Annotated in this window: 45 protein-coding genes (2 of these 45 running past the window's edge); 28 read left to right on the forward strand and 17 right to left on the reverse strand. The window is 67.6% G+C overall.

Features of this window, described 5'->3' with window-relative positions:
- The 10 genes from K6142_RS11505 to K6142_RS11550 all read left to right on the forward strand — a co-directional run.
- On the forward strand, nucleotides 1-259 hold the final stretch of the coding sequence (locus K6142_RS11505; protein ID WP_190245182.1) for a DedA family protein. The gene continues 392 nt to the left of window position 1, outside the view; only the last 259 of its 651 coding nucleotides appear in the window; the start codon falls outside the window, past its left edge; it ends in the stop codon at nucleotides 257-259.
- A gap of 255 nt (nucleotides 260-514) precedes the next feature.
- Entirely contained in the window at nucleotides 515-3,715 is a 3,201-nt protein-coding gene (locus K6142_RS11510; RefSeq protein ID WP_190245183.1) for a PAS domain-containing protein, read from the forward strand.
- A gap of 260 nt (nucleotides 3,716-3,975) precedes the next feature.
- Nucleotides 3,976-4,857 carry a YicC/YloC family endoribonuclease gene (locus tag K6142_RS11515; RefSeq protein ID WP_190245184.1) on the forward strand — a complete coding sequence of 294 codons (882 nt, stop codon included), beginning with the start codon at nucleotides 3,976-3,978 and terminating at the stop codon, nucleotides 4,855-4,857.
- Nucleotides 4,858-5,021: 164 nt separating this feature from the next.
- The gene (locus K6142_RS11520) at nucleotides 5,022-5,288 is read left to right on the forward strand and encodes a DUF370 domain-containing protein (protein ID WP_012612282.1); all 267 of its coding nucleotides are present in this window, start codon (nucleotides 5,022-5,024) and stop codon (nucleotides 5,286-5,288) included.
- Nucleotides 5,288-5,917, forward strand: coding sequence for a guanylate kinase (gene gmk / locus K6142_RS11525; RefSeq protein ID WP_190245185.1), 630 nt, complete (start codon nucleotides 5,288-5,290; stop codon nucleotides 5,915-5,917). Before K6142_RS11520 ends, gmk begins: the two co-directional genes overlap by 1 nt.
- A 5-nt stretch (nucleotides 5,918-5,922) precedes the next feature.
- Nucleotides 5,923-6,675: an orotidine-5'-phosphate decarboxylase gene (gene pyrF / locus K6142_RS11530; protein ID WP_223380854.1), complete on the forward strand. Its 753-nt coding sequence runs from the start codon at nucleotides 5,923-5,925 to the stop codon at nucleotides 6,673-6,675.
- A gap of 225 nt (nucleotides 6,676-6,900) precedes the next feature.
- Nucleotides 6,901-7,833 carry a tetratricopeptide repeat protein gene (locus K6142_RS11535; protein ID WP_190245297.1) on the forward strand — a complete coding sequence of 311 codons (933 nt, stop codon included), beginning with the start codon at nucleotides 6,901-6,903 and terminating at the stop codon, nucleotides 7,831-7,833.
- On the forward strand, nucleotides 7,830-8,861 hold the full coding sequence (locus tag K6142_RS11540) for an HDOD domain-containing protein (RefSeq protein ID WP_190245298.1): 1,032 nt from the start codon (nucleotides 7,830-7,832) through the stop codon (nucleotides 8,859-8,861). Before K6142_RS11535 ends, K6142_RS11540 begins: the two co-directional genes overlap by 4 nt.
- 189 nt (nucleotides 8,862-9,050) lie before the next feature.
- The gene (gene recJ / locus K6142_RS11545; RefSeq protein ID WP_190245299.1) at nucleotides 9,051-10,766 is read left to right on the forward strand and encodes a single-stranded-DNA-specific exonuclease RecJ; all 1,716 of its coding nucleotides are present in this window, start codon (nucleotides 9,051-9,053) and stop codon (nucleotides 10,764-10,766) included.
- A gap of 277 nt (nucleotides 10,767-11,043) precedes the next feature.
- Complete coding sequence (locus K6142_RS11550; protein WP_190245300.1) at nucleotides 11,044-11,754, forward strand: DUF2062 domain-containing protein; 711 nt, start codon at nucleotides 11,044-11,046, stop codon at nucleotides 11,752-11,754.
- 211 nt (nucleotides 11,755-11,965) lie between these two features.
- On the opposite strand, the gene K6142_RS16670 is transcribed toward K6142_RS11550, so the two are convergent.
- The 3 genes from K6142_RS16670 to K6142_RS11565 form a co-directional block, all read right to left on the reverse strand.
- A complete protein-coding gene (locus K6142_RS16670) occupies nucleotides 11,966-13,408 on the reverse strand; it encodes a pseudouridine synthase family protein (protein WP_190245301.1) in 1,443 nt (480 codons plus the stop codon).
- Nucleotides 13,398-14,900, reverse strand: coding sequence for a response regulator (locus K6142_RS11560; RefSeq protein WP_190245302.1), 1,503 nt, complete (start codon nucleotides 14,898-14,900; stop codon nucleotides 13,398-13,400). The genes K6142_RS16670 and K6142_RS11560 overlap by 11 nt, the downstream gene beginning before the upstream one ends.
- A 405-nt stretch (nucleotides 14,901-15,305) precedes the next feature.
- The gene (locus tag K6142_RS11565; protein WP_012612273.1) at nucleotides 15,306-15,572 is read right to left on the reverse strand and encodes a phage regulatory CII family protein; all 267 of its coding nucleotides are present in this window, start codon (nucleotides 15,570-15,572) and stop codon (nucleotides 15,306-15,308) included.
- A 511-nt stretch (nucleotides 15,573-16,083) separates the two neighbouring features.
- On the opposite strand from K6142_RS11565, the gene K6142_RS11570 reads away from it, so the two are divergent.
- The gene (locus K6142_RS11570; RefSeq protein ID WP_190245303.1) at nucleotides 16,084-16,779 is read left to right on the forward strand and encodes a LuxR C-terminal-related transcriptional regulator; all 696 of its coding nucleotides are present in this window, start codon (nucleotides 16,084-16,086) and stop codon (nucleotides 16,777-16,779) included.
- A 55-nt stretch (nucleotides 16,780-16,834) separates the two neighbouring features.
- On the opposite strand, the gene K6142_RS11575 is transcribed toward K6142_RS11570, so the two are convergent.
- From K6142_RS11575 to K6142_RS11585, 3 genes are all read right to left on the reverse strand, one after another.
- Nucleotides 16,835-17,350: a YbaK/EbsC family protein gene (locus K6142_RS11575; RefSeq protein ID WP_190245304.1), complete on the reverse strand. Its 516-nt coding sequence runs from the start codon at nucleotides 17,348-17,350 to the stop codon at nucleotides 16,835-16,837.
- Nucleotides 17,351-17,526: 176 nt separating this feature from the next.
- Nucleotides 17,527-18,420 (reverse strand): succinate dehydrogenase/fumarate reductase iron-sulfur subunit, encoded by an 894-nt coding sequence (locus K6142_RS11580; protein ID WP_190245305.1) that lies wholly within the window; start codon nucleotides 18,418-18,420, stop codon nucleotides 17,527-17,529.
- Between the two features lie 4 nt (nucleotides 18,421-18,424).
- Nucleotides 18,425-19,603 carry an FAD-dependent oxidoreductase gene (locus K6142_RS11585; protein ID WP_190245306.1) on the reverse strand — a complete coding sequence of 393 codons (1,179 nt, stop codon included), beginning with the start codon at nucleotides 19,601-19,603 and terminating at the stop codon, nucleotides 18,425-18,427.
- 559 nt (nucleotides 19,604-20,162) lie between these two features.
- Between K6142_RS11585 and queC the strand changes: the two genes are divergently transcribed.
- From queC to queD, 3 genes are all read left to right on the forward strand, one after another.
- On the forward strand, nucleotides 20,163-20,882 hold the full coding sequence (gene queC / locus K6142_RS11590) for a 7-cyano-7-deazaguanine synthase QueC (protein ID WP_190245307.1): 720 nt from the start codon (nucleotides 20,163-20,165) through the stop codon (nucleotides 20,880-20,882).
- Nucleotides 20,882-21,556 (forward strand): 7-carboxy-7-deazaguanine synthase, encoded by a 675-nt coding sequence (queE, locus tag K6142_RS11595; RefSeq protein ID WP_190245308.1) that lies wholly within the window; start codon nucleotides 20,882-20,884, stop codon nucleotides 21,554-21,556. Before queC ends, queE begins: the two co-directional genes overlap by 1 nt.
- A gap of 182 nt (nucleotides 21,557-21,738) precedes the next feature.
- Nucleotides 21,739-22,107: a 6-carboxytetrahydropterin synthase QueD gene (gene queD / locus K6142_RS11600; protein ID WP_190245309.1), complete on the forward strand. Its 369-nt coding sequence runs from the start codon at nucleotides 21,739-21,741 to the stop codon at nucleotides 22,105-22,107.
- A gap of 108 nt (nucleotides 22,108-22,215) precedes the next feature.
- Here queD and K6142_RS11605 read toward each other — a convergent pair whose 3' ends face one another.
- On the reverse strand, nucleotides 22,216-23,679 hold the full coding sequence (locus K6142_RS11605) for a D-alanyl-D-alanine carboxypeptidase family protein (RefSeq protein ID WP_190245310.1): 1,464 nt from the start codon (nucleotides 23,677-23,679) through the stop codon (nucleotides 22,216-22,218).
- Nucleotides 23,680-24,724: 1,045 nt separating this feature from the next.
- Here K6142_RS11605 and K6142_RS11610 point away from each other — a divergent pair.
- From K6142_RS11610 to K6142_RS11620, 3 genes are all read left to right on the forward strand, one after another.
- The gene (locus K6142_RS11610; protein ID WP_012612264.1) at nucleotides 24,725-25,306 is read left to right on the forward strand and encodes a hypothetical protein; all 582 of its coding nucleotides are present in this window, start codon (nucleotides 24,725-24,727) and stop codon (nucleotides 25,304-25,306) included.
- Between the two features lie 872 nt (nucleotides 25,307-26,178).
- Nucleotides 26,179-26,730, forward strand: coding sequence for a hypothetical protein (locus K6142_RS11615; protein ID WP_012612263.1), 552 nt, complete (start codon nucleotides 26,179-26,181; stop codon nucleotides 26,728-26,730).
- A gap of 492 nt (nucleotides 26,731-27,222) precedes the next feature.
- A complete protein-coding gene (locus K6142_RS11620) occupies nucleotides 27,223-29,370 on the forward strand; it encodes a monovalent cation:proton antiporter family protein (protein ID WP_190245311.1) in 2,148 nt (715 codons plus the stop codon).
- A gap of 126 nt (nucleotides 29,371-29,496) precedes the next feature.
- Here the strand turns inward: K6142_RS11620 and K6142_RS11625 are convergent, their stop codons facing one another.
- From K6142_RS11625 to K6142_RS11635, 3 genes are all read right to left on the reverse strand, one after another.
- Nucleotides 29,497-32,238 (reverse strand): methyl-accepting chemotaxis protein, encoded by a 2,742-nt coding sequence (locus K6142_RS11625; protein ID WP_223380855.1) that lies wholly within the window; start codon nucleotides 32,236-32,238, stop codon nucleotides 29,497-29,499.
- 626 nt (nucleotides 32,239-32,864) lie between these two features.
- Nucleotides 32,865-34,871 carry a molecular chaperone HtpG gene (htpG, locus tag K6142_RS11630; protein WP_190244539.1) on the reverse strand — a complete coding sequence of 669 codons (2,007 nt, stop codon included), beginning with the start codon at nucleotides 34,869-34,871 and terminating at the stop codon, nucleotides 32,865-32,867.
- Nucleotides 34,872-35,241: 370 nt separating this feature from the next.
- Nucleotides 35,242-35,688 (reverse strand): hypothetical protein, encoded by a 447-nt coding sequence (locus tag K6142_RS11635; RefSeq protein ID WP_190244540.1) that lies wholly within the window; start codon nucleotides 35,686-35,688, stop codon nucleotides 35,242-35,244.
- A 168-nt stretch (nucleotides 35,689-35,856) separates the two neighbouring features.
- Between K6142_RS11635 and K6142_RS11640 the strand changes: the two genes are divergently transcribed.
- Together K6142_RS11640 and K6142_RS11645 are read left to right on the forward strand one after the other, a co-directional pair.
- Complete coding sequence (locus K6142_RS11640; RefSeq protein WP_012612258.1) at nucleotides 35,857-36,273, forward strand: PaaI family thioesterase; 417 nt, start codon at nucleotides 35,857-35,859, stop codon at nucleotides 36,271-36,273.
- Nucleotides 36,274-36,765: 492 nt separating this feature from the next.
- On the forward strand, nucleotides 36,766-38,850 hold the full coding sequence (locus K6142_RS11645; protein WP_190244541.1) for a methyl-accepting chemotaxis protein: 2,085 nt from the start codon (nucleotides 36,766-36,768) through the stop codon (nucleotides 38,848-38,850).
- Between the two features lie 145 nt (nucleotides 38,851-38,995).
- Here the strand turns inward: K6142_RS11645 and K6142_RS11650 are convergent, their stop codons facing one another.
- The 4 genes from K6142_RS11650 to K6142_RS11665 form a co-directional block, all read right to left on the reverse strand.
- Nucleotides 38,996-39,817 (reverse strand): hypothetical protein, encoded by an 822-nt coding sequence (locus K6142_RS11650; protein ID WP_190244542.1) that lies wholly within the window; start codon nucleotides 39,815-39,817, stop codon nucleotides 38,996-38,998.
- A gap of 77 nt (nucleotides 39,818-39,894) precedes the next feature.
- A complete protein-coding gene (locus K6142_RS11655) occupies nucleotides 39,895-40,818 on the reverse strand; it encodes a hypothetical protein (RefSeq protein ID WP_190244543.1) in 924 nt (307 codons plus the stop codon).
- Between the two features lie 237 nt (nucleotides 40,819-41,055).
- Nucleotides 41,056-41,376 carry a DsrE family protein gene (locus K6142_RS11660; RefSeq protein ID WP_263284338.1) on the reverse strand — a complete coding sequence of 107 codons (321 nt, stop codon included), beginning with the start codon at nucleotides 41,374-41,376 and terminating at the stop codon, nucleotides 41,056-41,058.
- A gap of 203 nt (nucleotides 41,377-41,579) precedes the next feature.
- Nucleotides 41,580-41,888 (reverse strand): TIGR03905 family TSCPD domain-containing protein, encoded by a 309-nt coding sequence (locus K6142_RS11665; RefSeq protein ID WP_190244545.1) that lies wholly within the window; start codon nucleotides 41,886-41,888, stop codon nucleotides 41,580-41,582.
- 360 nt (nucleotides 41,889-42,248) lie between these two features.
- On the opposite strand from K6142_RS11665, the gene K6142_RS11670 reads away from it, so the two are divergent.
- Both K6142_RS11670 and K6142_RS11675 read left to right on the forward strand, forming a co-directional pair.
- Entirely contained in the window at nucleotides 42,249-43,475 is a 1,227-nt protein-coding gene (locus K6142_RS11670) for a sodium:calcium antiporter (RefSeq protein WP_190244546.1), read from the forward strand.
- 228 nt (nucleotides 43,476-43,703) lie between these two features.
- Nucleotides 43,704-44,441, forward strand: coding sequence for an RsiV family protein (locus K6142_RS11675; RefSeq protein ID WP_190244547.1), 738 nt, complete (start codon nucleotides 43,704-43,706; stop codon nucleotides 44,439-44,441).
- Nucleotides 44,442-44,651: 210 nt separating this feature from the next.
- Here the strand turns inward: K6142_RS11675 and K6142_RS11680 are convergent, their stop codons facing one another.
- Nucleotides 44,652-45,212 carry a hypothetical protein gene (locus K6142_RS11680; protein WP_223290307.1) on the reverse strand — a complete coding sequence of 187 codons (561 nt, stop codon included), beginning with the start codon at nucleotides 45,210-45,212 and terminating at the stop codon, nucleotides 44,652-44,654.
- A 184-nt stretch (nucleotides 45,213-45,396) separates the two neighbouring features.
- On the reverse strand, nucleotides 45,397-47,175 hold the full coding sequence (locus K6142_RS11685) for a hypothetical protein (RefSeq protein WP_223290315.1): 1,779 nt from the start codon (nucleotides 47,173-47,175) through the stop codon (nucleotides 45,397-45,399).
- A 654-nt stretch (nucleotides 47,176-47,829) separates the two neighbouring features.
- On the opposite strand from K6142_RS11685, the gene K6142_RS11690 reads away from it, so the two are divergent.
- The 7 genes from K6142_RS11690 to K6142_RS11720 all read left to right on the forward strand — a co-directional run bounded on the left by K6142_RS11690 (nucleotide 47,830) and on the right by K6142_RS11720 (nucleotide 56,773).
- Nucleotides 47,830-48,228: a PA2779 family protein gene (locus tag K6142_RS11690; protein WP_190244550.1), complete on the forward strand. Its 399-nt coding sequence runs from the start codon at nucleotides 47,830-47,832 to the stop codon at nucleotides 48,226-48,228.
- Between the two features lie 191 nt (nucleotides 48,229-48,419).
- Entirely contained in the window at nucleotides 48,420-48,974 is a 555-nt protein-coding gene (locus K6142_RS11695; RefSeq protein ID WP_223380856.1) for a C39 family peptidase, read from the forward strand.
- A gap of 23 nt (nucleotides 48,975-48,997) precedes the next feature.
- On the forward strand, nucleotides 48,998-49,567 hold the full coding sequence (locus tag K6142_RS11700; RefSeq protein WP_190244552.1) for a tetratricopeptide repeat protein: 570 nt from the start codon (nucleotides 48,998-49,000) through the stop codon (nucleotides 49,565-49,567).
- Nucleotides 49,568-49,949: 382 nt separating this feature from the next.
- Nucleotides 49,950-52,013: a cache domain-containing protein gene (locus K6142_RS11705; RefSeq protein ID WP_190244553.1), complete on the forward strand. Its 2,064-nt coding sequence runs from the start codon at nucleotides 49,950-49,952 to the stop codon at nucleotides 52,011-52,013.
- Nucleotides 52,014-52,407: 394 nt separating this feature from the next.
- Nucleotides 52,408-53,295 carry a substrate-binding periplasmic protein gene (locus K6142_RS11710; RefSeq protein WP_190244554.1) on the forward strand — a complete coding sequence of 296 codons (888 nt, stop codon included), beginning with the start codon at nucleotides 52,408-52,410 and terminating at the stop codon, nucleotides 53,293-53,295.
- Between the two features lie 589 nt (nucleotides 53,296-53,884).
- The gene (locus K6142_RS11715; RefSeq protein ID WP_190244555.1) at nucleotides 53,885-55,195 is read left to right on the forward strand and encodes an HlyD family secretion protein; all 1,311 of its coding nucleotides are present in this window, start codon (nucleotides 53,885-53,887) and stop codon (nucleotides 55,193-55,195) included.
- Nucleotides 55,196-55,213: 18 nt separating this feature from the next.
- Nucleotides 55,214-56,773 (forward strand): DHA2 family efflux MFS transporter permease subunit, encoded by a 1,560-nt coding sequence (locus K6142_RS11720; RefSeq protein ID WP_190244556.1) that lies wholly within the window; start codon nucleotides 55,214-55,216, stop codon nucleotides 56,771-56,773.
- 123 nt (nucleotides 56,774-56,896) lie between these two features.
- Here K6142_RS11720 and K6142_RS11725 read toward each other — a convergent pair whose 3' ends face one another.
- Nucleotides 56,897-57,671: the 3' portion of a glycosyltransferase family 4 protein gene (locus K6142_RS11725; protein WP_223290309.1), read on the reverse strand. Its footprint extends 632 nt past the window's final position; only the last 775 of its 1,407 coding nucleotides appear in the window; its start codon lies off the right edge, out of view; the stop codon is at nucleotides 56,897-56,899.

Below are 57,671 nucleotides of genomic sequence, written 5' to 3' on the forward strand. Positions count from 1 at the left end.
GGCCCGCTTCGTGCCGGTGGTGCGCACCTTCGCGCCCTTCGTGGCGGGGGTGGCGGCCATGGACGCCCGGCGTTTTCTGCTGTTCAACGCCAGCGGAGCCGTGGTGTGGGTGGGGCTGCTGGTGACGGCGGGCTACTTTCTGGGCAACATGCCATTGGTGCAGCGCAATTTCAGCCTGGTCATCTACGGCATCATCGTAGTGTCCGTGCTGCCCATCGTGTTGGAATACATGCGCGCCGTGCTGCGCCGGGAGCGTTGACGGCGTGAATATATTGCGCAAGCAAACATTTCTTTGCATTCCTGCGCCGCACCCCGCCTGCACTGGCGGGGTGCGGCGTTCTTCATGATGCCGACCGGTTGCCCCGCGTGATTTGGACGATGATGCAGTGCCTTGCCGTACCGGTACGCTTTTTCCGTTGACGCGGTACGGCTATTGAGTAGTGTGGCAACGTCGGATGTGCTCGCGCCGGTTCCTGGGGGGATTCGCGCGCGAGAGAACGCAAGGGGCAGCGTGATGCAGGATGCAAACGACGCGGGCAGCCGTGAATGTCCGGAAGACGCGGAGTCTTCGGAACTGCTCTGCCGCAAGAATCGGCAGGCCGATCCGGTCGATCCGGACGTGCCAGCCAGCCCGGACGTGCCAGCCATCCCGGACGTGCCAGCCATCCCGGACGGGCAATCAGCCGGTCCGGCGGAACAGTTGCGGCGCGAGGCCGAACTGTTTCGCGGCGTATTCCGCAACATGAACGCGGGCGTGATGGTGTTGCGCCCCGTGCGCGCCCATGGGGACGACTGCGCCGACTTCACCCTGCTGGACATCAACCCGGCGGGCGAACGGCTGAGCCGTCTGACCCGCGCGGAATCTACCGGCAGCCTGTTGTCCGGCCTGCTGCCCGTCCCGGTGGCCGCCACCCTGCGCCAGGCACTGGCCCGTGCGTGGCGCAGCGGCATTGCCGAGCATCTTCCCTCCTTTCTCTACAGCGACAAGATACGCGGCTGCTGGCGCCACTACTTCATCAGCCGCGCCGATTCGGGCGACCTGCTGCTGATCTACGAGGACGTCACCGAACGCTACATGGCCCTGGCCAACCTGGCGGCCGGAGAGGAAAAGTACCGCGCCCTGGTGGAAAACACCCCGGACATCGTCATGCGCTTTGGCGGCGATCTGCGCCTTAGCTACGTCAACGCCGCCGTCGTTCCCTATCTGGGACCGCCGGAAGCGCTGATGGGGCGCGGGCTGGGGGAACTGGGCCTTGCACCGCAGGTGGCGGATTTCTGGGCGCGCCAGTTGCGCGGGGTGCTGGAATCGGGCCGTCCGGTGCAGACCGACTACGTGTTTCACGGTACTGCCGGGCGGGTGCTGTTCGACTGGCGGCTGGTGCCCGAGCTCGGTGTGGACGGGGGCGTATCCTCCGTGCTCAGCCTGCTGCGCGACGTGACCCGCCAGCGCTCCACGGAGCATGACTTCCGCACCCTGTTCCGCAAGCTGATCACCAGTTTCGCCGTGCACGAGGTGCTGCTGGACGCCGGGGGGCGGCCCGTGGATTTCCGGTTTCTGACGGTGAATCCGGCCTTCGAGGCCATGGCTGGCCGCCGGGCGGAAGACGTGCTGGGACGCACGGCCAGCGAGGTGTTCGGCCCGCAGGACTCGGCATGGATCGCCGTGCTGGGCCGGGTGGCCCTGACCGGTGAGCCGCTGCACACGGAACGCTATTCCCGCAACATGGGAAAATGGCTGGAGATGACCGTGTACCGGGTGCGCGAACGCCAGTTCGCCATCATTGCCGCGGACATCACCGAACGCCGCAACGCCCGGCGCGAGCGCAGGCTGAGCGCGGCGCGGCTGTCGGCCCTGCATCGCTTGTCGCGCATGGACGCGGCGCCAGAACGGTCGATCATGCGCTTTGCGCTGGAACAGGCAGTGCGCCTGACCGGCAGCGAATTGGGGTATCTTGCCCTGGTGGACGGCGGGCGCGTGCCTTCGGACGGCGTGCTGTGGTCGCATCTGGTGATGGAGCCGGGGAGGCTGGCAACGCCTTCGGGCGCCCTGCCTGAGGTCGGGAGAGACGGCGGGACAGCCGGCGGGGCAGCCGGTGAGGCAGGCGGCAGGGCAACCGTGGCGGGGCCGTGGTCTGAAGTTGTGCGCTCCGGCCAGCCGGAAATCCGCAACGGAGCCTCTGCCGGGGGGGCTGGCGCGTCTGGCCTGTCTGGCCTGCCGGGCGAGTCGGGCGCGGAACCGGCCCACCGCGTGGGCGGCATGTCGCTGTGGCGTCACCTGGCCGTGCCCGTGCTGGAAGAGGGGCGGCTGGTGGCCGTGGCGGGCGTGGCCAACAAGGACCTGCCCTACGAGCGGGCCGACCGCCGCCAGCTTGAGCTGTTCATGCACGGCATGTGGGAACACATCGCGCGGCGGCGGGCCATGGTCTCGTTGCGGCGCGCCAAGGACGCCGCCGAGGCGGCCAACCGCTCCAAGGACGAATTTCTGGCCAACATGAGCCACGAACTGCGCACCCCGCTCAACGGAGTGCTGGGCATGCTGCAACTGCTGGACGGTCCGGACCTGAGCGACGAGCGGCGCGGCTACCTGCGCACGGCGGTGGAATCCGGCCATGCCCTGCTGCGCATCATCGACGACCTGCTGGATATTTCCGCGCTGGGGGCGGGCGGATCGGGCCTGCGCGACGAGCCGTTCGACCCGGCGGCGGTACTGCGCCAGGTGGCCGAAATGGTGGATCCGGCAGCGCGGCGGCGCGGGCTGGCGCTGGGGCTCATCGCCGATGCGCTGCCCCGGCGGGTGCGCGGCGATGCGGCGCGGCTGCGCCAGGTGCTGTACAATCTGGTAGCCAACGGGGTGAAGTTCACGCATCAGGGCGGCGTGGACATCCTGGCCTGCCCCGTGGGCGGCGACAGGCTGCTGTTCACCGTGCGCGACACGGGCATCGGCATTCCGGAAGAAAAGTTGCCCGTGGTCTGCGAACCCTTCGCGCAGGTGGATGGTTCATCCACCCGGCGCTACCAGGGGGCCGGGCTGGGCCTTGGCATCGTGCGCCGCCAGGTGGCGCGCATGGGCGGCACCATGACCATGGAGAGCGAGGAAGGCGTGGGCACCTCCGTCCATGTCTGCCTGCCGTTGCCAAAGGTGGACGCCGCCAACGGAACGAGCGGGGTGAACGGGGTGAACGGGGTGAAGGGGGCGGGCAGGGCAAACGGCGTGAACGGCAGGGCGCATGACGGAGCCCATCGCGCCGGTTTGGCATCCCCCGCATCTCCCGCATCTCCCGCATCTGGGGAATCCTGCGCGGAGTGCCGCGCGGCCACGGAGGCGGTGGCCCGGGAATTGCGGGCGTTGCGGGTGCTGGTGGCGGAAGACGACCTTATCAACCGGCTTACGGTGCAACGCATGCTGGAACGCGAAGGCCACCGGGCGGTGTGCGTGGAAAACGGGGCCGATGCTGTGCGCGCGGCGGGCGAGGCGGACTATGACATCATCCTCATGGACATCCAGATGCCCGGCATGGACGGCACCGAGGCCGCCCGGCGCATCAACGACCTTGCGCGCAGCACGGGCCGGACCCGCCCGCCCATCGTGGCCCTGACCGCCCATGCCCTGCGCGGCGACCGCGAACGGTTCCTGGAGTCGGGCATGGACGACTACATCGCCAAGCCCCTGGAGCGCGACGTGCTGCGCCGGGTATTGCAACGCTTGTCGAACTGACGGGGGCACTGCCGACGACAATCCCCTTTGGGCCGCGCGGGTTTGGCACCCCTCGCCGTCCGCCGCTGGTCCCTTCCGTTTTTTCGCGTTGTTCCCGCCCGCCGTACGCGGTTGCGCCAAGCCGCGCTTTCGCGTACTCCGGGGCCACGCCGGGCGCACACCGCGCCCCGGTCTTCCCGTCCGCCCCGCCGCCCTCCGCCGTCTGGCCGCCTTTCCGGCGCCACGGCCCGTCGCGCGGGGCGCAACCGCAGGAGATTTCTATGCTCAGAAGCATGACCGGTTTCGGACGCAGCTTCCTTGAAGACGCCGACTGGACGCAGACCTGGGAAGTGCGCAGCGTGAATGGCCGTCACCTCGACATGAAGTGGCGGCTTCCCGTTTTCGTGCGCAATCTTGAGCCGCGCTTTGAAAAGGTGGTGCGCAAGTTCGCCACGCGGGGCCGGGTGGACATCACCCTGGGGCTGCAACTGCGCCGGGGCGACCTGGGCGTGGTGGGCTTCAACCAGACCCAGGCCTCGGCCATGCTGGATACCCTGGCCACCTTCGCCGCCGCGCGCGGCGATGCCTACAGCCCGGACTACAACCGCATGCTCGGCCTGTCCTTCCTGTGGGAGGACGCAGGCGCGGAGCCGGACGAGGAACTGCTGGCCGGGCTGGAAGCGGGCCTTGCCGCCGCGCTTGAAGACTGGAACGAATCGCGCGCCCGCGAGGCCAAGGCGCTGGCCATGGACATGACCTCGCGCATCATCCGCATGGACGAGTGGGTGGCCCGCATCGAGGAGCGCGCCCCGGACATCAAGGAAGAACGCTTCCAGAGTGTGCGCGACCGTTTGTCCGAACTGCTGGAGCGCGCCGGGAGCGAACTGGACGAAGGGCGCTTCCTGCAGGAAATCACCCTGCTGGCCGACAAGCTGGACGTGAGCGAGGAACTGACCCGCCTGCGCGCCCACCTGGACCGGCTGCGCGAACTCATGGACCAGGGCGGCGACGCGGGCAAGCGCCTGGACTTCACGCTTCAGGAATGCTTCCGCGAGATCAATACCTGCGGCAACAAGATTCAGGACGCGCAGATTTCTCGCCTGGTGGTGGACTTCAAGAGCGAACTGGAAAAGTACCGCGAGCAGGTGCAGAACATCGAATAGCCAGCTCGTGCCCGCCCGCTCCCGCCTGTGCCTGTCCGCATGGGGCCGCATGGGGTCGCGTCTGGCCAGCTCTGGCCGGTTCCGGCTCATCGGACCGCATCGGGCAGTTCGCACCGCCGGGACGCCGCGCCGGGCATGATGGCCACGGGGCACGCCGGAACGCCATGCAGCAGAAATCGTCATCGCAAAAACTCATCAACGTGGGCTTCGGCAACTTTGTCGTGGCCTCGCGCGTGGTGGCCATCGTCAACCCGTCGTCGTCGCCCATGCGCCGTCTGCGCGAGGACGCGCGGCAGGAGGGGCGGCTGGTGGACGCCACCCAGGGCCGCAAGACCCGCTCCATCATCATCACCGATTCGAACCACGTCATCCTTTCGGCCATTCAGGCCGAAACCGTGGGCCAACGCTACACGCAGGAGGACGCCGACTGATGGCCCGCCAACGATCCGGCATCGTGCTCGTGCTGTGCGCCCCCTCGGGCACCGGCAAGACCACCCTGACCAAACGCCTGCTCGCGGAATTTTCCCGCTTTGCCTATTCCATTTCCTACACCACCCGCCAGCCGCGCACGGGCGAGGTGAACGGCCGCGACTACCACTTCGTCACGGTGGCCGAATTCACCCGCCTGCGTGACGAAGGCTTTTTCGCCGAATGGGCGGAGGTGCACGGCAACTTCTACGGCACCCCGCTGCAAGCCACCCTGGACATGCTGCGCGACGGGCGCGACGTGATCTTCGACATCGACGTGCAGGGCGCAAGCCAGTTGCGCGGCAGCCTGCGCCAGGGGTGTTACGTGTTCATCCTGCCACCCTCGCGGGCGGAACTGGAGCGCCGCCTGCGCGCGCGCGGCACCGATGACGAACCCACCATCCAGCGCCGCCTGGCCAATGCCGCCAAGGAACTGGACCAGGCCCACTGGTTCAACGCCTGGATCGTCAACGAAGACCTGGAAACCGCCTATGACGAACTGCGGGCCGCGTACATCGCGGCCACGCTGTCGCCCTCGTGCAGCCCTGACCTCGTGGGGGGGCTGATGGACGGGTGGCGGGAAGGACGGTGAGTCGCATGGCCGAACTTGTCATCGCGCTGGACTACCCGACCATGGACGCGGCCCTGGCCACGGCCCGCGCGCTGCGCGGCGCGGCCAATGAGGCGGACGGCGCAGGGGGCCGCCTGTGGATGAAGGTGGGGCTGGAGCTGTTCACCGCCAGCGGGCCCGAGGTGGTGGCCCGACTGAAGGACATGGGCTTTCCCGTGTTCCTGGACCTGAAGTTTCACGACATTCCCAACACGGTGCGCGGGGCGGTGCGTTCCGCCGTGGCCACCGGGGCGGACATGTGCAACATCCACCTGCCCGGCGGCGAGCGCATGTGCCGCGCGGCGGTGGAGGGCCTGGCCGAGGGCGCGGCGGCGCGCGGACACGGGGCGGCCCCGATCCTGCTGGGGGTCACCGTGCTGACCAGCGTGGCCCCGGGCGAGTTGCCCGGCGGGGCCGATCCTTCCGCAGAGGCGGCCCGCCTGGCCGTATGCGGCCGGGAGTGGGGCCTGGGCGGCGTGGTCTGTTCGGGGTACGAAGCTGCGGGCATCAAGCAGCGTTGCGGGCGCGATTTCATCTGCCTGACGCCGGGCATCCGGCCTGCCGCCCCACAGGGGAACGGTTCCGGCGGTGACGACCAGCGCCGGGTGATGACCCCGGCGGAGGCCGTGCGGGCCGGTTCCGACTATCTGGTTGTGGGCCGCCCGGTGACCGGCGTGGCAGGACCAGACGGCCCGGCGGAAGCGGCGCGGCGCATCCTGGCGGAGATGCGCGGGGCCTGATCCCGTTGGTGCAGAACGGCAAACGCTGCATGACGCGGGCGGGGGCGGCGTTGCAGGGCGACACGCGGTCTCAAGACATGGCGGTTGTTGCCGATATGTGAGAAAAGGGGGATAATGACGGTTGGTACGGTCGCGCGCGGCGCGACCGGCCTGACGCGCGCGGCGGGCACCTGTTTCGGATGATAGGGCCGATGCCATACATGCGCCCCCTGCTGGAGGCTTGAGATGACCGACGTGACCCGCGACGACCCGATCCCCACCGCTCCGGCGGCGCATGCCCAGCAAGGCAACCAATTGGGCAGCCAAATCGGCAGCCAATTGGGCAGCCAGCGCGGCAGGGAACGCATCAAGGGCGTGTTCTCGACGCAGGACGTGAAGAAGGTGGGCACCGGCACCACCACCCGTAAGACCATCCAGAAAGGCTTCTGGTACGCCGAAGAGACCGAGAAGGGGGATGTGGAAGTCCAGCCCCTGAACAACAACTATGTTCCCTCGGGTCCCAAGCGGCGCATCACCATGGACGAGCTGCTGGAAAAGTTCGCGCCGGAGCCGGAATTCTACGTCCAGACCGTCTTTCCGCGCATGCGCGAACTGAACAAGACCGTGGCCCGCGCCGACCGCCACCGCCAGAAGGGCGAGACCTTCAGCGCCGAATACGAGTACGGCAACGCCCTGCAGGTGGACGACGAGAACGTGCGCGCCAACTTCGGGCTGGGGTTGACCTATCTTTCGCGCGGCGAGACGGGCAAGGCCGACGACATCTTCGAACGGCTGGTGAAGCTGGAGGCCGCCTTTGACGAGGAGCACAAGCACCTCTTCAACGAATTCGGCATCAACCTGCGCAAGAACCAGATGTTCGACCAGGCCGTATCCTACTACACGCGCGCCCTGGAACTGACCCGCAAGGACGAGAACCTGCACCTGAACATGGCCCGCGCCATGCTGGAGAAGAAGAACTTCACCGGCACGGTGGAGCATGTGCTGAAGGCGCTGGAAATCAATCCTGCCATCGATGCGGGCATCAAGTTCCTGCAATGGATGCAGGCCAAGAAGTTGGTGCCCGCCGAACAGCAGGACACCGTGCGCGAGGTGCTGGCCCGTATCGCCGGGGGCGGCAAGGCCACGGCACAGGCCGACAGGGACGGAGGCGGGGCGTGAGCCCCGCCGGTGGCGCAGGGGGCGGCGTACCCCCCGACCCTGGCCGAACCTTAGGGGCCGCAGGGACTGGCGGAACCGCAGGAACTGGCGGGACTGGCGGAACTGGTGGAACTGGCAGGCTGGACGCGGCCCAGGCGCTGCTGGACGAACTGTTGCGCCGTCCGCCGGAATTGCCCTACGACCTCGGCCTGCTGCGCGAACTGTTCGATTCCACCCGCGACGATTCCAAGGCCCCCCTGTCCGCAGTGGCCGGGGTGGTCAACAAGGCGCAGGGGCTTGCCGCGCGCGTGCTGTCCCTTGCCAATTCCGCCTATTACGGCCTGCAATCGGAGGTAACCTCCGTCCAGCGGGCCGTTGCCGTTCTGGGCATGGCCGAAATCCGCGCGCTGGTGCTGGCGCTGGGCGTTTCGCGCATGATCGACCGTTCGCGCCTGCCCGCCGCGTTCGACCTGCGCGAATACTGGGGGCATCAGCTTTCCGTGGCCGCGGGGTGTCGCCTGCTGGCCCGCCGCCTGCCCGGCTGCGACGCGGAAACCTGCTACACCGCCGGGCTGCTGCACGATCTTGGCAAGCTGCTCATCGCCGCCTATCGTCCGGACGACTGGGCGGCCATCCGTCAGCATGCCGGGGACCGTGCGCTTACGGATTCCGAGGCCGAGGAACTGCTGCTGGGGCTGGACCACGGGGTGGTGGGCGCGCGTCTGCTGTCGTTCTGGGACCTGCCCATGGCCCTGACGGAACCCATCAACTGGCACCACGCACCGCATCTGGCGGGCGAGCATCAACGCGCCGCGCTGGTGGTGTACGTGGCCGATGCCGCGTTGCGCCTGCGCGAGCGGCTGGCGAAGAGGGATGCGAATGCCCTGCCTGGCAGCCTGACGGATGGCTTGCCCGGCGATGTGCTGATTCCACAGGGGCTGCACGACGCGGCCAGTTCGCTGGGGGTTGACGTGACGGCCTTCATGGCGGAAATCGAAACCCTGCTCGAAGGCGAGCGGATAGGACAGTTCGTGTCGCAGCTGGCGTAACACGACTGCGCACATTGTTTTCCAGTGGATGCCGGTATGTACCGCAGGGTGGATTTCGAATTTTCCGATGCCCCCACCCCATTTTGAAAAGTTTGGGAGGGATGGGGGGCGGGGGGAAGGGAACCCTTTCCAAAGGGTTCCCTTCCCCCGGTTCCTTCTTTCATATTTGATTTTTCACCCGGAGCATGCGTGACCCGCAACTGGATATTCCGCCCGGAGCCGGAGGCGGCAACACCGCCATTCACGGCATGGGCAGAGCGGCTGGAAGTATCGGAACTCATCGTGCGATTGCTGTGGCGGCGCGGGGTGGGGGCCGTGGACGACATGGCCCTGTACCTTTCGCCCAACCTGCGGCATCTGGCCCCGCTGGCCGAATGGCCGGGGCTGGAGCAGGCGGCCAGCACCCTGACGGATGGCCTGCTGGCCGGGCTGCCCTTTGCCGTGTGGGGCGACTATGACGTGGACGGGGTGACCTCCACGGCGCTGGTCAAGGGCGTGCTGGCGCAGCATGGCATGGCGGCGGCGCATCACATCCCGGACCGGCGCGAGGAAGGCTACGGCCTGAACGTGGCGTGGGTGGAGCGGCTGGCGGAGCAGGGCGTGCGTCTGTTGCTGACCGTGGACTGCGGCATCTCGGACGTGGAACCGGTGCGCCGGGCGCGCGAACTGGGCATGACGGTGGTGGTGTCCGACCATCACATGCCGCCCGAGGGGCTGCCCGATGCCAACGCCATCTGCAACCCGCGTCTGGCGGAATGCCCGTGCCCGGCCCTGGCCGGGGTGGGGGTTAGCTTTCTGGTCATGGCGGCGGTGAACGCGGCCCTGGCCGAGCGCACCGGCAAGAAGGCCGACATGCGCGACTTTCTCGACCTGGTGGCGCTGGGCACGCTGGCCGACGTGGTGAACCTGCACGGGCAGAACCGCATCCTGGTCAAGAACGGCCTGCTGAAGATAGCGGAGGCCCGGCGCCCCGGCATGGCCGCGCTGAAGACCGTGAGCGGGTACAATCCCACGGCGGCCATCGGCGCGGGGCAGGTGGTGTTCGGCCTTGCGCCTCGCATCAACGCGGCGGGGCGCATGGGCAAGGCGGAATTGGCCCTGCAACTGCTGCTGACCGACGACCACGCCGAGGCGGCCCGGCTGGCCCAGGAACTGGACGCGGAAAACGCCCGCCGCCGGGCCGAGGAAGACCGCATCCTCGACGCCGCGAAAAAGCAGGCCGAAGGGCAGCTGAATCGCATGGGCCTTGTGCTGCACGGCGATGACTGGCACCCCGGGGTCATCGGCATCGTGGCATCGCGCATCGTGGACGAATTCTACCGGCCCACGCTGATCCTGAGCAGCGACGGCCAATCCATGAAGGGGTCGGGCCGTTCGGTGGCGGAATTCGACCTGCACGCCGGGCTGACCCGCTGCGCCGACCTGTTCACCGCGTTCGGGGGGCACCATCAGGCGGCGGGCATGAGCATGCCTGCCAGCCATGTGGATACCCTGCGCGAACGCTTCGACGCCGTGGTGCGGGCGGAACTGGGCGACACCCCCCTGACCCCGCGCCTGAAGCTGGATGGCGAGTTGGGCTTTGCACTGGCAGGCGATTTCACCCTGCTGAAGGAACTGGAAATGCTCCAGCCGTTCGGCACGGGCAACGCCGAGCCGGTGTTCGCCTCTCCGCCGGTGCTGGTGCGCGACCTGCGCCGCTTCGGCCCCACGCGCGACCACGTGGAACTGCAACTGACCGACGAGAGTTGCGGCATCACCCTGCGGGCCAAGGCATGGCGCCAGTCCGGCCAGTTTCCGGACAGTCTGCGCGGCACGCGGGTGCGCCTGGCCTATACCCCGCGCATCGACCGCTACAACGGTGCGGCATCGGTGGATTTGCGCATCAAGGACTGGAAGCGCGAGTAGGCCGCCGAATCCTGTCCTGTCGGGGCATGTGGCTGATTCGGGCATGGGCCGGTCCGGGTACGGGACCGGCCTGGTATGAGGCTGGTCTGGTCAGGGGACTTGTCTGGCATGGGCCGGGGCTGGGCCCTGTCCCGTGCCCGCAGTCTTGCAGCCGTCGTCCCTCGGACGTTGCCCCTCGGACGTTGCCCCTCGGACGTTGCCCTTGACTCCGCGCACGGCTATCCTAGCACCCGAGGTGCGGCGGATTGTGCGCCGCCGCAGTTTGCCGGAGCCACGCATGAAAGAAACGCAGCACCCGCAGGATGGCGGCACGGCCCCATCCGACGCAGACAGTGCCGGAAATGGCGCCCTCGGCCCGCGCCGTAACGGTCGTTCCGCGCCGGAACGCCTGTGGCGGGCCGTGCGGCTGCACCGGCTGCGGCTGGTGCGCCTGCCGTCCACACCGCATCGCATCGCGCTGGGCGTGGGCCTTGGCATGCTCATCGGGTCCATTCCGCTGATTCCCTCGCAGATGCTGCTGGCGGGCGTGGTGGCCTGGCTGCTGCGGGCCAGCCCCACGGCGGCGGTCATCGCCACGCTGTATTCCAACCCCGTGACCTTCGGCCCACTGTACGCCATTTTTTTCGCCATCGGCTCGTTTCTGCTGCCGAACATGCATGTGGCGCTGCCCGACGATCTCGCCAACCTCACCTCGCTGCTGGCCATGGGCTGGGACGTGTATCTGGTGCTGTGCGCTGGCGGGGTGGTGTTTGGCGCGGTGGCCGGGGTGGCGGCCTACGTGGCAACGCATCGCATGGTGGCGGCGTACCAGCAGCGTCGGGTGCGCTGGCGCACCGGGGCCAGAAACGCACCGCCGGTGCAGCCGGGCTGCGCACCGTCCGAAGAGGGTGACGGGTGCGAACAGAATGGCGCCGCCAATGGCGGCGCGGTGGCGGACGATCGTGACGACGGGCACGGGGGGGATGGGGGGCACGGCGTGCAGCGATAGCCCCGCGGCGTGCGGTCAGGGGGCGTGCGGCCAGGCGGAACGCTGGCGCTGGTGATGGCTGGCGTGAGACAGGCGAGCCCCTGCCGGTACAGGCGAGCCCCTATCGGTACTGGCGGGCCCCAGACGAGTCCCTGACGGGTCACAGACTGGCCCGTGTCTGGCCCCAGTCTGGTCCGCGTCTGTTTTGGTCGAGTGAAAACGGGCTGACGGCTCAGGAATCGAGGCGGTACGCGGCGCGTGCCGCCTCTTGCAGTTCCGGCGGCAGCAGATGCAGCCACGGCGGCGGGCATGCCGCGCGAAAGCCCGGCAGTTCGATGCGGGCGTGGTGCAGGAACAGCGTGGCGGGGGCGGGGGGGCGTGCACTGTGCGGCGCGCCCTGCGGCATGGTGGTGCCGGTGCCGTCCGGGGTGCCGTAGCGCGCATCGCCCACGATGGGGTGCCCCAGCGAGGCCAGGTGGGCGCGGATCTGGTGGCGCGCACCCTTGCGGATGACGCAGCGTACCAGTGTAAAGGGCGTGCCGGGGGGGCTGGCGGGGGCGGGTGCATGCGTGGTGCGGGCAGTCGCAGGTGCGGAACCTTGCCCGGCATCGCCCGCGAGGGTGGGCGTGCAGGGCGCGGCATCCGGAATGTCCGTTGTCTGCATGACGCCCAGCGGCGTGACCATGGTATGGCGCAACGCATCGGGGGTGTCCTGCGGCAGGACGCGGGTGGTGGCGCGGTTGGCCGTGTCCAGCCCCCGGCGCACTGTCATGGGCTGGGCCAGCACGCCGTGCACCAGTGCGAGGTAGGTTTTGGTCACCTGGCCGGAATTCTCGGCTGCGTGGAAGCGGTGGGCGGCCTGCGGGGCACGCGCGGCCAGCAGGATGCCGGAGGTGGGGCCGTCCAGCCGATTGAGCAGGCGCGGAAAGCCCGTGGTGTCGTCCGCAACCGGCAATGGCCGGGAAGCATCGGGGGCGGCAGGGTCAGTCGGGGCAGCGGGATCGGCCAAGTCCGTGAGGTCGGACAAGTCAGCGGGATCGGCCAAGTCAGCGGGAGCGTCCAGGTCCGTGAGATCGGCGCGATCGGCCAACGCAACCATGTCTGGCTGCCCGAGCAGGATGGGCAGCAGCGCTTCCACGTTGGGGGCGGCGCTGCCCGCTATGGCGGCGGAATGCAGCCCGCCGGGCTTGTACAGGGCCACCAGCCCGTCGGCCTCCGCCAGCACGTGGGGCGCATTGGCGACATTTCCGGCGGCATCGCCGGTGGATGCGGCCCCGCTCCGCAGGGTGTCCTGTGTGGCCTTTGGCCCGGCCTGCGGTCCGGCAGGCAGCGCAGCCGCCTGCATGGTGGCGCGCATCGCGTCCAGCGGGCGCAAGGCGACCCGTTGTCCCGTCCGCACCCGCGTGCCCGGCTGGGCAGGGCGTCCGTCCAGCAGCACGGCATGGGTCAGCCACAGGCGGCGGCGGGCGCGCAGGCCCGCGCCGGGCGGGAGAAGGGGGGGATGTGCGTCGTCAGGCGACCGGTCCGACTGGTCCGACCGGTTCGACCGGTCCGATTGGTTCGACCGGTCCGATTGGTCCAGCAGGGGCAGCAGCCGGGCCAGGGCGGCATCAAGCCGGGCGCCGTCGTCTTCCGGCGCGATGCATGCCGTCCCGGTGTGCGCCTCAGCGTTCACCGGACGGGGCCGCCAGCGCCCGTTCCGCCGTGGACATGGCCCCCACGCGCAGCGGCACGGCCACCCGGAAAATGGCGCCGTTGCCGGGTTCGCTTTCCACCCATACCCGACCGCCATGCGCGGTGACGATGCGCTTGACGATGGTCAGCCCAAGGCCGGTGCTGGCCTCGCCCGCCGTGGGCCGGGCGCTGAGCTTTTCGAACGAGTGGAACATGCGTTCGCGTTCTTCGGGCAGGATGCCGGGGCCTTCGTCCGCCACCTCGAACACCGCTTCCGTGCCCTCCACGCGCACCGCCACGCTGATGCGCGTCTGGGGCGGGGTGAACTTCACCGCGTTGCTCAGCAGGTTGTCGAACACCTGTGCCATGCGGCGCGGGTCGAACATGCACTGGGCGTGCGTGAACTGTTTGTCGATGCGGATATTCTTGGCGCCCGCCGCCAAAGAGGCAAAGGACAGCCGCTCCGCCGCCAGCACGGCCAGGTCGCCGGGTGCCAGCACCAGGTCCAGCCGACCGCTTTCGATGACGGTGACGTCCAGCAGATCGTTGACCAGTTGAAGCATCTCGTTGCTGGCCTGGTGCATGGTGCCCAGCACGCTGCGCTGGTCGTCGGTCAGCGGCCCCAGCACCCCGTCCAGCAGCAGGCGGCTGAAGCCCCGGATGCCGTTGATGGGGTTGCGCAGGTCGTGCGCGGCCATGCCCAGGAAGCGGTTCTTGACGTCGTTCAGTTCCACCAGGGTGCGGGCGCGCTCCACCGTTTCCACGTTCTGGAGCACGCGGCAGTACAGTTCCTCGCGCAGGAAGGGCTTGGTGATGAAGTCGTCGGCGCCGTTCTTGATGAACTCCACGGTAAGCGGGCGTTCGGCGTGGACGGAAACACCCATGATCGACAGCGCTTCGCGCGGGTAGCGTTCGCGGATGCGGCGGGTCAGCTCCAGCCCGTCCATGTCGGGCATCATGAAATCGGTGATCACCAGCATCACGTCCGGGTTGCGCTCCAGCACGCGCAGGGCCGTGGGGCCGCCCGAGGCCTCGTACACCTGGAACATGTAGCGGCGCAGTTCTTCCTTCATGAAGGTGCGCATGGAGGGCGAATCGTCCACCACCAGGATCTTGGCCGTGCGGTTGCGGTGCAGCCGGTCCACGGCGCGCACCACGTTGTCGACGGCGTACTCGTCCTTGATGATGTAGTCGATGACATCCTTGGAAAGGATGTAGCGGCGCGTGGTGTCGTCCAGACGAGAGGTGAACACCAGCGACGGCACCTTGCGGGTGCGTGCATGGTCCACCACTTCGCCGTCGGGGGCGTCGGGCAGGGTAAGGTCGAGGATGGCGAGAAACAGGTTGGGACCCTGCTCGTCCATGATGCGAACGGCCTCGGCGCACGTGCCCGCCGTGACCACGGAAAAACCGAGGCGTTCGGCGATGCGGGTGCGCAGTTCGTCCGCGCTGGCGCGGCTGTCCTCGACGATGAGGATGAGCGGATGCGTCATGATGCTCCGTGCAGGCGTGCAGGCTCGCCGTTCCCGTTGAAGGGAACGGCAGTGGCAGGGTGCGCCATTTCACACGGATTTGCAAGCACCCGCGGAGTGCCCGTACGGCAGTGCCCGTACGGCAGGGCGGGACGGCGTGTCCGGCAGGTCAATACAGGTCGGGGGCAGACCGGGGCCAGATCGACCGCAGCTCGGGGACAGGCCGATGGAAGGCCGTACGGCAGGGAACGCAGCGTGCCGGGTTGCCGCGCGCGCTGGAGCACGGGCCTGTCCGCATGCGGAACCGCACCCTTTCGCGGGGGGCTGTGAGGCGCGGGGCAACTGCGCCGCCGGGCCCGGACCGGACAGGAAGCCAGCGTGAACGGCACGGGCGGCCACGCATGAGCGCGTGATCCGCCCGCACGCTCAGGACTGTTTGCCGCCAACCGTCTCCATCTGGCGCGGGGTGAGCTGATAGCCCATTTCCTGGGCCATGTACTCCAGCGCGGCCACGTCGCGGGTCACCCGCATGATTTCCAGCAGGGTATCCGCACCCAGCTTGGCGCTGTGATCGTGGGGGTTCAGTTCACGCATCATGGTGGGATAGGGCTTGCCGATCTGCTGGGCAACCCACTTGGACCGCCGCGCGCCAAGCACGGCGTTTTGAATGATACTGGTCACGCTTCTGCGCATGGGGGCTTCCTCCTGCCTGCGGTGGTGGAAACCGGCGCACCATTGGCGGTGCGCGGAGGGCACTGGACCATGTTAACGCAGAAATCATGAAGCCATGGGGTTGTAAACCTGATGATACGGTATTTTGGGCGTTGAGCGTGACCGTATTTTCATGGTAGTGTCCCTCCGAATCGATGTAGGGTTGCGCTCCTTCCGGTAGGGGTTGCGCGATTGTTTGGCGGCAAGGCCACTGCACGGCGCGGTTGTGGGCCGCGTTGGCCGGAGCTGCCGGAGTCGGGGGAATCCCCTGAGCACGGGCGCGGGCGGAGTACCCGGCGCCGGTTGCAACCGGTTGCGGTCAGTTGCGGCCAGTTGCAGGCAGGCCCCGCCGCAGGGGCGACGAGGTAGCTTGGCTGTGATGGGCAGGCGGTAGGGCGGCAGGGCGGCAGAATGGGCAGGCTCTGGGCAGGCACGGGTGGCGCGATGCGGGGGATGCCCGCCGGGCCACCGGGGCAGGGAGTGAGAAGACAGCATGGAAAGCGGGCGCAACGTGTTCATTGCCGCGCATCAGCCGTTGATGCGCGAAGGGCTGAAGGTGCTGCTGCGCGGGCTGGAAGGGGTGCGCGTGTGCGGCGAGGCGTCGGACGGGCGTGCCGCGCTGGAGGGGTGCGAACGGTTGGGCGCGGACCTGGCCGTCATTGAATGCGGGCTGCCCCTGTTGGACGGGGTGTGCGTGATGCGGCTGCTCAAGCGTCGCCATCCGTCCCGGCGGGTGCTGGCCATTGGCGGGGACGACCCGGCCATGCTGCGCCCCGCGCTGGAGGCGGGGGCCGACGGCTATCTGCTGCCGGAAGCCAGCGCCGAAGAGGTCCGGATGGCGGTGCGGGCGTTGCTGGCGGGCGGGGGCTGGCTGTCGCCGTGGGCCGCGCGCGAGGTGCTGCGCGACAGGCGTAGCGCCGCCGAGGCGGAACCGGCGGAGCGAGAGCGCGATGCCCTTGCCCTGCTGACCCCGCGCGAGCGCGAGGTGCTGCACTTGGTGGCCGAAGGGTATCGCAACCGCGAAATCGCCGGGCTGCTGGTGGTCAGCGACAGGACCGTGGAAAAACACCGCGCCAACCTGTTCCGCAAGCTTTCGCTGCATTCCCAGGCCGATGCCAGGGCATGGGCCGAGGAACGCGGCTTTGCCCTGCGGCCAAGGCCGCGTGGCGAGCGGTCGGGGTTTGGCTGAGCCGGGCGTGGCGCCCGCTTTTTCGTGTCCGGCACGCAAGGGCCGGGGCGCGTGGTTATTCCTTGCGCACGGGGCCCACGATGCCACCGGTCAGCCGTACAAGGTCGCCAGGCGTCAGGGGGAACACCGCGTGCGGAGTGCCTGCCGCCGCCCAGATGTCGGGCAGGTCCAGCAGGTCCGCATCGATCAGGCAGCCCACCGGAGTGGCGTGGGCCACCGGGGGCACGCCGCCGATGGCGTAGCCGGTGGCCTGGCGGACGAAGTCGACGTCGGCGCGGCCCAGCGGTTCGCCCGCCAGCACGGCAGCCCGTTTTTCGTCCACCCGGTTGGCTCCGCTGGCGACGATGAGCCAGCCGCGCCCACTCTGCTTGCCCCTGAAAATCAGCGACTTGACGATCTGGGCCACGGTGCAGCCCACGGCATCCGCCGCTTCCTGGGCGGTGCGGGTGGAGTCGGGCAGTTCACGCACCACGAAGCGCGGGGTGCTGTAGTCGCCGCCAGCCTCGCGCACGGCCTGGTCCAGCCAGTCCTGCACGCGGCGTGCGCTGGGGGAAAGGGATGCATCGACCATGGGGCCCTCCTCGAAAGATGTTTCCCGGTGGGGGGATAGCCCATGGAGGCAGGCAGGGCAAGTCCGGGAATTCCGGGCTTGCCCTGTTCATTTCCGGTCGTGGGGCAGGCAAATATGCGCGACGAGGGGCAGGACCGGTAGCGCGGAGCGCGCCTGCGGCCAGCCCCGGCTGCGGTTCAGTCCTTGCCGCCCCCGTGCATCATGCGGATGTCCATGATGTCCTTGGCCGGGTAGACTCCGCTGGGGCAGGCCCGGCTGCACGCCATGTGGCGGCGGCAGTGGCGCTCGCCGTGCGGCCCCTTGCCGATGTGCAGCAGTTCCTCGCGCCGTTCGGGGTGGCGGGCCAGTTCGCGGTTCAGCGCGGCCAGCGGTGCGGGCCCGATGAACATGGCGTCGGCAGGCGCGGATTCGTCCGAGTCCTGCGCAGATTGGCGGGCGGCCTGCCGGGTGGGTTGGTGGGCGGAGTGTTGCGAGCCCTGGGCCGTGGCGGGGGGCATGTCGTCGGTGCCGTTGCTGACCGGGCAGGCCGACATGCAGGCCCCGCATTCGATACAGTTCTCCAGCCGGGTGTAGCGCGCCACCCCGTGCGGCACACCGGTGGAGGCCTTTTCCACCGGGCGCACGTAGCCCCAGTCCGGTTCGATGTGGGCGAACATGGGGCGCATGTCCACCATCAGGTCGCCCAGCACGGGCAGCGAACGCAAGGGTTCCAGGGTCACCACGTCGGTGCCCAGGGCCAGCATGCGGGTGATGCAGGCCAGCCGCTCGCGCCCGTTGATGCGCATGGCGCAGGTGCCGCAGCTGGAATGGTGGCACGAATGGCGGTAGACCAGCGTGGGGTCCGTCTCCACGCGGATGCGGTCCAGCACGTCGAGCACGGAATCTTCTGGCCGTACCGACAGCCGGTAGTCATCGAAGCGGGCGTTGGCCCCGCCGGGGCCGCTGCGCAGTACCCGCACCGTGAGCGTGCGCGCCTGTTGCGGCGAAGAAGCGGCCACGGGGGCGGGTGGGGAGCCTGATTCGGGCGTGGCGGCGGATGCGCCGGGCGCGGTCTTTTCGGCATCGCTCATGGGGTCAGCTCCTGTAGAAGGCCCGCGCGGGCAGCAGGGGCGTTTCGCGCGTGCGGCACGGCGCATCGCGCCCGGTGAGCCGGCTGATGATGTCGGCGGTCTTTTCGGCCATGGCGCGCAGGGTCATGCCCTTGCCGCCGATGATGGACAGCAGGCCGGACACGTTGTCGCGCGTGCCGTGGTCGTAGCAGTCGAAGGTGCGGCTGATTTCCTGCGGACGGGCGGCGTCGGCATTGCCGATGAGCGGACGCGCGGCGGACCAGGCCGAACGGATGGGCGCATCGGCGCAGGCGGGCACCATTTCCGAGCACAGGCGCACCATGCGCTGCACGTGCTCCGGCGGAATGTCCAGATGGTCGGGGTCGTCGGTGAGCCACATGGAGGTGCCCAGCACCGAAAGGCGGCGCTGCGGCACGATGATGTCGCCTTCGCTGGCCTTGCGCATGCGGTTGATGACCATGTTGGTCACCCGGCCCTCTATGGCCACCAGCACCCCCGGCCCCGGCTGGATGGGCACGTGCACCCCCGCCAGCGCCGCCACCTTGCCCGCCCAGGCACCGGCGGCGTTGACCACCATGTCGGCGGGGGCGGACCATTCGCGGCCCCGCGCGCCGTGGGCGTCTTCCGTCAGGGTGCGCAGGCGCAGCCCGCGCACCGCGCCGCCCTGCACGTCGATGCCGACGACCTCGGTGAAATTGTGGACTGTGGCTCCGCCCGCCCGCGCCGTGGCCAGAAAGGGCAGGGCCAGCCGCCACGCGTCGAATGTTGCGTCCGGCACCTGCATGGCCGCCAGCACCGTGTCGGTCAGGCCGGGTTCAAGCCTGCGGGCCTGCTCGGGCGTGTAGTCGCGCGTGGGGATGCCCGTGGCGGCGCAGGCGTCCTTCAGCCGCTGGCGGTAGGCCATGTCCTCGTCGTCCAGGGCCACGAACAGCCCTTCGTTCTGCTCCATGGCCTGCGGCACCAGACGGCGCAGGATCATGTTTTCCTCGATGCATTCGCGCGCGGCCTCGGGGTCGTGCACCGCGTAGCGGGCCCCGCTGTGCAGCAGTCCGTGATGACGGCCCGTGGACCCGCTGAAGAATTCGCCCCGCTCGTAGATGGCCACGGAAAAGCCGCGCAGAATCAGGTCGTGTGCGAGGGCCGCGGCCGTGCCGCCCCCGCCGATGATGGCGATGTGTTCCATGCGTGCTCCACTGTGGGTATGCTGCCGTGCCGGTTGCGCCGGTGCCTTCCGATTGCGCCGAAAAGGGGCGGAAGCCGGAAGGGCGTCTGGCTGTGCGGCATGCGCGCGGTGCAGGCTGCCCCGCCCGTGCGCCGATGCCGCCCTTGAACGCCGGACCATGCTCATCCCTAGCACGGATACGGGGCAATGGTACAGTGCGCGGTCATGATTGGCGAAACAATCTGGCGATCGAGCGGGAAAAGAGCGAAAATCCGGCCCGGAGGCGATGCGCGCTGGCAGGGGCGCACTGGCGCTTTACAAGCGGGGACGGGCGGGGTAGCCAGAGTGCTTCCCACGCGACGGTTCGGCGGCGGCGCGGTGGTGCCGGGGGGCACCGCCGACCAAGGTGCCGATACGGGGCCTGGCTTGCATTGCCTGCCCGGAAAACCCGGCCTGTCCGGAAACTCCGGTAAATCCGGCAACTCCGGTAAATCCGGCAAGTCCGGCAGGTATGCGGCCCGCGTCCCGTCCGTCGTCCGCATTTGCGCAACCGGTTGCCCGTCTTTCGCAAGGAGCCGCCATGCATAGCAAAGAAACCGCCCTCGTGGTCCTGTCCGGTGGGCAGGATTCCGCAACATGCCTGGGCTGGGCGCTGGAACGCTTTGGCCGGGTGTCCACCATCGGCTTTCATTATGGTCAGCGCCACACCGTGGAAATGGACTGCCGCCTGCGCCTGATGGACGAGGTGCGCCGCCTGTCCGCGGGCTGGAACGAGCGCCTGGCCGACGACACCACCGTGGAACTGGCCCTGTTCCGCGAACTGGGCAGCACCGCGCTGACCCACGACGTGGCCATAGAGATGGGCCGCAACGGGCTGCCCACCACCTTCGTGCCGGGGCGCAACCTGGTGTTCCTGACGGCGGCGGCGGCCCATGCCTACCGGCAGGGCATCCGGCACATCATCATCGGCGTGTGCGAGACCGACTATTCCGGCTACCCCGATTGCCGCGACGACACCATCAAGGCCATGCAGGTGGCCCTTAACCTGGGCATGGAGACGCGCTTCGTGCTGCACACCCCGCTGATGTGGCTGACCAAGGGCGCCACGTGGGAACTGGCCCGACAGGTGGGCGGCGACGCCTTTGTCGAGGTGGTGCTGGAGCATACCCACACCTGCTACAAGGGCGTGCGCGCCACCCGGCACCCGTGGGGCTACGGCTGCGGCGACTGCCCGGCCTGCGACCTGCGCCGCCATGGCTGGGCCGACTACCTGCGCAGTTGTTCCGGCGGCGGGTGCTGATGGGCTACCGGGTCAAGGAAATCTTTCACTCGCTGCAAGGCGAGGGCGTGCACGCCGGGCGCGCCGCCGTGTTTTGCCGCTTTTCCGGCTGCAACCTGTGGACCGGGCGCGAGCAGGACCGGCCCGATGCCGCGTGCCGCTTCTGTGATACCGATTTCACGGGCACCGACGGCCCCGGCGGGGGCGTGTTCGAAGATGCGCAGGCGCTGGCCGCCGCCATCCTTGCCGCCTTTCCGTACCCACTGCCCCCACTTGATGGGGGCGGCTGGCGGCCCTATGTGGTGTTCACCGGCGGCGAACCCGCACTGCAACTGAGGCCGGAACTGCTGGACGCCCTGCACGCGCACGGCTGTCTGTGCGGGGTGGAGACCAACGGCACCCTGCCCCTGCCCGCCGGACTGGATTGGGTGACCGTAAGCCCCAAGGCGGGCACCCGCCTTGCCGTGACGCGGGGCGACGAATTGAAGCTGGTCTGGCCGCAGGACGGGGTGGACCCCGCCGATTTCGCGGGGCTGGACTTCGGGCATTTCATCCTGCAGCCGTGCGACGACGCGGCACGCGGGGCAGGCGCACAAGCCGGTGCGGACCACATTGCCGCCTGCGTGCGCCACTGTCTGGAACATCCGCGCTGGCGGCTTGGGTTGCAGACGCACAAGTATCTGGGCATTCGCTAGACGCCCGCCCCCATGGCATGAACGCCCCGGCCCCCCGTGCGGTCTGGACATGATCCGTATATGAGCCGGGCATGAGCTGGGCATGAGCTGGGCATGAGCCCGGCATGAGCCGGACCTCTGCGCCGGGCAACATCACCTCGACACCACGCCGTGCACGCACGGCTGACACACAGGCAGGACGGATGGACATCTTCGTTACGCTTACCTTCGATGCGGCGCACCGGCTGCCGTGCGTGCCGCAGGGGCACAAGTGCGGCAACCTGCACGGCCACACCTTTACCGTGGAAGTGCACGCGCGCGGCCCCGTGGGCGGCGACACCGGCTGGGTGATGGATTTCGGCGACTTGAAAAGGCTGGCGAAGCCGGTCATAGACCGGCTGGACCACGCCTACCTTAACGACATCCCCGGGCTGGAGAACCCCACCAGCGAATGCATCGCCCGCTGGCTGTGGCGCGAACTGAAGCCCGGCCTGCCGCAGCTGTGCCGCCTGGTGGTGCGCGAAAGCCCCACTTCCGGCGCGGTGTACGAGGGGGACGCCGGGGCCGCGTAGCCTTCGGGAATCAGGAACCGTCACCGCCACTAGGCATATGGACGCAGAAAGGGGCACCCTGTGGGGTGCCCCTTTCTGCGTGTGGCGCCTTGCGAAAGTTGGCGGGCATCAGCCCTGCTTGTCGGCCACCTCGCGCGGGGCGGCCTTTTTGCCGGGGGCGGGCGTCTTGTCCGCCGTGGATTTGGTAGACGAAGACTTTTTCCTGGAGGCCTTGGGGGCGGGTTCCTGGTCGTCCGCCTTGGCCACGGCCTTGCGCTCGGATTGCTTCGCCTGGGCCGTGGCTTTGGCCTTGGTTGCCTTGGGCGCGGCAGACGCCGCAGCCTTGGCGGCCTTGGGGGCGGTCTTTTGCGCCGTCTTGGCGGAGGTGGCCTTTTCCGCGGTGGCGGCAGCCTTCTTCTTTTTTGACTTCTTCTGCGCGGGGGCAGCCTTGGCGTCTTCCGAGGCCTTGGCAGCAGCCACGGAGGTCTTGCGCGCCTTGGTGGCCTTGGAGGTCTTGCGCAACTCGGCGTAAGCCTCGCTGTTGGTCTTGTGCAGGTTCAGGGCGTAGTCGGCGGGCCTCATGTCCGCCAGCAGCGTGGAGACGCTCTTGCCGCCACCAGCCACGGAGCGGAAGCCCGCCTCCACCAGCCGGTTCACTTCCTGGGCGCGGGCCTGGGTGGTTTCCGCGCCCAGCACCACGGCCAGCAGCCGGGTCTTGCCGCGCTTCACCGTGGAGATGAGGTTGTAGCCGGAGGCGAACACCCAACCCGTCTTGAGGCCGTCTGCCCCTTCGCAGTTGCCGAGCAGGGGGTTCTTGTTGGTGGTGATGACCTTGTTGTGCTTGATGTACCGGGTGGAATGGTAGCGCAGGGCTTCCGGGTACTGGGCAAGGTAGGCGCGGGAAAGGGCAAGCATGTCGCGCGCGGTGGTGTGCTGCCCGGCGGCGGGCAGGCCGTGCGGGTTGCGGAACACGCTGTTCTTCATGCCCAGCGCCCGGGCCTTGGCGTTCATCATCTGGACGAAGTTGTCCACGTTGCCGCCGATGTGTTCGGCGGTGGCGACGCTGGCGTCGTTCCCCGAGGAAACGGCCATGCCTTCCAGAAGATCGTCCAGGGTCAGGGTTTCGCCCTGTTTCAGGAACATGCGCGAACCACCCGTGGAGAAGGCGCGGCGGCTGACCTTGACCGTGTCCTTCAACGATGCCTTGCCCGCGCGCACCTGGTCCAGCGCCACGTACATGGACAGTACCTTGGTGAGCGATGCGGGGGGAATGGGCTCGTCGGCGTTCTGTTCGTAAATGATGCGGCCAGTGCTCATGTCCAGCAGCATGGCGGAGCGCACGTCGAGCGTTTCGTGGCTGGAGGCTTGCGCCACAGGCGCTGCGAGTAGCATGGCAACCGCCAGCGCCAGAAGGGCAATGCCGGACAGGCGAGCCGGGCCAAGCCAGTGAGCCGGGCCAGACAGGCGCTTCGAATCAGGCAGGCCGGTTTGGGCGGTCGGTGCGGTGGCGTGGGCGGCATGGGCCGCCGGGCGGTGTGCTGCGTGGTGCGGGCATTGGGCCGTATGGCCGGGAACGGTGCTGTGCATGCGCATGCGCTGTCTCGCCTTTCCGAGCCGGCCGCTCCGGGCCGGGAAATCGGTGTGTCAGGCCGCGCGCCGTCCCCTGCTTGGAATGGCTGCACTCCTGTGTACCCCGCAAGCATTACTGTAGAGGCAGGGGCATGACAAGCATTCTCTGCTGGTTGCGCAGAAAATTGCACGTGTTTTCAGGAGCGGGAATGGTCAGGCAGGCTCCATGGAGATGAAAAGGCATTTGAAGCCGTGTCGGAGCGTGAACGCGGCGCCCTTGCGATCTGATGTTGCACGCCAAAAGGGGGGAATTGCATGTCTGTATTGCCGGGCGCGAGCTGGCCGAAATTTCGGCATGTTGAATATTTTCTAGAGTTTGCCTTGTGTTGGGCGATCTCCGGCAGCCCGCTCTGGTGCTAGGTTTCCGGGCAGGCCAAAGATTTGCCCTTCGGTTGACCCCATGACGCGATCCATCTGCCGCGAAGCAGTCGCAGTGCTGGGCGATGCATGTCTGCCCAGCCGTCTTGCAGTATGAACCGCCGCCTTTCACACCTGGGTGGTGGGGGAGGGCAGAGCAGGCGGCGTCTGCCAACAGCAGGGGGGGCGCCCGGGCATATGTATGCAGAGCATGAACTCTCCATGGTGGAGGTATGTGCTGTAGTCGTATTTGTCGGGCAATTTGGCGTTTTCAAGAAAATGATTTTATATCAATCTGATAGGTTCAGAGTGGCGGGATCGGTTGATTGTGCAAGTAAATGGTTGCTTGCGTGTATATCGCGCGAGATGGCCAGGTTATCGCGCAATCATGCAAGATTGAGCAGTCAATCCGCGCAAGGTTGCGCGAAGCGGATGTTTCCGGGCGGGAGTTTGTGATAAAAATATTTATTCATGTATTCAGTATGTTGGAGGTGTGCTCGTGTGCCTCTGCCGCCGCCGTGGTCACGCAATGGCACGGGCTGTGCTTTGTGGCTGGGCAAGGACGACGAGTCAGACCGCCGAGTCGGTTCGGATAGCTGTCTAAACGGAAAGCGTGAACGCGGAGCGCAAACCTCCAACGGAGAGGACCGTCATGAACATCACCTTCGAAATCATCGGACAGAGTTGTGACCTCGCACTGCACCCCGTTTCGCCGCAGACGGCCGAAGCCATCCGCTCCAAGGGGCGCGAAATATACGCCGAAAAGTACATGAACTGGTGGCGCAAGGGGAACACCCGCACCTTCGGCATGCGCCTTGGGCCCGACAGTCTTGTCCGCCTGTTCGTTGACGGTCGTCAGGCCGAACTGGACGAGAACCTGCTGTTCCGCGACGTAACCACCATCCGCCGCCGCATGTATCTGAACAGCAAGGCCAAGTATCTCGCCGTGCTGGGCTATGACGACGAGTGGTGCGCCTTCAAGTGGATATGGCACGACGTGAAGAATTTCGACCCCGCCAAGTTCAGCTTCCAGGTGCTGAATTGGGACCGCGTGATGAAGACGCAGGGGTACAACGTGGTGGACAACGTGTTCTACGACGGCCACCTGGCAGATGACGATTCGTGGTGCAACCCCAGCGGGTTCACCCTCATCGATCCGATGATCATCGACCTTGCGGACGTGCGCCGCGAGGTGGAGGCCGAACAGGCCGGTAACGGAAAGAAGGCGGCATAGCCGCTCGCATACAAGTACTTCCGGTTGGGGTTCCCGCCCGACCGATCGCCAGACCCGCACTCGTAGTAGCCCTACCCCTCCCTGCCCGAGAGCGGAGGCCCCCACACCCTCCGCTCTCCCCCTCCCCCAGGGCCCGCCGTCCGTAAGCGGCGGGCCCCGCCTTTTCTTTTTTCGGCCAGCACGGGTACGAGCGTGCTGTGCGTATCTGCCATGCCGAGAGTGAAAAAAAGATGTGATCGCTCACATTATTTTTTTGAAAATGAAAAAAATCACAATTGGAGTGAAAAGTGCCTGCTAAGTTACGGAGTTTTGTGGAAAATGGATTGTGCGACCAATGTGTGCTGGTTGCGGCAGGTTGCTCGGCACGGCGTTGGGGTATTTAAAAATTACTTTATATTTTAGCATGCTGCATGCTCGCCGCGAGTGAGGCGCGCACTCGTTTGGGTGATGTGAGCACCGGGTTTTTCGATAGGTTGAGTTGACAAACAGCGAGGTAAGAGGCAGTGTGGGCTCGTCGTTGCTGTGTGAACAACCAGTACAAGCGACCCAGTCTTGCCACTTCATCGGAACCTGCCCGTTCATCACGATGAAGGTGGCGGCCCGGACACGGTGAGCGTGTCGGGCAGGCCGGACCGACCAGCGCGAAAGCGCGGCGGACCGGAGGGGCCACGGGTGGCGAAAGGTGTTCGGACACGGCGTACGACGCGATGCGCGAGAGCGGCGCGGGGCACAGGCGGCGCGCCGTCCCACGGGACGGCGGACGGGCTCACCCCACATGCGATCTCACGGAGGGATCGCACGGCATCCGGGCGGCCGCACCGGATGCAGCCGGAAACCGAGAGGGCGCATCGGCAACGAAATGGAGTCCCATCATGAACGTTACCCTTACCATCTCCGGCAGAAGCTGCGACCTGGCCCTGCACCCCGTCTCGCCGCGTACGGCACTGGCCATCCGCGCCAAGGGGCGCAAGATCTACGCCGAGAAGTACATGGACTTCTGGCGCCGCGGCAACACCCGCAATTTCGGCATGCGCATCGAGGCCGACACCAGGGTGCAGCTCTTCATCGACGGGTCGGAACAGACCTTCGACATGGGCGCACTGCTTGGCAACGTGTCCACCAGCATGAGCAACCTGTACCTTGACAGCAAGGCTCAATACCTGGCGGTAATGGGCTTTGCCGAAGAAGTGTGCAGCTACACCTGGACCTGGAACAACGTGGAAAGCTTCGATGCCGCCCGCTTCATGACCTGCATCACCGACTTCGGTCCGGTGCTGGGCAGCACCATGCGCGCCATCGACGAAGTGCGCTACGACACCCTGTGTGCCGACGACTTCGCGTGGGGCAACCCCGGCGGCTTCACCCTCATCGACCCGGTGGTGCTGGATCTTGACCAGCTTCGCCGCGTGGCCCGCGCCGCCTAGCCGACACGTTCGCCACCGCCGCCTTCGGGCGCACTGTGATCATCGGGGGGAGCCGCAGGCTCCCCCCTTTTTCATGTTGTGTCGCGGCGGCTGGTTGTGCGGCAGGCGTGCACATGCGCCTTCCTGCCTGAAGGGCCGGGCAGCTCGAACGGCAACGCGAACGGCGGCGGGAACAGCGGCGCATCGCGCGGCAGAATCTCCCGCATCCGGGCCGCTTCCGGGCATTATCCGGGCCGCATCCGGCAAGCATCCGGCAGGCATCCGCCCACGCACAGGCACCGGGCCGGGCATGTCCCGCCACTGTCACTACGGAAAAACCGTCCCGCCGGACATGTTTCGAACTGGCAGGGCGAAAGGACGGGGTTGCAAGGCGCATCCCGGACATGCCACTATACGCACCCGGCTGAACGCGCCCTTGTCATGCACGGGCCGTCGGTGCGGCATGCATCAGCCGCCCGGAAGCGAACTATCCAGCACTGCACGGAAGGTACGATGGAACTGCCTCTGCTCAAGGAATTCGTGGTCATCTTCAGCCTTTCGGTGGTCGTCATCTATTTGTGCCACTACGTGAAGGTGCCCGCCATCGTCGGCTTTCTGCTGACCGGTGTTGTGGCCGGGCCGCACGGCCTGGGGCTGGTAAAGGCCGCGCACGAGGTCGAAATCATGGCCGAGGTGGGCGTGGTGCTGCTGCTGTTCACCATCGGGCTGGAGCTTTCGCTGGGCGAATTGATGCGCCTGCGCAAGCCGGTGTTCCTGGGGGGGCTGGCGCAGGTGGCGCTGACCATCCTGGCCTTCGCGGGCGGGGCGGAACTGCTGGGCCAGCCGCACGGCACGGCGGCATTCATCGGCTTTCTGGCCGCGCTGTCGTCCACGGCCATCGTGCTCAAGCTGTTGCAGGAACGTGCCCAGATGGACAGCCCGCACGGGCGCATCTCGTTGTCCATCCTGATCTTCCAGGACCTGGTCATCGTGCCCATGATGCTGTTGGTGCCGTTTCTGGCGGGCAAGGGCGGCGAGGCCGGACCTTCGCTGTTGTTCACCATGGCCAAGGGGGCGGGCATCATCCTGCTGGTGTTCCTGCTGTCGCGCAAGCTGGTGCCCGCGCTGCTGCACCGCATAGTGCGCACCCGCAACCGCGAGGTGTTTCTGGTTTCCACCCTGGCCTTCTGCCTGGCCATCGCGCTGCTTACCTCGTCCATGGGCCTTTCGCTGTCGCTGGGCGCGTTCCTGGCCGGGTTGATCATGGCGGAATCGGAGTACAGCCACAGCGCGCTGGAGGGCATCATGCCCTTCCGCGACGTGTTCACCAGCCTGTTCTTCATCTCGGTCGGCATGCTGCTGGACCTTGGGTTCGTCATCGACCATCTGCCGCTGGTCATCGGGGTGACCCTTTCCGTGCTGGCGGTAAAGTGCCTGCTGGGCGGCGGCGCCACCCTGATGCTGGGGTATCCGCTGCGCCCGGCACTGATGGTGGGCCTGGCCCTGTGCCAGGTGGGGGAATTCTCGTTCGTGCTGGCCAAGGCCGGGGTTTCATACGGGCTGTTCGACCGCAACGAGTACCAGTTGTTTCTGGCCGCCAGCATCATGACCATGGCGCTGACGCCGTTCCTCATCGCCGGTGCCCCGCGCATGGCCGACGTGGCCGTGCGGCTGCTGCCCGCAGGAACCCGGCTGGCCCGGCGCGGCGAGGATGCGGCGGCGGAAGAGGCGGGCGGCGCGCACTGCGGGATGGACCTGACCAACCACCTGATCATCGTGGGCTTCGGCATTGGCGGGCGGCACTTGGCCCGCGCGGCCAAGGCAGCGGGCATCGACTACACCATCCTGGAGATGAACCCCGACACGGTGCGCACCTTTGCCGCCAAGGGCGAACCCATCGCCTACGGCGACGCCTCGCACCCGGCGGTCATGGAACACGCCGGGGCGTGTGCGGCGCGGGTGCTGGCCATCGTCATATCCGACCCCGCAGCCGTGCGCAGCATTACCGATACGGCCCGCAAGCTGAACCCTTCGCTGCACATCGTGGTGCGCACCCGGTTTATCAGCGAGATAGCGGCGCTGCGCGAACTTGGCGCAAACGACGTGATCCCCGAGGAGTTCGAGACCTCGGTGGAAATCTTCACCCGGGTCATGAGCCGCTATCTTGTGCCGCGCGCCGAGATAGAACGCTTTGTGGAGGAAGTGCGCACCGAAAGCTACGACATGCTGCGCCAGGTGGACATCCGCACCGAGCCGCTGGCCGCCCTGTCCACCTACTTCACCGACTTCGACCTGAGCGCCATGACCGTGGAACCCGGCTGCATGCTGGACGGCATGACCCTGCAACAGGCCGACCTGCGCCGCCTGCACGGGCTGACCCTGGTGGCGGTGAAGCGCGGCGAGGACGTGCTGCCCAACCCCGACGGAACCCTGCGCCTGATGGCGGGCGACGTGACCTACGTGTTCGGCCCGCACGCGGACATCGCGGCCAAGGCCGGGCTGTTCGCGGCGCGGCGGCGGGCCTGGGATACGAACGACAAAGAAAAGGGCCCCGGCCTGGAGGCCACGCTGGCCGATGGGTCCGGATTGGCGGTAGACGCGGACGGCACGCCGGGCGGCCCTGCCGCGCCGGAAGGGACAACGCCCGACGACAAGGCCTGATTCTGGTTTTGCAGAAAAGACAGCCCCCGCGAAGGATCCCTTCGCGGGGGCTGTCGTGTGCAGAATATTATCGAAAGGCCAAGACGCAGGAAGGTCCGCCAAAGTAGGAATTTTGCCCGTTGGCGGCTACCCCTCGCGCAGGGCGGAGATGAGCCGCTGCAATTCCTCTGCCTGCGCGGCAAGGCCGGAAATGGCGGCTTCGGCCCGTTCCATGCCCTCGGCGGTGCGCGCGGCCACCTGGTTCACCTCGCCCACGGCGCGGCCCACCTGTTCGCTGGCGGCGGACTGCTGTTCTGCGGCGGTGGCGATGGAGCCCACCTGGTCGGCGGTGCCGGTGACGATGGTCACGATGCGGGCCAGGGTATCGCCCGATTCGCGGGCCAGCCCCACCGATTCGCGCACCGCCTCGCCCGCCTGCCGGGCGCCGTCGATGGAGCGTGCCGCCCCGTCCTGAATGGCCCGGATGGCGTTGCCCACCTCGTGGGTGGCCTGCATGGTCTTTTCGGCCAGCTTGCGCACCTCGTCGGCCACCACGGCGAATCCTCGCCCGGCATCCCCGGCGCGGGCCGCCTCGATGGCCGCGTTAAGGGCCAGCAGGTTGGTCTGGTCGGCAATGTCGCTGATGACGCCCAGCACGTTGCCCACCGCGTCGGTGCGCTGACCAAGGTCGCCCATGAAGGATTCCAGTTCCTCGGTGCGGCCCCGGATGGCGCCAATGGCGTCCACCAGCCGCGTCACCGACCCGGCCCCCTCGGCGGCGCGGGTGCGTGCCTCCGCCGCGCTGCCGGCGGCTTCCGCCGCGTTGCGGGCCACATCGGCGGAGGCGGCGTTCATCTCGTCCATGGCGGCGGCGGTTTCTGTGGCGCGGGCCGACTGCATGCGCGCCCCGCCTGCCGCGTCCTCCACCTGGGTGGCCAGCACCCCGGCGGATGCCGCCACCTCGCGGGCTATGCCCACGGCCTGTGCGGCCACGGCGGCGATCTTCTCGTTCTTGGCGCGGATGTCCGCCTCCTGCCGCCGGATGGTGGTCAGGTCGAAGTACAGGGTGAAGGCCCCGGTCTGGTTGTTGTCCAGATCGAACACCGGGTTGGCGTTCACTTGCAGGATGTGCTCGCCGCCGTCGCCGGCCACGGTCATCTCGCCCTCCACGCGGGCGCGGGTTTCCAGCGCCTCGTCCGAGCGGGTGCGGCGGCTGGCGTCGCCAAAGAAGAATTCGCCCACCCGCTGGCCGTGGTAGTCGGCGGGCTTGCCCGGTTTGCCCGCAAGGTCCAGCAGTATCTGCCCCACGAAGGTGATGCGGCCCGCGTTGTCCAGGGTCATGCACGGAAAGGTGCGCGAAATGGCGTCCAGTATGCCTTGGGCAAAGCCCAGCCGGTCCTTGAGCCGGGCCACCATGTTGCGGATGGAGCCGCGCAGGGCGTCCAGTTCCGCCGGAAAGCTGCCGTCGATGGCCGCGTTGAAGTCGCCCCCGGCCACGGATTCGGCATAGGCCCCAAGGCGGTCGATGGGGGTCATGATGCGCGCCACGATGCGGAAGGCCACGGCGCAGGCGGCGGCCAGGAACACACCCAGCGCGATGACGGCGGCCCCGGCCATGCGGGTGCCGATGGCGGAGGTCATGCCTTCCACCTCCGCGCTGGCGGCCAGGGCCTCGGCAGATTCCATCTGGGCCACCAGCGCCCAGCGGGTGCCCAGCACCTGCACCGGTTGCCACGCGGCCAACACGGCGCGTCCGCGCGGGTCGGTGGTCAGGGCCTGGCCGGTGTTGCCTTCCAGCGCGGCGCGCACGGCATCGGTGCTCACCTTGTCGCGCAGCACGTCCAGTTCGTCGGTGGAGGTGCGCAACGAGGTGCGCAGCAGCCCGTCCGGGCCAACCAGATAGGTTTCGCCGGTCTTGCCAAGGCCGAACGCCTCGAACCGCCCGCCGGACAGCATCAGGCTGTTCAGTTTGGCCACGGGCAGGCTGAAGGCCAGCACGGCGGCGTACTTGCCGCCCTTGCCGCCATCGAACACCGGGGTGGCCAGGAAGGCGCGCGGGGCGTTGCCTGCGGGCTCGTACGGGGCAAAGTCGCTGTGGGCCACCTCGCCCGCGCGGCCCGCCTTGCCCGATGCGTCCGCCGCCCGGAACACGGCGGCAAGGCCGGTCCTGGAGAACGGGCCATCGGTGACGCGCTGGGCGAAATCGAGGTTCTTGCGCACCGAATAAAGCACCCGCCCGGTATCCGGGGCCAGCAGCAGCACGTCGGCATACCCGAACCGCTCGGCAAAGTCGCGGAAGGCGGGGTGGAACTTCAGGTGGTTGTCCACGTAGCCGCAGACGAGGTCCGCGGGTTCGTCCAGCTTCTGGCGCTCGCCCGGGGCTGCCGGATTGCGGCGGATGTAGTGTTCCCACAGCAGTTGCGCGTTGGCGTCCGAAGGCACGTAGTCGGCGGCGGCGCGGCGGGCGTAGCCGGGCGCGGCGGCTGCGTGGCGGGCAAAGGCGTTCCAGCCCAGAAAGGCGGGGCCGGACACGGTTTCGGCCAGTGCCGGGCGCAGGGCGGCCAGCGCATCCGGCGGGGTTTCCGATTCGTGGCGTACCAGATCCACGTCGTAGGCAAAGGCCAGGCTGGCGTCGATGGCCGTGCGGTCACCGGCGTACACGGCAAGCTGGTCGGCCACCAGTTCCATCAGGTCGGCCACCTGGGCCGACTTCACGCCACGCAGGGTGGCCAATTGTCCCTGCGCCCGTTCCTGCAAGGCGGCGGCGCTGGTGCGCCCCACCTCGTGCATGCCGCCCGCGCCCACCCACCACAGGGTGGCCGCGATGCCGAAGCCGCTTGCCGCCAATACCGAAAGAAACCCCAGAAGCAACTGCCGTTTGAGGGTCATGCCCGCACCTTGATCCCTTGGCGCCATGCCGATGGCGCAGAGTGAAACAGATTCCGGACGCGGGCATGGTGGCCCTGTCCGGCGACCGCGCGCGGCTCCCCATCGATCCGGCGCGGCGGCTGGCGCGGGGGTGCCGGGTTGCGGCCCCATGCGCCACATACGCCCGGCGGTGCCGGGCGTACGGAGCGGGCGGCGCGGTGTCTTCGTCCTGAAGTCCGGGGTGCCGCCCACGGGAGCACCGTTCACATTTTTGAGGGTGATGTCAAAGCGGGAAAGGGGCGGTGTTATGCGAATATTGTCAAACTTTGCAACCTGGGGTGGTGGAAAGTTGTAAAACTGCCGGATGTGGCGGGCGGTTGGATGCGAGACGCAGCGTACGCGCAACGCAATGGGCGGGCAGGCTTTCGCCCACCTGTCCTTAACGCAACGGGCGGGCAGGCTTTCGCCCACCTGTCCTTAACGCAACGGGCGGGCAGGCTTTCGCCCACCCGTCCTTAATGCAACGGGCGGGCAGGCTTTCGCCCACCCGTCCTTAATGCAACGGGCGGGCAGGCTTTCGCCCACCCGCCCGGAACGTGTGCATGCAGGAATCCGGCGTCGCAACGCGACGCGGCGCGGCGTTCCGCCTACAGCTTCTTGACCTCGGTGTACCAGCCGCCCGCCTGTTCCAGCAGGCCGTACAGGCGGCCCACCAGCGCGTGCGGGTCGGCCAGGTAGCCTTCCAGCAGCAGGCTGGCCTCGAACAGTTGCAGGGTGGCGCTTTCCACCATGGGGTCTGCGGGGTCCGCCTTGTGGATGCGCAGCAGGTTGCGCAGGATGGGGTGGTCGCGGTTCACTTCCAGCACCTTCTTGGGGATGGACTCGTCGCGCTGCATGACCTTGAGCAGCTTTTCCATGGACGAGGTCACCGAGCCGTCGGGGCTGACCAGGCAGGCCGGGCTGTCGGACAGGCGGTGCGACACGCGCACCTCGGTCACCTTGTCGCCCAGCAGGTCCTTCATGCGGGCCAGCAGCGCATCGAAGGCCGCGGCGTCGGATTCCGCCAGCGGTTCGGCCTCCTTGCGTTCCTCCACGGTGGGGAAGGCGTCGAGGGTGGCGGCGTCGGCGTGTTCCACGGCCTTCAGGGCGAAGTCCTTGTAGTTGCCCAGCGCGTCCATGACGAACTCGTCGATGGGTTCGTACAGGAACAGCACCTCCAGCCCCTTCTTGCGGAAGATTTCTAGGTGCGGGTTCAGCCGGGCGGCTTCGCGGTTGGGCGCGGAGATGTACCAGATGTCCTTCTGGCCTTCACGCGCGCGGCCTATGTAGTCGTCCAGCGAGGACAGGCCCTTGGCGTCGTCGTGGTGCGAGGTGTTGCAGCGCAGCAGGCCGGCGAACTTTTCGCGGTTGGCCCAGTCGGTGTGGCCCAGCTTGAACACCTTGCCGTGCCCGCGCCAGAATTCCGCGTACTTGTCCGCGTCGGACGCGGCCAGCTTTTCCAGATGGCCCAGCACCTGCCTGGTCACCGTCTGGCCGATCTTGCGGATGACCACGTTCTCTTGCAGCGTCTCGCGCGAGATGTTCAGGGGCAGGTCTTCCGTGTCCACCACGCCCTTCACGAAGCTGAGGTATTCCGGCAGCAGGTCCTTGTTCTCCCGCTGGATGAGCACCCGGCGCACGTACAGGTCGAGGCCCCAGCGGTCGCGGCCCATGCCGAACAGTTCCTGACCGTGCGGCGGCACGAACATCAGCGCGGTGAACTGCACCGGCGCGTCCACGGAAACGTGGATGGTTTCCAGCGGGGCGGCGCTGTCGAAGGTGAGGTACTTGTAGAAGTCTTCGTACTGCTGCGGGGTGACCGAGAACTTCGGTTCGCGCCACAGGGCCGGGGTGGTGTTCACCCGTTCGCCTTCGACCATGATGGGGAAGGGCAGGAAGTTGGAATGGGTGCGTACGATGGCTTCCAGACGGTGGCGTTCCAGGAATTCCGCAGCGTCTTCCTTGATGTGCGCCTCGATGACCGTGCCGCGCGCCGGGGCGTCGGCATCGCTGGCGGCATCCACCTCGGCCACGCTGAACGAGCCGGAACCGTCCGATTCCCAGACGTGGGCGGTAGCGCCGGGCTGGCACGAGCGCGAGGTGACCTTCACCGTGTCCGCAACCATGAACACCGAGTAGAAGCCCACGCCGAAGCGCCCGATGATGGACGCGGCGTCGGTGGGGGCTGCTGAGGTCGAGGACGCGGATTCGCCGTCGGCACCGTCGGTGCCGTCCGCAGCCGCACCGGCCTTGGCCCCGCCGTTCAGGCCCTGCCCCATCCCATGTTCGGCCATGAACCGTTCCGAGCCGGACCGGGCGATGGTGCCCAGGTTGTCGATGAGTTCCTGGCGGGTCATGCCCACGCCCGTGTCGGCGATGCGCAGGATGCGCGCGTCCTTGTCCACGGTGATGGTGATGTCCAGCGGCAGGTCGGGCGCGTTCACGGCGTCGCCCCGGCTCTGGAAGAAGCGCAGCTTGTCCAGGGCGTCGGATGCGTTGGAGACCAGTTCGCGCAGGAAAATCTCGCGGTTGGTGTACAGCGAGTGGGTGATGATGTGCAGCAGTTTCTGCACTTCTGTGCGGAATTCATGGGTTTCGTGCGCGGCGGCGGTCATCGTTTCCTCCTGTGAAAGGCGTGGTCTGGTGATCGGAAAGGGTTTGCCCGGCCAGCGTGGCGGGCCCGGCATGCCCGAATGTTGTACAATCGTTCCGTGCCGTTGCGGTCGGAAAATTCCCTGTGCAGATAGTGCCGGAGCGGCGCGTGTCAAGACGGCACCGGCAGGGAAGGGAAGACGCGACGCGCCTGTGCCGGGCGCAAACGGTACACGGGCCGCCCGACATGGTGCGGACGGCCCGTGGAATTGGTCAGGTGGCTGGGCCATCGCCCCGGTCGGGAAAGATGGGTGGGGAGGGCGCGGTGGGGATGCGGGGCGAGGGCGCCCCGGCCCGCCTCGCCTTGTCGGGACCCCGTGCGGTGTTGTCGGGCTAGGCCGCGGGGGCGTCCAGTTTGAAGCGCACGCGCAGCACGCCGTTTTCGAAATCGTGCGAGATGATCCGGAAGGTGCCCACTTCCGCCGTGTTGGCCACATGGGTGCCGCTGCACGGGCAGGCGTCGAAATCGCCCACCCGCACGATGCGCAGGGTGTCGCCCGCGTCGTCCGGCAGGCGGCCCAGGTCGAAGCGGCTGGCGGCTTCCGTGCGGTCCATGTCCACGGCGATGACCGGAAGGTTGCCGGACAGCACGCGGTTCACTTCGGCTTCTATGGCGCGGGCTTCCGCATCGTCGAGCTGATGGTCGAAGTGGTAGTCGCACTTGGATTTCTTGGGGTTGACGTGGGCGCTGAAGCAGCGCCCGCAGCCGTGGCGGGCCACCATCACGCCGTTCAGGACGTGTTCGGCGGTATGCATGCGGGGGGCTTCGTCCTTGCTCATGATGGGCTCCATATAGGTTGTGGGTGCCGGGCGCTCGCGCGGGTGGCGCTTGCGCCGGGCATGGGATATCTGTGTGGTATGCTGGCGAGAATGGCGGTGTGCGCTCTCGTTGTCGCGTGTACGCCACGGGCCGGCCACTGCGCCGGGAGAAGATACAGGAGATGCTGCATGGATTTCAAGGCGCTGGCCGATCTGGTGGAAAACGGACTGCCGTTCCAGAAGCTGTTGGGCATTCGGGTGGCCGAGATGGAAGCGGGCCGGGTGAAGCTGTTCATTCCGTACCGCGAGGAACTGGTGGGCGATACCCGGCGGCCCGCCCTGCATGGCGGGGTGATATCATCGCTGGCCGACGTGTGCGCGGGGTTTGCGGTGTGGACCAGGTGCCGCATCGACGACCGTATCGCCACCATCGACCTGGTCATCGACTACCTGCGGCCCGCGTCCGCCAGCGACCTGTACGCCGAGGCCACGGTGAAGCTGCTGGGCAACCGGGTGGGCAACGCGCAGGTGGTCATCTGGTCCGCCGACAGGCCGGACCGGCATGTGGCCGAGGGGCGGGGGGTGTATAACATCAGAAGAGGATGACTCTGCATCGGCCTGTCGGTACCGCATGCTGTGAAACGGCTGGACACGTGGCTGTTTTTTTAATAAAAATAGGCTATTGAAGTGTGTAATAATGAATTATTCGTGACGGTTTCCGGTATTTCGCAGTCTGTTTTTCCGTTCCGGGGGGAACGGCAAGCACCGTGCTGGCTGCCAATGCACGCCTGCCCCTGGCCGACCAGAACATTCGCCTGACGCCGTGTCGGGCGGGTCGGGCAGACGGCTGTTCCGGTTCACGGGATGGCCAATGACTCCGAGCATGCATCGCGCCAGCGAGGGGGCGCGCCGCGGGTTGTTCCGTCCCATGGGCGGAATGTGCCTGCGTATGCGCATGTCGATGGAATCCTGTGCAGTCGGGGTCCGTCACGGAACATGCCGGAGAGTGGGGCTTTCTGAACGTTTGTGTTATGTCAGGGGGATGTGATGATATCATTTTTTGCGTCATTGCCGATGCGTATGAAGGTGCTTGCCATCATGCTGCTTCCGCTGGTGGCGTTGCTGGCGTTTTCCGGATCGCTCGTCATGGGCAAGCGCGCCATAGTGGTCGAAATGCAGGAGGTGGAGCGCCTTGCCGCCCTTTCCGTGACCATTGGCGACGTCGTCCACGAACTGCAGAAGGAGCGGGGTCTTTCATCCGGGTTTCTCGCCAGTCGCGGAGAACGGTTCGGCCCGGAGATGGTCGCCCAACGGCGCGGTTCGGACAGTGCGCTGGACAGGCTGCATGCGCGACTGCGCGTGTTTCGGGAGGAGAACCTTCCTCTGGAAACAAAAGCCGCCCTCGCCAAGGTGGAGAGCGGACTTGGCGGCATCGGCGGCAAGCGTCGCGAAGTGGACGCCCTGGAGCTCAAGCCGGCCGGAATCATCGCGGCGTACTCCGCAACCATAGCCGCGCTGCTGGATGTGAACGCCGTCATTTCGCGCGCCAGTTCCGAGCCGCGCGTACTCGGGCGCATCGTGGCCTATGATTCGCTGTTGTGGGCCAAGGAATACGCGGGGCGCGAACGGGCCACGCTCAATGGCGTGTTCGCCCAGGGAACGCTTTCGGGTGATCTGTTCCGCTCATGGCTGACCGTGCTTGCTGCGCAGGACGAACGGCTTGCCGCATTCAAGGCGCTTGCCGCGCCCGAAGCCGCGGCCCTGCTGGAAGAGCGGCTGACAGGCCCCGCCGTGGCGGATGTCGCCCGGATGCGAGCCCTGGTGATGACCGGGACCCAGGGCGAGGCGCTTGAAGGCGACGCTGCCGAGTGGTTCAAGGCGTCCACGGCGCGCATAGAGCTTTTGCGCCAGGTCGAGGTCGGCCTGGGCGATGCCCTGATGCAACTCGCGAACCGCCTCGGCCAGGACGCCAGGTGGGACATGCTCGTCTACGTGTCGCTGGCCGGTGCGGCGCTGGCCGTCACGTTGGCTGTGGGGCTGCTGGTCTTCGTCTCGATCAATGCGCCCTTGCGCCGCGCGGTGGCCTTTGCCGAAGCCGTGGGCAAGGGCAACCTGGATCATCCCCTGGATGTGCGGCAGGCCGATGAAATAGGCACGTTGTGCAACGCCATGACAAGCATGGTCGGTAACCTGAAGCTCAAGATCGCGGAAGCGCAGACGCAGACCCAGCTGGCGGCCCAGGAGACGGAGCACGCCCGCACGGCGCAAGCTGAAGCGGACGAGGCCCGGGCCGAGGCGGAACGGGCGCGTCGGAACGGCATGTTGCAGGCGTCGGTGCGCATGGAAGGCATGGTGCGCAAGCTCTCCGGCGCGTCCGAGGGCATCGCGGCCCAGGTTGTGCAGTCCAGCAGGGGGGCCCAGGCGCAAAAAGACCGTGTTGCCGGTACGGCGCTGGCCATGGAGCAGACCAACGATGCGGTCATGGATGTGGCCCGGAGCGCCGGACGAGCTTCGGAAATATCGCACGAGGCCCGGCAACTGGCCAGCGACGGGGCCGGTGTTGTCCGCAGGATGGTGGGCATGGTGGGCGACGTGCGCGTGCAGGCGTTGCAGCTCAAGGGTGATATGGAAATCCTCGGCACGAACGCCGCCAACATCGGGCAGGTGCTCGGCGTCATCAACGATATCGCGGATCAGACGAACCTGCTGGCGCTGAACGCAGCCATCGAGGCCGCCCGTGCAGGCGATGCGGGGCGCGGCTTTGCCGTGGTTGCGGACGAGGTGCGCAAGCTGGCGGAAAAGACCATGACCGCCACGAAGGAAGTGGCCGAGGCAGTGGTCGGCATACAGAGCGCCACGCGGTCCAATGCGGAAAGCGTTTCACAGACCGTGGGCAGCATAGAAAACGCCACGGGCATGGCCGAGGAGTCGGCGCGGTCGCTTGAGCGGATCGTGGACATGGTGACCCACGCCAGCGACCAGGTGCGGTCCATTGCCGCCGCGGCGGAACAGCAATCCGCCGCAAGCAAGGAGATCAGCGATTCCCTGGCCGACATCAACTCCATAGCCAACGACACCGCCAAGGGAATGGAGCATTCGACGTTGGCCGTGGAGGAGCTTGCTTCGCTCGCCAGGGCCTTGCAACAGATGGTGACCGAGATGGCGGCGGAGGGGCGGGCCTAAAAACGACCTTGCGCCGTGCGCGGAACAAGGAAAGGGAACAGAACAGGAACGGGCCACCGCCATGGCGGTGGCCCGTTCCTGTTCTGTTGCTGTCGGGCTGTGCGCGGTGTCTCGCGCACGGTGGTGTGCCGCGTGTTGCGGCGGGCTACTTGGACAACGACTGCTCCTGCACGCGGGGGCCGCCCGCGCCGGGCGCGCCCGTCGGGGCCGGGGTGTGCGGCGGCACCACGATCTGCTGGCCCGGCTGCGATTCCACGAAGTTGGAGGGGGCCTTGTCGGTGCTGCGGTCGGGGTCGAAGCCCAGCACCTTGCTGCGGGCCTTGCCCACCAGCACGGTGCATTCGTTGTTGGCGCAATCGCGGATGGCCAGCAGGGTGGGCTTCAGCACGCCCGTGGGGGCCACGTTTTCCACCACCAGGTAATATTCGCGCGGGCCGGTGCCGAACAGCGGGGTGACCGTGCAGGTCACCAGCCAGTCGTTCACGCCGTCGCCGTTCCAGTCGGTGATGGCCGTGAGCGACACGGAAATCACGTCCATGCCTTGGCCCAGGGCAAAGCCCACCTTGCCGATGCGCACGTTGTCGTCCGGCATCGCGGAATCCGCAAAGGTTTCGCCCGCAAGGCCGTTGCGCGCCTCTGCCGAACGGAAGCGCGTGGACAGGCGGCGGTACAGTTCCTCGCCGTACGAGGAGGGGCGGTAGTCGCGGTTGTCGCGGATGGCCGCCTCCATGTAGTTGCCCTCGGCGTCAAGGATGTTGCGGCGCACCATCTCGTCGCGCAGGTAGACGGCATAGTTGCGGAACATGTCGGGGCGCACCACCTCCACCGGTTGCAGGGCGCAGCCGGAGGCCAGGGCCAGCAACAGCAGCAGCGGGACAAGAGTGACAAGACCGACTGGGCCGACTGGACCGACTGGGCCGCGCGGGGCGGCGGAACGCTGGGCGGTATGGGAACTGGTGCTGTGCATGGCGGATGATGCCCGGCGGGCGTTTAGGGGTGCGGGCGCGGCCCGTGCAGTGCTTTCCGGCTGCTGCGCCGGGCCGGTTACTGCTTCAGGATGGCCTTGATGGTGGCCTCGTCGGCGGCCTTGCGCGCCGCCTCCTGCGAGGCGGGCAGGATCTGCTCGCGCAGCAGCTTGTCGAGGAAGACGCGCGCCTCTTCGCCGGTGCGGACCACCGGCTGGCCGATGCCCCGGTATTCGTCCAGCGACAGCAGCCGGGCCTGCAACAGCCCCTTGGGCGCGGGGTCTTCCACCACCAGCCAGTAGCCGAGGTAGAAGCCCTCGTCGTGCGGGGTCTTCTGGGTGAGCAGCACCAGCCAGTCGCGCACGCCGTTGCCGTTCCAGTCCAGCGTGGCGAAGACCACCAGCGTGTTCACGAGGTCGGGCGAATGGACGTTGAGCGAGGAGCGGTCCAGCGCGCTGACGGTCCACTGCCTGGGCGAGGCGAAGGTGCGCCGCGTATCGTCGGTGAAGCCCAGCAGCAGCGAGGGGAACGAGCGCAGGTTCATGCGCAGGGCCAGCTCAAGCCCGTACGATTCCGGCTGGTAGTCCTGCGGCAGGATGTCGCCGGAAGGTTCGGCCCGGCCATCGGGCAGCACCACCAGCCCCGCGCGCTGGGCGGCGTCGGGGTGGCGCTGGGCGAAGGACGTCAGCAGAAAGCGGTCCAGCACCTGCACCGGCACGGGGCCGGGGTAGATGCGTTCCGGCTGGGGGCTGGCGTAGGGCTGGGCGCCGTCGTCGGTGATGCGCGGCGCGCAGGCGGCCAGCGACATGGCCAGCAGCAGGGCGGCCAGCAGGCCCGTCAGGCCGGTCAGGCCGGTCAGGTCGGTCAGGTCGGTCAGGTCGGTCAGGCCCGTCTGGCCCGGCAGGCCCGATGACGGGTGCAGGGCGCGAAAACGGCGCGCTGTGGCGGTGCCTGCGCGCCTGTCGGTATGGTTGTCGGGCCGGGCCGTGGTGCGGACGGGCATGGAATCCTCCGGATATGACCGCGTGGGGCGGTCGCACCCGCGTCTTATGACCGCCCCGTGCGACTGTCAACGGGCATTTGCGGGGCCGGGCCGGGGAACTCGTGGGCCGGGCGCGGTCCTGCCGGGCGGCGCATTGCCCGTTCAAAACGACGTCGCCCCGCTCCCGCCCGTGAAGGGCGGCAGGCGGGGCGGTGCAGAAAGGCCTTCCGACCGGGCTGCCCCGGTCCGTTGCCGACATCAGAAGTTCAGCACCCTGTCTGCCTTCAGCATCTCGTCGTACAGAAACTGCTGGTTGCCTCGGGCCACCGTATCGTCAGCATCCACGCCGTGGATGTCCTGGCACTTGCCTCAGGCGGCCAGCACACCCTCGCTGAGTGAGAACAGCCGGGCCAGGTCGCGGATGGGGAACGAGGGGCCATCGCCCGCCGCGTAATCCGCTGCCGGACCGTTGAGGAAGATGGTCACTTCCTCGCCCTTTTCGAGCAGGAAGTTGCCGAAGCGGAAGGTGTTCCAGCGGATTTCCGGGTCTGCGCTGGAAAGGACGATCAGTATTTGCATTTCAAATGCTCCGCTGTCTGTTTGATAGATAAAATCTATCGTAAGCGGTGCATGGCCGGGATGCAAGCCGTGCGGCGACAGCCGTGCTGCGCAAACGGCAACGGCGCGGTGGGGTCGCGCCGTGAACGGGATGCCAGAGGGGATGCATGGATGTGGCCGGGCTGCGGCGGGATGAGGAGCCCCCCATGTGCCGCCAGCGGCGGCTAGCCGAAGGGATTCAACGGCTTCAGCCCAAAACCCACGGCATGCGACGGAGCGGCCAGGGGGCGTCCTTCGCGCAGATCGGACAGGGCCTTGGCCAGTTGGTCGGGACAGGAGGTGGGCTTGTTGCCGCAGGTGATGCCGACCAGTTTGTCGATGGCGTCCTGCACCGGCATGCCATCAAGCAGGCGGCCAAGGGCTTCGAGGTTGCCGGGACAGCCCCCGGCAAAACGCACGTCGCGCAGCATGCCGTCGCGCACATCGAACTGGATCTGCTTGCTGCAAACACCGTTGGGAACATGAACATGCATGGCGAAACTCCGTGGCGCGGCGGTGGCCCGGCGCGCCGGATTGCTGGTGTGGCGTAACGTATGGAACGGGTTCGGCGCCAGACATAGGCCCGCCGCGCCGTGCTGTAAAGGGGGAGGCGGACGTGCCGACCACCCGCTTGACGCGCCGGGCGGTGTGGACTATCATTTCATCTAGTAAGGGGAGTAGCCAGCAAGGGCAACGTCAACAGCATGGCGCAAACGCCTGGCGTTGCCGTTGGGACGGACCCATAAACCGGACCAATTGGCGAGACCTTCACGGCAGTGATGCCGGGGGTCTCGCCTTTTTTGTATTTGACCTCCGGAATATCAGAAAAGTTCAACTTATCCGAGAGGTTATGTGTGAAAAGTGTTTTTCGTGACTGGTATCCCTTCCTGCTGGCCATACTGGCCACGCTGCCGGGCCTTGCCATGCGGGCCCTGCACCCCGATATCAGCCCTCTGGTCATGGTCGGCCTGACCGGCGGGGCTATTCTGGCGTCGTCGTTCATGCTGATGTGGGCGTGCGAAGTTGCCCAGCTGGACATCCCCCAGACGCTGGCGCTGGCCGTGGTGGCGCTCATTGCCGTGCTGCCCGAATATGCCGTGGACATGTACTTTACCTGGATGGCCGGGCAGCACCCCGAAAGTGACTATGCCCATTACGCCATCGCCAACATGACCGGGGCCAACCGCCTGCTCATCGGCGTGGGCTGGAGCGCCATCGTGCTGGTGTGCTGGATGCGCTTTCGCAGCGCGGTGGTGGTGGAAAACGAACGCCGCACCGACCTGGTGTTCCTGGCCATGGCCACGGCCTATGCGTTCTTCATTCCCATCAAGGGTTCGCTGGCGTGGTACGATGGCGTGATTCTGGTTTCCATCTACGCCTGGTACATCTGGATCGTTTCGCGCAGGCCCTGCACCGAATTCGAGGCCGAAGGCCCGGCAGAAACGCTGGCCAAACTGTCCAGGGGGCGTCGCCGTCTGGCCACCCTGTCGCTGTTCCTGTACGCCGCCGTGGTGATCCTGGCCGACGCGGAACTGTTCAGCGAAAGCCTGGTGGCTTCCGGCAAGGTGCTGGGCATCAACGAATTCCTGCTGGTGCAGTGGCTTGCGCCCATCGCCTCCGAGGCGCCCGAATTCATCGTGTCGCTGATGTTCGCCTTGCGCGGGCATGCCAGCATCGCGCTGGGCAGCCTGATTTCGTCCAAGCTGAACCAGTGGACCCTGCTGGTGGGCATGATTCCCGGCGTGTACGCGGCCTCGTCCGGCTCCGTGAACCCGCCCATTCCCATGGATTCGCACCAGATGAACGAAATACTGCTGACGGCGGCGCAGTCGCTGTTCGCCATCTGCCTGCTGCTGCGCATGCGCATCGGCATACGCGGGGCGCTGCTGCTGTTCGGCCTGTTCCTGGCGCAGTTCATCTCGCCGTTCATCCAGGCGCCGATAGAGGCGGCCATGGGCCTGCCGCACATTCCCGACCGGCTGCACATCTGGTTCAGCCTTGTGTACGTGGTGCTGGCGGGCGGCATGCTGCTGCTGCGACCGCGCAGCCTGCTGGACCTGCGTTACGGTTTTCGCGTGTAGCATGCGCGCCGCTGGCGGCGCGTCCATCGACATGACCTGACCTTCGCGGCCCGTCGCGCCCTTGGCGCGGCGGGCCGCTCGTGTTAGAGACGAGCCATGAGTGACGGCAAACCATGTGCTGCGGCAAGGGGAGGGCGCACCGTTCCGGCGAGTGCGTTCATGTCAGGCCCGTTCGGGCCAGCCAGGCTCGGATCGGCAAGGCTCGGGCTGACAAGGTTCGGGGCGGGGATGCTCCTGACGGCCATGCTCGCGGCGGTACTGTTCGCGGCGGCGCTGTGGGCAGTTCCTGTGCGGGCCGCCGAACCCGGTGCGGGGCGCGACGACGAAGCCTCCATCACCCTGCGCGAGGATGATTTCGACATCGACGTGCGCTATCCCCGCCTGGGGCAGCCTGCCGTGGACGACGACCTGGCCCGCTGGGCCGCGCACATCGTGGCCGCGTTCCGGCAAGGGCTGGCCGAGCCCGAAATCGGGGGCGAGCCGGTGAACGGCACGCGCGACCCCAACGGTCGCCACTTCGTCAACGAACTGAAGGTGACGCATGACGTCACCCGCGCCTCGGCCCGGGCGGCCACGGTCACCTTCAGCATCTGGACCTACACCGGGGGCGCGCACGGCAATCTGGACATCATCACCCAGAGCTACGACATGGCTTCCGGCGCGCGCCTTGCCCCGGAGGACATCTTTGCGGATACCGAGGGCGCGCTGGCCCTGCTGGCCCCGTACTGTTACGAGGCGCTGGCCGAAACCCTGGGTGAAGACCGGGCCGAGGACATGCTGCGCGGCGGCACCAGCCCGGATGCGGACAACTACGCCAGCCTTGCGCTGACACCGGACGGGGTGCGGGTGCATTTTTCGCCGTACCAGGTGGCGCCGTGGTCTGCCGGGCCGCAGCGGGTGGACGTGCCGCTGGGGGTATTGATAGACGCCGGGCCGCGACTGGAGTTGTGGGGCGTCACCCGCTAGCCGGAATGAAGAAACGATGCCGAAGGGCCGGAACGCAGTGCGCGTTCCGGCCCTTTTCACAGGTGGTTTGCCGTCGGGTTTGCCGGGAGAATTCCGGAGGCAGCCGGTTGCAGCCGGTTGCTGCCGGTTGCGCCCGGTTGGGTAGTCGGCCATGTCGGCGGCGGCGACCAGTTCAGCGGCGGGCTGCCAGATCAGCGACGAGCTGCCAGTTCAGCGGCAGTCGGGCAGATCGGCGCGGGTGCACAGGGTGAGCACAGCGTCGCATATGCGGGTGCCCGCGGGGCGCGCCAGCACCGCCCCGCCGGGGATTACCGCCGCGCGGCGGAAGCCCAGCCGGGTGACGAACCCGAGGGCGTGGCGGTAGGGCGCAGGGGTAAGACCCACCAGGGTGTCCAGCAGATGCGGCCCCGGGCGTCCGTTCGTGGCGGGGGCCTGCACGGGGGCCTGCGCATGGAGCAGAAAGCGCACTACCAGACGTCCGATTTCTTCGGCGCGGGGCAACCCGGCCCGCAGCACGCAAAAATGGATGCGGGCCGCGCGACCGCAAAATCCGTCCAGCCAGCACAGGGCCAGCGGGGTGTCCGCCGCCTGTGCCAAATAGCACCACGCCCGATGCGGGGCCAGCAGGGCGCGCAGATCTGCGGCGCAACGCACTCCGCCGTCGTGGAACACCACCGGGGCCAGCCCTTCTTCGTGCAGGGTGGCCCACAGCCGGTCCAGTTCCGCATCGGTGACCGGCACAGGGTGGGACGGGTGGCGCGAACGCAGCACCAGCGGTGGCAGCGGCGGGCGGGGGGCGGGATGCTCAGTCGGGCCAGTCCGACCCGCAGGGCCAGTTCGCACAGCCGGGCCAATTTGCACAGCCGGCCCAGTTCGCGCAGTCCGGCCAGTTCGGTCAACTCGGGCGGTCCGGGCACTCCGGGCGCCCGGCAACGCGGCAAGGGATGATGCGGGCCTAGCCATACAGGGGATACTCCATATGCGCGGTGTGTTCCGTGCCGTCGTGACCGCCATGGCCCGCGCCGTACCCCGCCGGACCGAACCCTCCGGAGTCCGGGTCGGGGAATTCCGCGCCCAGGTCCGGGTCCAGAATGCGCGCCAGGCAGTCCAGCATGTCGTCATGCCGGGACACGGGAAAGGCCAGATACTCCTCGTCCACGAATTCCCGCGCCAGGTCGCGCCGTTTGCCCTCGGCATCCACGAAGGGCAGGCGGTGGGGCAGCAGCATGCGGCCCTGCTCGAACTCCGGCACCAGCCTGCGGATGCGGTCCTTCTTGGGCATGGGGCCGCCCAGCGGGGTGATGTCGAAGCGGTAGTTGCGGCGTTCCTGTTCGGTGCGCACGTGCTCGATATCGGCCTGCATGCCGTATTTTTCGTAGCCCGTGGCCAATGGCCGCCATGTCCGGTGCAGGCGGAACAGCGCGGCGGCCCGGCCCGTTAGGTTCAGCCGGTCACGCACCCCGTCCAGCAGGTAGCGGTTGCCGTCCGGGGCCAGTCCAACCACCAGCATGACCGTGTAGTCGCTGCCCTTCTTGCGTTCGCCCGCCGGGTCCACCAGCAGGTACCGGTTGCAGTGGCCCCAGCGGGCCAGGGGGGATGAGCGCCAGTGGTCGGCTCCGTTGCCCGCCGCATCGGACGCATAGCGGCGCAGCCATTGGGCGCGGAAGCCCTGTGCCGTGTCGGCGGCGGGGTTCAGCAGCATCTGGCAGCCGAACACGTACGGTCCCATCTGGCGGCGTTTTTCGGCCAGCGCCGCCGGTGAAAGCAGCACTGGCGGGCCATCTGGGGCACCGGTGGCCGTGGCGGGATGGATGCGCGGCGTTGCCGCCCTTCGTTCGAGGATGGTGCGCCAGGTGTCGTTGAAGTGGTAGCGGGTGCCGATGTAACGACGGCGTCCCGCCCCGCTTGTGGGCGGCGCACTGCCTGTGCCTGCGTCGGCGGGGGCAGGGACAGGCGTGCCCGCGGCCAGCCCCGTATCGTTCGCGCGGGCGGCGACACCGTTCCTTTCGTCCGTTATCGTGCGGACTTCTTCGCCACTGTTACCGCCACTGTTACCGCCATGGTCTGCGCCGGTCACCTCGCTGGCCCCCAGATTGAGCGACAGGGCCCAGCATTCCGTGACCTTGGCGATCATTTCCGGGGTGGTCACCGAGTCGCGGGTCACCACGTCGTCGTAGACCAGCAGGCGAAAGTGCTTGCCCGTGGGCTGGCCGTCCACCAGTCCCCACGCCTCCACGGTGGCCTCCTTGGGGTTGCCCCGGCGGCGCACCACGATGCCCTTGTCCAGCGACCACACCGGGGCCTGCCGCCGGGGCGCGGCCCACAGCACGTCGGGGTACAGGCGCTTCAGCAGGTCGTTGTGCTCGAACTCGTGCTTGATCTGACCCAGGAAGTCCTTGGCCACCGGGCGCGAGTGGGAAAAGATGCCCACCGTGATTTCCGGGTCGTTCAGGATGTCGCGCACGGTCTGGCCGAAGGTGATGATGGTGGATTTGTAGTGTTCGCGCGCCCACAGGTCCAGGTGGCCGTCGGGCGCGGCCTGAACCTCGCGGCAGCGTTCGAACAGCCAGTCGCGGTCCATGTCGGCCCGGTTCATGAGCCGGGTGAGCAGGTAGAACAGGTCGCGGCGGCCCAGTTCCGCCTGCACGGCGGTAAGGGCGGCGGGGCCGCTTCGGGCGGCGTCCGCGGCAAGGTCGGCGTACAGGGCGGCGGCATCGCGCCGGGTGGTGGGCATGGCGGCTGCGGGCGGAACCATGGGAGCGGCTGGCATGGCGGAAAATCCTCCGGTGCGGGGCTGGTGTGAAGGGTGGCCGATGGCGCACACCCTACACGGGACGAAACGGGGCGCGGCGGCCACGAGGGGGGCGCAACGGGGTGGCGCGGGCATCCGGAGGGGGTGCGGCCATGACAGTCACGCATGATGAGCGTGCACGGCGGGCGCGCATGACAGTCGCGCGTGTTGGGCGTTGTGTCGGCGCTGGGGCAGGGGCGCGACGCCGTGCCGCTGTGGCGGGAGGGGGCGGCAGCGCTCATGTGGTGCGGGCGGCACGGCAACCGCAATGCCGCCCGATGCCACCCCAATATGGCCGGACACCGTGCGCATGCGCACGTGCGGGATGTTCGGGCTGAACGTCCGCCATGCGCCGGGCATGCGTGCGCATGCTTCGGCCAAAGGCAGGGCAAGGGCGGTGCAGCCCCGTGTCCGTTTCGCATTCGGGAACGGCTGGTGCCGCATCCACGCTGCGGAGTGTCTTGTAATCGCCATGCAAGTCTGCTAGGCAAGTCTAGAAAATTTCACGAATGCCGTGTGCGCGCCGCGCAAGCCGGACCCGGAACGGTGCGGTTCCGGGGTGTCGGCGACGGCGACCCCCCAAAGAAGGAGGAACACATGTACATGCTTCTGAACTGGCGCGCCCTGCGTCACATCGCCATGGTCATGGTGGCCGTCATGGGCCTGCTCAGCTTCGTGCCCCGCGTGGAAGCCGCCTTCGTTCCCAACGCCGGCATCGTGGCCGGGGAACAGCGCTCCAGCGACATCGGCACCGTGCAGAAGGCCCTGGAAAACAAGATGGTTTCCGAGCGCCTGCAAGCTCTTGGCTACTCTTCCGCCGAAGTGGAACAGCGCCTGTCCATGCTGTCCGACGCCGAACTGCACGACCTGGCCAAGAAGATCGACAACCTGACCCACGGCGGCGACGGCTTCGGCTTCGTCATTGCCATCCTTGTCGTCATCCTGCTGGTGGTGCTGATCCTGCACTTCGCCGACCGCCGCGTGGTCGTCCAGTAGCCGCGCGCTCCATTTTGCTCCCGCTGCCCGCGCAGGCCACGGCTTGTGCGGGTAGCGGGGGTGCCATTTCCGCCATGCCCATGAAGTTTTCGCCAGCATGCCGGGCCGTACGCCCGGCCCCCGCGTACCCAGGTGCCATCCGGTCACGGGTCCGCCGTCTGCTCTCGCGGTCTTTGCCGGGCCTGCTGCTGTTGTGTGCAGCGCTGGCCTGCGCGGGCTGCGTGCGCGGCCCCGGCAGCCTTGCGCCGGACCCCGCCCGACCCGCCGCCGAGCGGATCATCCCCGACGTGCCGTTCTTTGCGCAGGAACAATACCAGTGCGGCCCCGCTTCGCTGGCCGGGGTGCTGCGCCACATGGGGCTGACGGGCGCCCAGGCCACCCCGGACGGCATTGCCGAGGCCATCTTTCGCCCCGGCATGCACGGCACGCTTTCGCTGGACCTTGCCCTGTACCCGCGCACCCTCGGGCTTTCCAGCCGCTGGTACGACGGTTCCGTGGCCGACCTGATGGCCGCCGTGGATTCCGGCCAGCCGCGCATCGTCATGGTGGACCATGGCTATGGGCTGGTGAGCACCTATCATTTCATGGTGGTGGTGGGCTACGCGCCCGACGCGGTCATCGTGAATTCCGACCGCACCCCCCTGCAACGGCTGCCGTGGGCTTCGTTTTTGCGCACCTGGGACCGCACCGACCGCTGGACTTTGGAGGTCCGGCGGCAGGAGCCGGGCCCCGCGCCCGCCCCGTAGCCCGAACCGTCACGGGAGGCTCCATGCCGGACACCACGCCCCTTGCCGTCACCCCTGTTTCCGCTTCAGCCAGCCTGCGGCCCGCCCGATCTGTCGGCATGCCGCGCCCCATGTTCCGCTGCATGTCACGCCCCGTATCGGGCGCCGTCCTGCCGTGCCTGCTGCTGACCCTGCTGCTGACCGGATGCGCCCTGCCGCGCATCGGCATCTATCAGGATCCGTTGTCCGGTCCGGAACACCTGGAACTGGGCCGCGCCTACGAGCAGAAGGGCGAGCTGGATCTGGCCCGGCGCGAATACGCCGAAGCCGTGCGCGACGACGTGCCCCAGGCCCACCTGTTCCTGGCCAACCTGCTGTTCCAGAAGGGCGAGTTGGAAGAGGCGGAAAGCCACTACCGCAAGGCCATCCGCACCCTGCCCGAGGCGGAATCCGCCCCGGCGCGCAACAATCTGGCCTGGCTGCTGCTCACGCGCGGTGAGCGGCTGGAGGAAGCGCAACGCCTGGCCGAAGAGGCCGTGCGCCTTGCCGACGACGCCCACCGCCAGAGCTTCGAGGACACCCTGAACCAGGTGAAGGCCGCGCGAAACAAGTAGCGCCTTTTGCGCTTTCGGGCTCCTGTCCTCCTTGCCCCTCCACGGCACGGTCGACGCCAGCGACGGCCCGCCGCATCCACCGTCACGCGGATGCGGCGGGCCGCGTCGTTGACCGTTGCGGTTCCTCGGTCTGCATTTCCCGGGGCCTCACTTCCTTTCGGCAGCCTGCCCGCAGCCTGTCCGCCTTTCTTCCGCCATCCGTCCCGTCACCCCGTCATCCCGGCGTCACGTCGCCCCGCCCCCGTCACCCCGTCGCCGGGGGGCGGTTCCGCAGCTCCGCATCGCACACTGTCGCCGGTTTTTTCGCAAGGTTGCCGGGGCGGGCTTTCCCGCGCGCGTTTCATCTGGCAAGATAGGCCATCGGATACTCTGTGGAGGCGGCATGACGGGTCTGGGCATTCGCGGCAAACTGCTTGCCAGCTACATGTTGGTATTCCTCGTGCTGCTGCTGTGCGGCGGCGCCGGTGCGTACATATATGCCCGCAATGCCGTGGAACAGGCCGTCGAAGAGCGGCTGCACGCGGCCACCCAGTCCATTCTGGGCACCGTGCGCGTGGGGGCGGACCTTGCGGTGCGCAACTACCTGCGTGCCGCTTCGGAAAAGGCCCGCGACGTGGTGGCGCTGGAATACGAACGCTACCGTTCAGGCGCCATCACCGAGGCGCAGGCCAAGGCCAATGCCGCCGCCATCCTGCTGCGCATGAGCATAGCCCGGTCAGGCTACATCTATTGCCTTACCTCCAACGCCACCCTGGCGGTGCACCCGGTGCCGTCACTGCTGGGGCGCGATCTTTCGGAGTTCGAGTTCGTGCGGGACCAGTCGCGCCTGCACGAAGGCTTCATGCAGTACGAATGGCGCAACCCCGGCGAAACGCACGCCCGCCCCAAGGCGCTGCACATGACCTGGTTCCAGCCGTGGGACTGGATCATTTCCGCCTCTGCCTACCGCGAGGAATTCCGCAACCTGCTGGACGTCACCATGCTGCGCGATGCCGTGCTCTCGCACCGGGTGGGCGATACCGGCTATGCCTACATCATGACCGGTGCGGGCGAACTGCTGGTGCACCCGGTGATGGAGCCGGGCGACATCGCCGACGCGCGCGACGACACGGGCCGCCGCTTCGTGCGCGAGATGCTGCAAAAGCGGTCGGGCCGCATCGTCTACTCCTGGCGCAACCCCGGCGAAGGCCACTACCGCGAGAAGATCGTGGTCTACGCCTATCTTGCGGACTACGACTGGATCGTGGCCGCATCCGGGTATACCGACGAGATTTACGCCCCCCTCGACCGCATGCGCCGCCTTGCCCTCGTGTGGCTGCTGGCGGCCACCGGGGTGGTGGCGCTGGCCAGCCTGTACGCCAGCGCGGGCATCACCGGGCCGTTGCGGCGGCTGACCGAGCGGGTGCGCGTGGGCGCCGGGGGCGACCTTTCGGTGCGCATAGTGCCGGAAACGCATGATGAAATTGGTGATCTTGCCAACTATTTCAACAGGCTGATGGGCAACCTGGAAGGGCACAGCCTGCGCATGGGCCAACTGGTGGAGGCGCGCACGGCGGAACTGACCCGCCTCAACGCCGACTACCTGGGCGAACTGGAACGCCGCGCCGCCTCGGAAGAAGAGGCCCGCAGCCGCCTGGCCTTTTTGCAGGCGCTGATGAATGCCATTCCCAACCCCATCTACTACCGCGATTTCACGGGCCGCTTCGTGGACTGCAACGACAGCTTCGCGCGGATGGTGCTGGGCTGCGCGCGAGAAGACGTGCGCGGTCGTCCGCCGGGCGACTTTCCCGACGTGTACCCGGCGGACGTGGCCGGTGCCGTGCTGCGCGACGACGACGAACTGCGCCATGTGGGCGGCACCCGCTTTGGCGAGCAGACCCTGCGCTGCGCCGACGGGGCCACGCACCATTTCAGCGTGGCCAAGACCGTGTTTGCCGGAGGCACGGCGGGCGAGGGCGGCATCATCGGTGTGCTCACCGACCTTACGGCGCGTCGCCGGGCCGAAGACGCGCGGCGCCTGCTGGAGCAGGCGGTGGAGAATTTTTCCGGTGCCTTGCTGATTCTGGATGGCGAGGGTTCCATCCGGTATGCCAACCCGGCCTTTGCGGCCATTACCGGCTGGCCCCGCACCGACGCGGTGGACCGTCGCCTTGCGGACCTTGGTGCCGCAGGTGGGGGGGGCGGTGTAGCCGCCGGGAGTGATGCCGGGACGGCTGGCGACGGCAGTGGGGACGCCGGGTTTGCCGCATTGCTGGCGGCCCGTGCCCAGGGCAGGGCGTGGAGCGGGCAAACCCGGCTGCGGCGCGGCGACGGCAAGCCATTTGACGCGGAATGCCGCCTGGCTCCTTTGCGCGACGCCGCTGGCGCGGTGACCCACTTCGTGTGCACCATCGAGGACGTCAGCGAGCGGCTGCTGTTGCAGGCCCGGCTGTCGCAGGTCCAGTAGCCGTCTGCCTGAGGCTGGAATCCTCGGCGTGGTCGACCCGGGCACCGCGTTGGCGGGGTGGCCGCATCCGCGCCCCGTTTGCTTTTGCAGCGCCGGGGGCCAAGGCGGAGGCCCTGCCCGGACTGGTTCGGACTGGTTCGGGCAGGCTGGAGTAGGCTGGAGTAGGCCGGAACAGGCCGGAACAGGCCCTGAGCACATCAGGATTGGCCGGACAGGCAACAAACGGGCAGCAATCGGGGCCGCAACAGGGTCAGCAACCGGGGCAACAACCGGGGCAACAACCGGGGGCAGGGAAAGGAGCAGGGGTGTGCAGTGTGATGGGTTCCGCATGGCATGGCCGTGGCCCGTGCCTGACTGCCAAGACTGCCGAGTCCGGCGTGCCGGGCGCGGTCTGGTGCGCCTGACGGCATGCCTTGTCGCCTGCCTGCTCCTGTCGTTGCCGCTGGCGGCGGTGGCCGCACAGGCGAGCGAGCTTCCGGCAGACTCGCTTCCGGCGGGCCAGTTTGCGGCGCCCCAGGCACGACAGGCCCCCGTGGGGGCGGGGCCGGGCGGACCGCCTGATGCCTCCGGGCTGGTCTTCGTCACCCAGCAGTTTCCGCCGTTCAATTACCTGGAGCGCGACGGCGACACGGAGCGCGTGGCCGGACCCGTGGCCGAGATCATCAGCATGGCCTGCGAGCGCATGGGCGTGGGCTGCACCTTCCGTTTGCTGCCCTGGGCGCGCGCGCAGCAGGAGGTGCGCAACGGCAACGCGGACGGCATCTTCACCATCGGGTTTGTGTCGGATCGCCAGCAGTGGCTGCATTTTTGCCCGCCGTTGTTGCGCGCCGAATACGGCTTTTTCGTGCGCACGGAAAATCCCCTGCGCTACGTCACCCCCCGCGACGTGTCTGGTTACCGGGTGGGGGTGTACGGCCCTTCGCTGACGGCGAACATCCTGGACCAGTTGGCGCGACAGGTGCCCATGACGGTGGACGTGGCGACCGATAATGATGCCGGGTTCCTCAAACTGGCACAGGGCCGCATCGACGCGGTGTTCTCCAACCGCGAGAACGGCCTTGCCACCATCGCGCTGCTGCGCATCGCCAACCTGCGCTACGCGGGCTGGCACAACCGGGTGGACTATACGGTGGCCTTTTCGCGCCGCACCGCGCCGGAAGTGGTGGAAGCCTTCGAGACCGCGTTGCGCATGCTGCACCGGGAGGGGGAGCTGCAACGGTGCCTTGCCCGGTACGGATTGCAATCCGCCTATCCCGATGTGCAGGGCGGCAAGGGCCGGTAGCAGGGCAGGACGCGTCGCACGGTGAAGCCACCCCGTGCATCTCGGATACTTTCAGATATCCCGGATATCTCCTGATGCCTTCTGATGCCCCTGATGCGCGTCAGACTGCCGTTTCTGGTTGAAATGTCCGTCAGAAATGTTCGGCGGAAATATCCGTTGCTGTCACCGCGCGACATTCCTCGGCGAGAGTGTGACGGCTGGCGAGAGTGCGACAATCCGCGCGACTGCGACAGTCCGTGAGAGTGCGACAATCCGTTGCCGCCGGGTTGCGCCATGCATCCCTCCGCTATGCCGCTCCACGCCGGTTCGCGCGCAGGCGATCACCCTCATCAGAGTGGGTGAATGCCACCGTGACCGGCATTGTCCGGTTGCGCCCCCGGTACGGCATGCGCTATGCATTGCCGGTCCCGAAAGCGGCAATTCCGACGCCACCTCCGGGGGCTCCTTTCCTTGAAGGAACAGGGCCCCGGCGGCCCGGCATGTTTTGTTCCGGCTCCACGACAGAAGCCCGGCTGTTCCGCGCGTGCGCCATGGCCGGTTTTCCCACACGCACACCACGCGCCCGCGCGTGCCCACACGGCGATACGGCATGAACAGCAAAAAGCGCATCCTCGGCATACTGCTTGGCGTCATGGTTCTGGCGGCGGGCATCTGGTACTGGCATGGCCTCGGCAAGGTGGAAACCGACGACGCGCAGGTAGACGGGCGCATCTTCATGGTTTCGCCGCGCGTGGCGGGCTACGTGGTGGACGTGCCCGTGCAGGACAACCAGTTCGTCAAGGAAGGCGAGGTGCTGGCCCGGCTGGACCCCACCGAATACGAGGTGGCCGTGGCCGAGGCGCGCGCCCAGCTTGCCGCGTTGCAGCGGGGCGTGCCGCTGGAGCTTTCGCAGACCGTGCACCGGGTGACCGGCGCCCAGGCCGTGGAAGAGGCCACCAAGCGCCGCGCCGCCCAGGCCCGCGACGAAGAGGACGCCGCCCGCTACGAAATGGAGCGCATGTCCACGGAGCAGGCACAGGCCGCCCTGGACCGGCGCCGCCTGGAGGCGCTGGTGGGGCAGGGTGCCGTTTCGAGAGAGGCGGCGGACCGCGCCCGTTCCACCGACGATGCCGCCAAGGCCCGGCTGGAATCGTCCCGCGCCAAACTGGAGGCCGCCAGCAAGGCCCGCGCGGCGGCAGAGGCCGAAATGCGCCGCGTGCGCGCCGAGGTGGATCTGGCCGGAACCGGGCAGGTGGTGGCGGAAATCCGCGCCCGCCAGGTGGAGGCCCAGCAGGCCAAGGTGCGCCAGGCCGAGTTGAATCTGGAATGGACCACCGTGCGCGCCCCCGTGGACGGCTACGTGACCAAGAAGAACGTGGAGCCGGGCCGCATGGTCACGCGCGGCCAGCCGATCATGGCCGTGGTGCCCATGTCGCCCGACCACCTGTGGGTGACGGCCAACTTCAAGGAAACCGAACTTACCGACGTGAAGCCCGGCCAGCCCTGCGAAATCCGCGTGGACACCTATCCCAACCTGGTGCTGAAGGGCCAGGTGGAATCGATCATGGCGGGCACCGGCGCGGCCTTTTCGCTGTTTCCGCCCCAGAATGCCTCGGGCAACTTCGTGAAGGTGGTGCAGCGCATACCCGTGCGGCTGCGCCTGACCGACTACGACCCCGCCACCATGCCGCCCCTGCGCGTGGGCATGAGCGTGGTGCCGGTGATTTTTACCGGCAGGGGCGTTTCCGAGGTGCCCCCGCGCGCCGTGGGACCGGATGGTGCCGCCGTGCGCGGTGAAGGGGCTGGCGCCAGTGCCGGGCAGGCGGCGAAGCCCGCCGCCAACGGTACGGGTTCCGCTGCGGGCGTGGCGACGGGCATGGCCAACGCCACCGCACCCGCCCCGTCGGCCCCCAGGCAGTAGCCGGTACGGCAGCCCCGCATGTCGAAAGATCCCGAATCGGTCAACCGCTGGCTCATCACCCTGGCGGTGATGGTGCCCACGCTCATCGAAATCCTGGATACCAGCGTGGCCAACGTCGCGCTCAAGCACATCCAGGGCAGCCTGGCCGCTGGCGAGGAAGAGGTGACCTGGGTGCTCACCTCGTACCTGGTGGCCAACGCCATCGTCATCCCCATGAGCGGGTGGCTGGCGCGGCTCATGGGGCGCAAGCGCTTCCTCATGTTGTCCATCGCCGTGTTCACCGCCAGTTCGCTACTGTGCGGGGCGGCCACCAGCCTGGCCCAGATCATCCTGTTCCGCATTTTTCAGGGGCTTGGCGGGGGCGGGCTGCAACCCATGTCGCAGGCCATCCTGATGGAAACCTTTCCGCCCCAGCAGCGCGGCATGGCCATGGGCATCTTCGGCGTGGGGGTGGTGCTGGGGCCCATCCTGGGGCCGCTGCTGGGCGGCTACCTGACGGACAATTTCACCTGGCGGTGGATTTTCTACATCAACCTGCCGGTGGGGCTGCTGGCCCTGTATCTGGCCGGGGCCTTCCTGTTCGACCCGCCGTACATGGAACGCCGCCAGCGCGGCGAGGTGGTGGACTACCTGGGGCTGGCCCTGCTGACCACGGGCATCGGCGCGTTGCAGATCGTGCTGGACAAGGGCCAGCAGGACGACTGGTTCAGTTCGCCCTTCATCACCACCCTGGCCGTGGTTTCGGCGGTGTCACTGGTGGGGCTGGTGTTCTGGGAATTGCGCCACCCAAGGCCGGTGCTGGATTTCCGCATCCTGAAAAACCGCAGCTTCGCCATCGGCAACGCCGTGATGTTCTTCGGCTTCTTCGCCTTTTTCGGGTCCATCGTGCTGCTGCCGCTGTTCCTGCAAGGGCTGATGGGCTACACCGCCTATCTCGCGGGTCTCGTGCTGGGGCCGGGGGGCATGCTGGCGCTGGTGTTCATGCCCGTGGCGGGCAAGCTGACCGAACGCATCGACGCCCGCTGGATGCTGGCCTTCGGCATGCTGGTGTGTGCGTATTCGCTGCACATCATGGCCGGGTTCAACCTGTACATCGACTTCGGCACGGCGGCCTTTGCCCGCGTGCTGCAAGGCATAGCCATGCCGTTCTTCTTCGTTTCGCTGTCGGTGGTCACCTTCGCCTACGTCCCGCGCGAGGCCATGAACACCGCATCGCCGCTGTACAACCTGCTGCGCAACCTGGGCGGCTCGTTCGGCGTGGCCTTCGTTACCACGCTGCTGGCCCGGCGCACCCAGTACCACCACAGCGTGCTGGCGGAAGGCATGACGCCCCTCTCGCCCGCCTACGAGCTGAGCTTCGAGCAGATTCGCAACGGGCTGGCCATGCAGCTTGGCGAGGTGGCGGACCTGGCCGAACGCACCCGCGTGGTGATCTACCAGATGCTCCAGCGAGAGGCATCCGCCCTGGCCTTCAACGACGCCTTCTTTTCGCAGGGGGCCATCTTCCTGCTGCTGTTCTTCTGCGTGTGGTTCATGCGCAGGCCGCCGAGGGGCAAGCATGAGGGGTTTGTGGAATAAGTGCCGGACGTTGCTTTCTGGCTGCCGGTGATGCCGGGTATTGATGAGAAAATGGCCGCCGCTCCCCGAGAGCGACGGCCATTTCTTGCGTGTGCCGTGCGAAAGGTGGAGCTGCGTCCGGTATCAGCCCCTTGTGTCGGAGGCCAGTTCCGCGCGCACGGCTTCGATCACTTCAAGGTATCGGGCAAAGACCTGCTCGTCGTCTTCCACGCAGCCGAAGTCGGTACCGGCCTTCACGTCGCGCAGGTCGAAGATGGCGTTGGCCAGCGCCCACGGTTCCGGCTGGTCCAGCACCCGGCCCGTGCGGCCATCGTCGATGAGGTCGCAGGCTCCCGTGGCGCGTGTGGTCACCGTGGGCACGCCCATGGCCTGCGCCTCGGCCACCACGTTGCCGAAGGTGTCGTAGAACGAGGGGTGGCAGAGCACGTCGAGCCCGGCGTAGAAGCGCGGCATGTCGGCGGCCGCGACCTTGCCGAGGAACACCACCCGTTTTTCCACCCCCAGCGATTTGGCGTAGTCGGCGTACTTGCGGCTGCGGCGCCCCCCGGCCACCACCAGCACGTATTCCTCGGGCAGGTGGGCCAGCGCGGCGATGAGCCGGTCCAGCCCCTTGAGTTCGAAGTTGCTGGAACAGAATCCGATGGCCCGGTGCTGCTCGCGCAGGCCCACGATCCGCCGTGATTCGCCGCGCAGGTCGGTGAAACGCCGGATGTTGAAGCGCCGGGTGTCCACCCCGTTGGGTATGACCACCACCGTGGCCGGAGAATGGGGAAACTGGCGCGCCACGGCGGCCCGCACGTTCTGCGAGATGGCGATGACGCGCCGGGTGGCCGGGTGGTTGTATATCTTGCGGTCCAGCACGGCCATCAGCAGGTTGTTGGGGTTCAGCAGGCGCGAG

The organism is Nitratidesulfovibrio sp. SRB-5 (assembly GCF_019931275.1).
GTDB lineage: Bacteria > Desulfobacterota > Desulfovibrionia > Desulfovibrionales > Desulfovibrionaceae > Cupidesulfovibrio.

Coding starts and splice junctions, on each gene's coding strand:
- K6142_RS11510 (WP_190245183.1), top strand. CDS start 515: ATGCAGGATGCAAACGACGCGGGCAGCCGTGAATGTCCGGAAGACGCG.
- K6142_RS11515 (WP_190245184.1), top strand. CDS start 3,976: ATGCTCAGAAGCATGACCGGTTTCGGACGCAGCTTCCTTGAAGACGCC.
- K6142_RS11520 (WP_012612282.1), top strand. CDS start 5,022: ATGCAGCAGAAATCGTCATCGCAAAAACTCATCAACGTGGGCTTCGGC.
- gmk (WP_190245185.1), top strand. CDS start 5,288: ATGGCCCGCCAACGATCCGGCATCGTGCTCGTGCTGTGCGCCCCCTCG.
- pyrF (WP_223380854.1), top strand. CDS start 5,923: ATGGCCGAACTTGTCATCGCGCTGGACTACCCGACCATGGACGCGGCC.
- K6142_RS11535 (WP_190245297.1), top strand. CDS start 6,901: ATGACCGACGTGACCCGCGACGACCCGATCCCCACCGCTCCGGCGGCG.
- K6142_RS11550 (WP_190245300.1), top strand. CDS start 11,044: ATGAAAGAAACGCAGCACCCGCAGGATGGCGGCACGGCCCCATCCGAC.
- K6142_RS11560 (WP_190245302.1), bottom strand. CDS start 14,900: ATGACGCATCCGCTCATCCTCATCGTCGAGGACAGCCGCGCCAGCGCG.
- K6142_RS11565 (WP_012612273.1), bottom strand. CDS start 15,572: ATGCGCAGAAGCGTGACCAGTATCATTCAAAACGCCGTGCTTGGCGCG.
- K6142_RS11570 (WP_190245303.1), top strand. CDS start 16,084: ATGGAAAGCGGGCGCAACGTGTTCATTGCCGCGCATCAGCCGTTGATG.
- K6142_RS11575 (WP_190245304.1), bottom strand. CDS start 17,350: ATGGTCGATGCATCCCTTTCCCCCAGCGCACGCCGCGTGCAGGACTGG.
- K6142_RS11580 (WP_190245305.1), bottom strand. CDS start 18,420: ATGAGCGATGCCGAAAAGACCGCGCCCGGCGCATCCGCCGCCACGCCC.
- K6142_RS11585 (WP_190245306.1), bottom strand. CDS start 19,603: ATGGAACACATCGCCATCATCGGCGGGGGCGGCACGGCCGCGGCCCTC.
- queC (WP_190245307.1), top strand. CDS start 20,163: ATGCATAGCAAAGAAACCGCCCTCGTGGTCCTGTCCGGTGGGCAGGAT.
- queE (WP_190245308.1), top strand. CDS start 20,882: ATGGGCTACCGGGTCAAGGAAATCTTTCACTCGCTGCAAGGCGAGGGC.
- queD (WP_190245309.1), top strand. CDS start 21,739: ATGGACATCTTCGTTACGCTTACCTTCGATGCGGCGCACCGGCTGCCG.
- K6142_RS11605 (WP_190245310.1), bottom strand. CDS start 23,679: ATGCGCATGCACAGCACCGTTCCCGGCCATACGGCCCAATGCCCGCAC.
- K6142_RS11610 (WP_012612264.1), top strand. CDS start 24,725: ATGAACATCACCTTCGAAATCATCGGACAGAGTTGTGACCTCGCACTG.
- K6142_RS11615 (WP_012612263.1), top strand. CDS start 26,179: ATGAACGTTACCCTTACCATCTCCGGCAGAAGCTGCGACCTGGCCCTG.
- K6142_RS11620 (WP_190245311.1), top strand. CDS start 27,223: ATGGAACTGCCTCTGCTCAAGGAATTCGTGGTCATCTTCAGCCTTTCG.
- K6142_RS11625 (WP_223380855.1), bottom strand. CDS start 32,238: ATGACCCTCAAACGGCAGTTGCTTCTGGGGTTTCTTTCGGTATTGGCG.
- htpG (WP_190244539.1), bottom strand. CDS start 34,871: ATGACCGCCGCCGCGCACGAAACCCATGAATTCCGCACAGAAGTGCAG.
- K6142_RS11635 (WP_190244540.1), bottom strand. CDS start 35,688: ATGAGCAAGGACGAAGCCCCCCGCATGCATACCGCCGAACACGTCCTG.
- K6142_RS11640 (WP_012612258.1), top strand. CDS start 35,857: ATGGATTTCAAGGCGCTGGCCGATCTGGTGGAAAACGGACTGCCGTTC.
- K6142_RS11645 (WP_190244541.1), top strand. CDS start 36,766: ATGCTGCTTCCGCTGGTGGCGTTGCTGGCGTTTTCCGGATCGCTCGTC.
- K6142_RS11650 (WP_190244542.1), bottom strand. CDS start 39,817: ATGCACAGCACCAGTTCCCATACCGCCCAGCGTTCCGCCGCCCCGCGC.
- K6142_RS11655 (WP_190244543.1), bottom strand. CDS start 40,818: ATGCCCGTCCGCACCACGGCCCGGCCCGACAACCATACCGACAGGCGC.
- K6142_RS11665 (WP_190244545.1), bottom strand. CDS start 41,888: ATGCATGTTCATGTTCCCAACGGTGTTTGCAGCAAGCAGATCCAGTTC.
- K6142_RS11675 (WP_190244547.1), top strand. CDS start 43,704: ATGCTCCTGACGGCCATGCTCGCGGCGGTACTGTTCGCGGCGGCGCTG.
- K6142_RS11685 (WP_223290315.1), bottom strand. CDS start 47,175: ATGCCCACCACCCGGCGCGATGCCGCCGCCCTGTACGCCGACCTTGCC.
- K6142_RS11690 (WP_190244550.1), top strand. CDS start 47,830: ATGTACATGCTTCTGAACTGGCGCGCCCTGCGTCACATCGCCATGGTC.
- K6142_RS11700 (WP_190244552.1), top strand. CDS start 48,998: ATGCCGGACACCACGCCCCTTGCCGTCACCCCTGTTTCCGCTTCAGCC.
- K6142_RS11705 (WP_190244553.1), top strand. CDS start 49,950: ATGACGGGTCTGGGCATTCGCGGCAAACTGCTTGCCAGCTACATGTTG.
- K6142_RS11715 (WP_190244555.1), top strand. CDS start 53,885: ATGAACAGCAAAAAGCGCATCCTCGGCATACTGCTTGGCGTCATGGTT.
- K6142_RS11720 (WP_190244556.1), top strand. CDS start 55,214: ATGTCGAAAGATCCCGAATCGGTCAACCGCTGGCTCATCACCCTGGCG.